Here is a 43,416-nt window from a genome sequence, read left to right as displayed (position 1 = left end):
TTTGCAGAATTCTGAATATCTGAACTCTGTTTTCATCACACAGGGCTTTGAATATTACCGTGATCTGCTTGTTTGATAACTCCACGTTCTCACCTCACATTGAAAATTTTCTATATTATATCATACGCATAGAAAAATGTCAATATGTTTTTCTGAATTCTATTATAATCCCAATCCGTACCCTGCACCTACACCTATTACCGCAGACAGCAGAATGATCTTGATCGGGTGTACCTTTTTGAACGCAAGCACGGTAGTAACAGCGAATAATCCGAGAAATACCCATAAGCTCGCAGAAGAAAAAACAGATACACTCAAACCTGCTGGGAAGAATACCGTCCTCGCAACAGATATAAAGGCTGCACCTATCATTCCGACAACAGCAGGTTTCAAGCCTGACATGATACCGCCCACCGCTTTGCTTTTCTTGTACTTTTCAAAGCACTTTGCGATGATAAGTATGATGATAAAGGACGGCAAAACTATACCGAGGGTAGCTATTATCGCCCCTAAAATACCGCCTGTTCTGATACCTACAAAGGTCGCCATATTGACTGCAAGAGGTCCGGGTGTGCTTTCACTTACAGCAATGAAATCCACGACCTCCGCCTGCGTAAGCCAGCCGTGACGCTCGACTTCGCTCTGTATCAGAGGAAGCATTGCATATCCGCCGCCGAACGTAAACGCACCGATCTTCAGGAAGGTCAAAAACAGCTCAATCCATATCATCGCTCTGCTCCTTTCTGTTCAGGATTGACCACAGCAGACCGAACAATCCGCATCCGATGATGACAAATACGGCATCTATTTTCAGAAAAGCAGTCAGCACCAATGCCGCTGCCATGATAACATAGGAAACAGCGTGTTTTTTAGTCGCCATGAACATGGTATATACCGCTTTGAGTATCAATGCAAGAACACCTGCACGGATACCCATAAAGGCATACTGCACAGCTTTTGACTCCTGAAATGCTTTCAGAACAGAGGAGATCACGGATATTATCAGAAACGACGGCAGGACAACGCCGAGCGTTGCGCAGACAGCACCGAGCGTTCCGGCGGTACGGCTGCCTACAAAGGTAGCAGCATTGATTGCAACCGGACCCGGTGTTGATTCCGCTATTGCAACAACTTCAAGTATATCGTCCTCATTCAGCCATTTTTTATTGTCACAGACCTCACGCTGTATCAGCGGGATCATTGCATAACCGCCGCCAAATGTAAACGCCCCGATCTTCATAAAGGTCAGGAACAGATCAAGATTCTTATTCATGGTATCACTCCTACAGAAAAATTATACCAAATGAAGCAAAATCCGTCAATATCTTAAAACGACAAGAATATACTTGACATAAGTCAATAAATACGCTATAATCGACATAAGTCAGAAAGGAGATGCTGATATGCCAAGACCACAAAAGTCGCGCCGTATCTGCTGTTATCCCGATTACTGGAGCTTTGCGCCCGATCAGGATACAGCCAATGATAAAGTCATTATGTCCCTTGACGAGTTTGAAACGATAAGACTTATAGATTATCAGTCAAAGACGCAGGAGCAATGCGCTCAGGAGATGAACGTGGCAAGGACTACTGTCACGGCGATCTATGACTCCGCAAGAAAAAAACTCGCTCAGGCTTTGATCGAGGGCAGACGCATCGTCATTTCGGGCGGAAATTATACTCTTGACAACACGATCTCAGAGGAGATACCTCAGAAAGGAAGCACAATTATGAGAATCGCAGTAACCTATGAAAACGGACAGATCTTTCAGCACTTCGGCAGGACAGAGCAGTTCAAGCTCTATGACGTTGCTGACGGAAAGATAATCAACGAGCAGGTAGTTGGAACAATGGGTGCAGGACACGGTGCTCTTGCAGGATTTCTGAAAAACGCACAGGCTGACGTTCTGATCTGCGGAGGTATCGGCGGAGGCGCACAGATGGCTATGCAGGAGGCTGGCATCGCACTCTACGGAGGAAATATGGGCAGTGCCGATGAAGCCGTAGCAGCTTTCCTATCACAGACGCTTGTTCAGAATGAGAATCCTACCTGTGACCACCACCACGAGCACGGCGAGGGACATTCCTGTGGAGACCACGGCTGCGGTAAGCACTGATGAAGATAATCACACTTGTTGAGAACACCTGCGGACTTGAAGGCTGTATAGCCGAGCATGGGCTTTCGCTTTATATCGAGACTGAGAAGCACAAGCTGCTGCTTGATACTGGACAGACCAACGCAGTTGTAAAGAATGCGGAAGTTCTTGGGATAGACCTGTCCGCAGTGGATACAGTGATACTCTGTCACGGTCACTACGACCATTCCGGTGGTATCCTGCCGTTCTCGCAAATAAACCACACCGCTCAGATAATCATGCAGAGGAAAGCTGCCGAGCCTCACTACAACGGCGAACGCTACATCGGTATCGATAAGGCTATACTTGAACTGCCGAATGTGCGGCTGATAGAAGGCGATATGAAGATTGACGACGAGCTGTTCCTGTTCAGCGGTATCACAGGCAGGCGGTGCTATCCGCAGGGAAACAGAAAGCTGTCCTGTCTGAAAGACGGTGTAAAAACCGAGGACGATTTCTGCCACGAGCAATGTCTTGTTATCACTCAAAATGGCAAACGCTGGCTTCTGTCCGGCTGTTCCCATAACGGTATTCTCAATATCCTTGACCGATACAAGGAACTGTTTGCAGGATATCCGGATTATGTTATCACAGGATTCCACATGATGAAAAAGGACGGCGAACATACTGAGGAAGAAAAGTCTGTCATCGTTCAGACAGCACAGGAGCTTTCTCAGCTCGATACCGTCTTTTACAGCGGTCACTGCACAGGTATCCCTGCCTTTGAGCTGATGAAAGAAATAATGGGTGAACAGCTCATAGCCCTGCACAGCGGCGAGCAATTGATGCATGATAAGAGCGTTATTCTCAATAACGAAAATGAAGCTGCAAGGCTTGTTTCTCATAAATCAAGCGTTTCTTTTCTCACCGATTCGCTTACGGGCGTTCTAAAAAATGATTATGATGATAAAGCCATTCGTGCAGAAAGAATAGAAGCACATGAGGTTTAAAGGAACAATAACCATTTCCTCACATGTAAACTTGATTATTTATCTATTCTATGGTATAATACGCACATAGCTTATTTTCAGGGATGGTCATGTGGCTGAATATAAAACGCCGTTCACCGTTACGGACAGGAGAGTCGTCCTGATTGCTGATATAAGTAAATAGATGGAAAATGTTAGTCGCTCGACCGACCAAGTTAGCGACCAAGATACCGACCAAGATGATATAACAAACGCTCAGGATAATTCCTGAGCGTTATGTATATTTATTAGCTTATTAAATTGACTATTCTTTCAACAGGCCATTGGTCATTAGGAAATATTGAAAAATCAGCCTTGTGCTTTCTGATGATTCGCACAGGTTCAGAAGTGTTATCGTAAACATGAAGTATATCACAGAGCTCGATAATCTGCTTGATATTGGCTAACGACTTATAATACCTTGAGATTATTTTGTCCTTATCAACATTGTGACCGCCCGAGGCCACTCTTGTTTCAACTCGGGAGACATTTATCATCGGATCATTTGTCAATACGAATATGCACTTTATAAAATAGCCGCTTTCTTTAGCTTTTCTGAGAATATCCAGTTTGTAGTGTGATGATAATACAGTTTCAAAGGTGAAATCTTCCTTAGCTTCGATTGCTTCATATCTTTTCTTATCAGCAAAGACGGCAGCTTCTTCATTACTCATACCTGTAGCGGCTACAATTTCATCGGCATTAGTGTATGTTCCGACTTTATCGAAATACTGTGTGATCGTACTCTTGCCTGAGCCGTTTGGACCGGCGAATACAAGTATCATGGGCTTTTTATTCAACATATCTTCTATTGCCTTCCGCGTCCTCAATATATGCTCTCTTGGTTTCTATGTCATAGCGAGCAATTGGCTTCTTGCATACTTTGGCTTTCTCAAGTGCAGCTTTTACAGCTTCCTTTGCTCTGATATCCATGTCTTTATCTTCCTGAGAAAGCGTTTCTTGTTTTTCGGTATTATCTATGACCTTTACAGCCATACCGTTGATATTGATTATTTTAGACATAGAATCTCCTCCTTTGTGCAGTGATGTTTTTAATATTATATCACAGAATGGCTATTAAATCAATAGTTTCCTGAGCAATTTCCTATGCTTATCGACCTTCTTAACTATGTTATATCCGTCACTGCAGTAGAAGTCGATGAGCCAATCACGGCAGGTAATGATACCTGTCTGAACTATAACCGAGCGGAGGATGCCTTTCACGATCCAGCGGTCTACGGCATTCGGAGTATAACCTGTTATGTCTGCAACATCAGATATGGTCAGAACGTCAGGTACGTCGAACCATTCGTCGATAAGCAGTTCACGGAAGACTTCTGGCAGTTTCTGCGGCATTATCAATAATTGCGTAGGTTTTGAAGTAAATGCTCCTATCGGATAATTATGATTTTGAGGATTCGTGGTCAGGTCGATTATATATGCTATTACATCATCGAGCTTCACAGCGTAGCGGCGAGTTTTCTGGCAACTGTCGGTGCAGGGTATTATCCCGTTATTGAGCAGCCAAGCACATTTACGCTTGCTAATCTCTGATAACTTCCGTGTAATATTCAACTGCTTCTGCGTTATATCCGTCAGTCACTCTTTCAGAGAATTTTTCAACACACGAAATGTTGAAAGTTGGCTTTTCGCCGCAGAAATGATAGAGGATTTATCACACAGTAATGAATTTCTTTTTATTGAATTGTAAGTATTATATTGTCCCTGATTTTCAGACAGCGGAGTTTCAGCAGGCGGAATGTCCAGATACGGGTTTTCCACCCCCTGTTTTTCGTCCGTAGAAGAAACAGCAGCTTTCGCTTTGCCGTCCTCACGGATCGTGATCGCCTTCCGTCTGGTTTCAGCTTCAAGCTCGTCCGCTTCTTCCTTGCTGACGGGAACATCGAAAAAGCTGTACACATACTCAAAGCAGTTATGAACGCTCTCATTGGAGCGAAGCTGGGTGCGTACAAGTTAGCCCATATCAATGAGTTTATTCACAGCGTTATGCACAGCAGTTTTGCCCTCTTTGCAGATAGCTTTCAGTCCTGACATGGAGAAATTCCAGTAGTCAGGCAGAGAAAGCACTTTGAGAAGAAAGCCGAGGAGCTTATTGGGGATTTCCTTGTTCCGCAGGAGCTTACTGCTGATCATGGTGAAGTTGCCGACCTTTTTGACACGGTTCAGCACAGCGTTATCCACCGTAAAGGTTTCAAGCTCATAGTCGTACTGAGGGATAGATGTATCCTTCGCTGAATACTCATAGAACTTGTAGACTGTCTGAATCCTGCCTGTCGGGTTCTCATTCGGCATCTTGACCTCAATCTAAAGGTAGCCCCATTCTTTCAGGTCGTTCAGAGCGCTGTCGATCGCTGTCTCACCGTCAGGACACAGTGCAATAAGCCATGCCTTAGAGAAGTTCCATGTCGGAGGCAAGTCCATAACTCTGCCGAGCAGACCGATAGCCGGACAGCCGATATTAGCAGACCGCACGAAGCAGTTGCTCAGAACGGCATAGCCGCTGAATTTGTGTATCTCGCAAACGGTATCGCTTACGGTTTTCTTTTTCCTGTTACGCTTGTCCATTTCCATTCCTCCCTCAGTTTATCTGCCGTACACAAACTCCATATTGGCAATAAGCAGCTTGTATCAACGCTCGTAATTGCAGGTACTGTTATATTCTGCGTAGTCATGTATCTTATGCTGGGAGTTATGATAGACAGATCGGCTATGGGAATATCTCTTATCAAGATTTTCGGCTATCGCCCGAAGGAGATAAGGTCGCTGTATCTTATTTGTAGTTGCAGTGGGAGCGGCAATAGCTGTACCGCTCGCAAAAAAGGCTATGGATATGATATTCCCGAGCTTTATCCCGAATGTTGCGTGTTCTATGAAGCTTGCATTTCCGTGGTATTTGTATGTACTTATTTATTGTGCGGTGATACTTATATATGCAGTTATAAACAAGCTCCTCATAGGGAAAATAAAGAAAATATCACCTGCTGAGGTACTTAAAAACAGGGAATAAATAGTATGAAAAGAGCTTATACTTTTGATGTATAAACTCTTTTTATTTATTACATCAATACTATTTTACACAGAAATACACTTTTCTCTCCTGTTTTTCAGTGGTACCGTACTTTTTTGATTTATAAACCGGAACGGACGAATGAACGCCCTGTAGTGATTATACAGAACTACAAAGCCCCTTTGTGCGAGTTCATTGGCATAAACACAAGTCCCCTGCTCCTATACTCCGCCGTAGGGTGCGCCCACGACGATTGCAGGATATTTTTCAGACTTGTCAATATCCTTTGCAGTGTAAAGGGCGGCGGCAAGTGCGATGCCGTATCTGTTGTTGAAGCGGACTTGTCTGTGCTTCACCTTTTCGCTTATCGTCTCAGGTAATAGCCTGTTCCTATAATCAATCATAGAGTTTGAGTATTGGACAAATACCTATGGATATGGTATGATTAGTTCACAGAGAAAAACAAGGAGTGAAAAAACATGAAAAATTACAGACACATCACCAACTCAGAGCGAATGCGATGTTGCATCCGATAAGTCCGAATGAATGATAAGTTTTTTGAATATGAAAGGTGATAAATATGAATAATAAAATAAAATTTGTTTCTATAATTGCAGCTTTATCGCTGCTCACAGGCTGCGGAGCTTTCAACAGCTCTTCGGATAACTCAAAGGATAGTGCTTCCTCAACAAATGAGGCAACATACAATGCTTCGGGTGACGCTGAGGCTGAGGAAAAAGACTGCTGCAAGGACAAGGATAAGGACTGCTGCAAGGATGAAGTCGCTGACTGCTGCGGCGACAGTGCGGAAGCTGTACTCGGAGCTCCCGAGAAAACAGATATCAACATCGGTTACCTCAACTCCACAGCACATCTCCTTGCATTCGTCGCACAGGAGGAGGGCTACTTCAAGGAAGAGGGACTTAAAGTTACTCTCACTCAGTTCTCCAGTGCGGCAGAGCTTGTGAACGGACTTGAGTCCGACAAGCTTGACGTTGCGTTCATCGGTTCAGTACCTACACTCACATTCCAGAGCCAGGGACACGATGTTTCCATTTTCGGCGGAGCAATGACAAACGGTCACGGCTATGTTATCAAGTCGGAGTTCGCAGACAAGGACGAGCTTGGCGTTGAGATACTCAAGGGCAGAAATGTCGCTTCTGTAAAGAACAGCGTTCAGGACGCGGAACTTCAGATACTTCTGAAAAATGCACATATAGAGATAGGCGAGGGCGATGACAAGGTAAATATCGTTTACTTTGACAGTCAGAAGGACGCTTATGCAGCACTTCTCAACAGCTCTATAGACGCTGCTTCGGTTTATTCACCCTACGCTTCACTTGCAAAGTCACAGGGCTACAAGGTAGTTTACTACTGCGCTCACGAAAAGGCACTTGAAAATCAGCCTTGCTGCCGTCAGGTCGCAAAGACATCGGCTCTCAATGACAATCCCAATACATTTACAGCTGTTGAGAGAGCTTTCATCAAGGCATATCACTTCACTCAGTCCGATCACGATAAGACCATCAAGGACGTAAAGAAGTACATTGACATCGACGAGGAGTTCATAAACACAGAGGTTTACGGCGGATACAGCGTATCGAGCCCGGACCCTGACAAGCAGGGTACGCTCACTCTTAAAGATACTATTATAGAGCTTGGATATACAAATGATTACGACATCGAGCCCTACTACAACACAGACATATACAAAAAGGCTCTTGAAAGCATCTTAGCTGAGAACTCCGATGATATTTACAAATCGTTAGAGGAGCATTTCAATGACTACGAATAAGATAGAGATAAAAGACCTTACCGTAAATTACACAGAAAACAAGCGCAGCTTCAACGCACTCCATGACGTTTCCTTCGGCGTTGCTGACGGCGAGTTCGTAAGCGTTATCGGTGCAAGCGGCTGCGGTAAATCAACTCTGCTCAGCGTTCTGGAGGGGCTTTATGCCCCTGCGGGAGGCTCTGTACAGATAAACGGCAAGGAGCTTCACGGCACAGGTACAGAGCGCGGAGTAGTTTTCCAGCATTATTCACTGTTTCCGTGGATGACCACAAGAAAAAACATTGAGTTCGGCATAAAGCAGTCCCGTCACGATATCAAGCGCAGCGAACGTGCTAAGATAGCTGACGAATTTCTCACAAAGGTCGGACTTACAGGCTTCGGGAACAAGTTCCCCTCACAGCTTTCGGGCGGTATGCAGCAGAGAGCAGCTATTGCAAGAGCTCTTGCAATGGATACGGAGATTCTTCTCATGGACGAGCCCTTCAGCGCTATCGACGCCAAGAACCGCGTGATCTTACAGGAGCTTCTTCTGAGGCTCTGGGAGGGCGACGGCTCTGAGCCCCGCAAGACTGTTGTATTCGTTACCCACGATATTGACGAGGCTATACTTCTTTCAGACAAGATAGTAGTTCTCACAGCTCACCCGGGTACTGTGAACGAAGTTGTGAACGTGCCCTTTGAGCGTCCCCGCAGACGCGAGGACTTGGTAAAGACGGACGAATACGGTAAATTCCGCAACAGACTGCTCTCGCTTCTTTACAATGACATTGCCGAGCGTATCGGCGGAGATGAGGTGGTGCTATGACGCTGAAAAAGCGCTATTTCCGTATCACACATCTGCTGTTCACAGCACTTCTGCTCATACAGCTGCTCCCCGACAGGTCAGCAAAGGAAGTATTCACAGGCTCTCTCATAGCCTTTGCAGCGGGACTTGAGATCATCGTTCTTGCAGCTTCCTCATTCATCAAAAAAGAGGAAAGCCTTTCACTTCTCCTCGATATCACCGGATTTGTGTTCGTGCTTTTAGGAGTATGGTCACTGGCTACGGCGAAATACAATATCCTCAACGATCTTCTTTTCCCTGCACCCGGTAAGGTGATACACCAGTTCACTGAGGACAAGTCGGCTATTTTAACAAATATAGCAAGCTCTCTCGGAACAACTGTTAAGGGCTTCCTGCTTGCGGCTGCCGTTGCGATACCTCTCGGACTTTTCATCGGCTGGAGCGCAAGAGTGGGCGGAGCTGCCACATACATCACAAAGTTTTTCAGCTCAATACCGCCTATAGTCTACATTCCCTACGGAATAGCACTTCTCCCCACATTCAAGTCGGTATCCGTATTCGTTATCTTCCTTGCAACATTCTGGCCTGTATTTGCAGGCACAATGAGCGGTGTACTGGGAGTTGACAAGAAGATAATCGACTCGGCAAAGGTGCTCAATGTAAGCAAGCCCGAAATGCTGTTCAGGGTCATTCTTCCTGCTTCCTTGCAGCAGATATTCCTCGGCTGCAATCAGGGACTGAGCGTATCCTTCATACTTCTCACATCTGCGGAGATGATAGGCGCAAGGGACGGAATGGGCTACTACGTAAAATACTACTCCGACTTCGGAGACTACACACGTACAATAACAGGACTTCTCGTTATCGGTTTTGTGGTAATTGCTGTGACATTCCTGTTCAACAAGCTCCAGAACCGACTGCTTCGCTGGAAACATTAAAATATGCCAAAGGACTTTTTTGTTCTTTGGCTTTTTTATTTGCAGTACTATTTCTCACTTTCTTCCCTCCTGCACTCTTGCACTCTTGCACTCTTGCTCCCTTGCCCTCTTGCTCTCTTGCACTCTTGCTCTCTTGCACTCTTGCTATATATTCTATGCAATGTACTTTAGTGATTTAAATCGTTCAAGAGTGCAAGGAAGCAAGGGAGCATGTTTATTGGGTGCACTCTTGCAAAATCTACAAAGACTATAAGAATAATAGGACAATTCTATAACTATCGCCGAATATAGCCTGAGCCTATTGACATTGCCGCAGTTATATGTTACAATACATATAGTTCCGATAGGAATACAATGAATTGATAGAAAGGATGGCTGAACATGAGAACTTACATGATGTGTTGTTGTATGTGTAATATGATGTACCCACGCATTCCGCTTACTTATGCTCAGCGATGTTGCGCTTTTTTTGATGTCATTGAGTAAGTACGGCGTAAGCTGTTATGCGTGGAGTGCGTTATGCATTCCGCGCTTTTTTATATTCCGGAGGTTTTTATGGTCAATGAAAGAGAAAGCGTTACAGCTAAGATATGTGCGTTTGTGAGGGCTTGGCACTCCAACCGTTCACGGCAGAAGATATACGACGATTACCTTGCCTACGATATGCTTGGCAAGGAGGAATATGACAGCATATATGAGCTCATCAGCAGCGGGCTTGACGGCTCGCAGAAGTTCTCACGTGAGGACACGGAGCAGATAATCACTGAGTATTTTGCTCCCATACCGCTGTCTAGGATACACTTCAGCGAGAGCAGACTTGCGGACTTCGCAAGGGAAAACGGAAATGTACAGTACGTCATCTGCGGCGCGGGTTCGGATACATTTTCATTCCGCAACGACAATGACGATATAGAGATATTTGAGATCGACCACCCCGACACTCAGCGCTACAAGCTTGAAAAGATAAGGGAGCTCGAATGGAATATCCGTTCCAACGTACACTTTGTTCCCGTTGATTTCGAGAAGGAGCGAATGTGTGACAAGCTCCTCGAAGCAGGCTTTGATCCTGCAAAAAAGACATTTTTCAGCATACTGGGAGTTACCTATTACCTGACACTTGATGTGTTCACGGATACGCTCGGGCAAATGGCTGAGCTCTCGGCTCTCGGGAGCGGACTTGTGTTCGATTATCCCATAAAGACGGGAGCTTTCCCCCGCAGAGTCGAAAGGCTCGAAAAGATGACGGAAGCCCTCGGAGAGGTAATGCGGGGCGGCTACGATTACAATGAGGTTTCCCGTGCATTGTACTCCCTCGGCTTTCAGATAGACGCTTATATGCCGCCTGAAAAAGTACAGAGGGAGTATTTCGACGGACGGCAGGACGACTTAAAAGCATTTGAGAACGTGAGCCTGATATCGGCGACATATACCGCAGGCTATGACTATGAATAATTCGTAATGCATAATTCGTAATGCGTAATTATGATATCGCTGACATTTACGGCGTGTAGGGGCGCTTGACCTGCGCCCGCATAAAATTGATATATTCACGGGCGAGCGGAACCCGCCCCTACAAAGGGAATTTGCAGGGGACGGCGCGGCTAACGGCTGCACGTACCCTCTGTCAGCTTTGCTGACATCTCCCTGCACAGCAGGGAGTCACTCGACGTCCCAAATCATTAAAGGAGAAATTATTATGAGTAACTATAAAAATACAGAAACAGCACTTATCCACGGAGGCATCTCCATTGACGAACGTACAGGCGCAGTAAATGTGCCGATATATCAGACCTCAACCTACAAGCAGGACGGTCTCGGAAAAATGCGCGGCTATGAGTATTCGCGCACGGGCAATCCCACCCGTGAAGCTCTTGAAGCTCTCATCAGAGACCTCGAAGGCGGCTATGCGGGATTTGCTTTCGGTTCGGGAATGGCAGCTCTCACAGCAGTTCTCAGTCTGCTCCACAGCGGCGACAGAATTCTTATCTCGAGCAACGTCTACGGCGGGACATTCCGTCTGCTGAGCAAGGTATTTGACCACTTCGGCTTTACCTATACCATTGCCGATACGGAGCACCCCGACGTTTACGAAAGTCAGATAACCGCCGATGTAAAGGCTGTCATCATTGAGAGCCCTGCAAATCCGCTTATGACAGTTACGAACATAAAGGCTGTAGCAGAGGTATCCCACAGACACGGACTTCTCGTTATCGTAGACAATACTTTCATGACGCCTTATTTGCAGAAGCCCCTTGAACTGGGCGCGGATATCGTCGTACACAGCGCAACGAAGTACCTCGGCGGTCACAGTGACGTGGTTTCGGGTCTTGCAGTCGTTAATTCCAAGGAGCTTGCGGAGAAGATAGCTTTCATACAAAATTCCACAGGCGGAGTCCTCGGACCCTTTGACTCATTCCTGCTTATCCGCGGCATAAAAACTCTTGCGGTACGCATGGACAGACACGTTGAGAATGCAAAGGCAGTAGCAAACTTCTTCTCGAAACACAAGGCTGTAAAGAACATATACTACCCGGGACTTAAAAGCGACAAAGGCTATGAGACAAACCAAAAGCAGGCTAAAAACGGCGGTGCAATGATATCCTTCGAGCTTCACGAAAACTACGATATAAACACTTTCTTCGAGAGCCTTGAGCTTGTTTCGCTGGCTGAGAGCCTCGGCGGCGTGGAGTCCCTCGTATGCCACCCTGCAACGATGACACACGCTTCCATTCCTGCCGATATCCGCAAAAAAGTAGGTATCACTGACGGACTTATCCGTCTTTCGGTAGGTATCGAGAATGTTGAGGATATTATCGCGGATATCGAACAGGCTATTGCAAAATCCGAGAGAAAGTGAGATAATAGATATGAGATACTTTGATTCAATGCAGTCCCTCATCGGCAATACTCCCCTTGTGAGACTCGGAAATATAGTACAGGACGAGGGCGTGAATGTTTTCGCAAAGCTTGAGCTTTACAATCCCTCGGGCAGCGTCAAGGACCGCACAGGTCTGTACATGATAAACGACGCCGAGAAAAAGGGACTGCTGAAAAAGGGCAGCACCATCGTCGAAGCTACCGCAGGCAATACAGGGCTTGGAATAGCATTTGCGGCACTTAACCGCGGCTACAAAATAATATTTGTAGTCCCCACGAAGTTTTCGGCTGAAAAGCAGGCTCTGCTCCGTGCTCTCGGCGCTGAGGTAGTGAATACTCCCCGTGAGCTGGGTATGCTGGGAGCAGTCGCAAAGGCAGAGGAAATAAAGGCGCAGATACCCGATTCCATATCGCTGGAGCAGTTCAAAAATCAGAGCAATCCGCTCGCACACTATGAGACTACAGGACGTGAGATATACGAAGCTCTCGACGGTCATATCGACTATGTTGCGGCAGGTGCGGGCAGCGGCGGCACTTACACGGGAATACTCCGCTATATCAAGGAGCGCGTACCCAATGCAAAGGGAATTCTTGCAGATCCTGTGGGCTCAACAATGGGCGGCGGTGAACACGCTGATTACAACATAGAGGGCATAGGCAACGACTTCATAGCAGATACCATGGATATGTCCCTTGTGGACGATGTTATCAAGGTAAACGATGAGGAAGCGTTTGAAACTTCAAGACTTCTCACAAGGACCGAGGGAATTATCGCAGGCTCGTCCTCGGGAGCAGCCATGGCAGCGGTGCTTAAACTTGTAAAAAGCGGCGCAAAGGGCAATATCGTCACTGTTTTCCCCGACCGCGGCGACCGCTATTTCAGCACAGGGCTCTTTGATTAGCGGGGAGCCCCCGCGGGCGGTTCACGCGGACGCTCGCAAGCTTGCTTACCTGTATGGACGGCAAGTCTTTCTCCGCGAGCCCACATCTTCGGAACGGTACGAATCAACATAGTAGGGGCGGATATTATCCGCCCGAAAGTCCTCAAATGAGAATAAAACGGAGGTACACAATGACTTTACAGCAGCTTAAATACATACTTGCAATATCCTCAACAGGCTCAATGAACAAGGCTGCGGAACAGCTTTACGTTTCACAGCCGTCACTGACCTCATCGGTGCAGGAGCTTGAAAAGGAGATCGGAATAAAGATATTCAACCGAAGCGGCAGAGGAGTTACCCTTACCAATGACGGTGTGGAGTTCGTTCAGTACGCCCGTCAGGTCGTGGGACAGTTCGACGTGCTCTCGGAAAAATACAGCGGCAGGGGCAATGTCAAGAAAAAGTTCGGAGTATCGACTCAGCACTATTCCTTTGCTGTAAAGGCTTTTGTGGAAATGGTCAAGGAGTTCGACACTGCGGAGTACGAGTTTGCTGTCCGCGAGACCAAGACCGCGGAGGTAATCAGCGACGTTGCAAATCTGAGGAGCGAGATAGGCATAATCTATCTCAATGATTTCAACCGCAAGTCCATAACGAAGCTGCTCCATTCAAACGGTCTTGAATTCCATACCCTTACGAAATGCAGCCCGTTCGTCTATCTCTGGAAAGGTCACCCACTTGCAAAGGAGAAAAAAATAACCTTTGAGCAGCTTGCGGACTATCCCTGCCTTTCATTCGAGCAGGGCGACAACAGCACCTTCTATCTCGCAGAGGAGCTGCTCAGTACAGCCGACTATCAGCGTACTATCAAAGCCAACGACCGTGCGACCATGCTTAATCTGATGATAGGTCTTAACGGCTATACTCTTTGCTCGGGTATTATCTGTGAGGAGCTCAACGGCTCTGACTACATAGCCGTGCCATTTGAGGACGAGTCCGAGGAGGTAATGGAAATAGGCTATATCACGCTGAAAAATGTTATCCTCAGCAAAATGGCGGAAATATATATCCGCGAGATAAAAACCTATCTTCATATAGACTGAGGCTATAGCTCCGCATAAAAGCCATGTATTGGACAGAATATGCGGATAGGTGTATAATCAAAACATACTAAAATGATAGGAGAACTTCTATGCATGAAATAATATGGCTCGGACGCGGCGGACAGGGTGCATTCACTGCTGCAAAGCTTCTCGGAGCGGCATATACTATAGATGACGACAACAAATACGCACTTGCATTCCCCTCATTCGGTCCCGAGAGACGCGGCGCACCTGTGAGGGCATTCACAAAGCTTGATACAAAGCCTGTTGTGGACAGAAGCCAGACCGAAAAGGCAGACTATATCGTAATACTTGACGATACGCTTTACATTCCTCAGCTTCAGGGACTTCTGAAGTCCACAGGGACTATTATAGTAAACTCAAAAAATAACATTGACGGCGCTCTCACCTTTGATGCCGATAAGATCGCAGCCGACTTCAGGCTCCCTACCGCAAACACCGTAATGTTCGGACTTCTCGCGGGACTTTCGGGAGTAGTTGCGGCAGATGAGGCTGTTGAAGCTATAAAGGGCTATATGCCCGCGAAAATACATGAGCGCAACATAAGCGCTCTTCTTAAGGCTGTGCAGGAGGTGGCGGAATGAGACCCTACGTCAGAGAAAAGACGGGCTTCACTTTTGACGAAGTCCCCGAGAATACGTCCTTTGAGGCAGGCTACCTCACCACTGTCAACAGCGGCTGGAGAAGCATAAGACCTGTTATCGATACAGCAAAGTGCGTGGGCTGCGAGCAGTGTTATCTCTACTGCCCCGATGGAGTTATATCCATTAATGACGGCAAAGCTGTCATTGATTACGATTTCTGCAAGGGCTGCGGCATATGTGCGAAAATATGCAAAATTGGTGCAATAGAAATGGAGGCGGAGCGCAAATGAGCAGAAAATTCTTATCAGGCAACGAGGCATTTGCCGAGGGCATTCGCCTTGCACGTCCGCAGGTCATATCCGCATATCCCATAACTCCGCAGACCATAGTTGTGGAGCGGCTTTCGGAAATGGTTGAGGATGGCAGTCTCAGCGCCGAGTACGTTCATGTTGAGTCCGAACATTCTGCGCTTTCATGTGCTATAGGAGCAAGTGCGGCAGGTGCGAGAGCCTTCACGGCGACCTCCTCACAGGGACTTCTCTACATGGCGGAATGTCTCTATTACGCGGCAGGCGGACGCTTCCCCATTGTTATGATGAATGCCGACCGTTCAACAGCTCTCCCGTGGAACATTTACGGCGATCAGCGTGACAGCCTTTCACAGCTTGACAGCGGCTGGATACAGTCCTACGCAGAGAATGCTCAGGAGGCTCTCGACCTTGCGCTTATGAGCTATAAAATTGCCGAGGATAAGCGGGTACAGACGCCATATATGGCAAATCTTGACGGATTTGTGCTCACGCATACATACGAAACAGTGGATATCCCCACTCACGAGCAGGCAGACAGCTTCCTCCCGCCCTATGAGACCGACAACCGCATAGACTTCGAGACCCCCAAGAATATGGCATTTTCGGCAGGTCCCGACACAAACTTCATCTTCAAGTACAAGGAGCACAAGGGACTGCTTGCGGCGGCAGAGGTCGTGAAGGAAGTCGAGGCTGATTTTGCGAGGATATTCGGCAGGCACTACACAGGTCTGACCGAGAATTACCTCACAGATGATGCTGAATATATCATAGTTACTCTCGGAAGCATCGCAGGTCTGTGCCGTGAAACTGCGGATAAGCTCCGCGAGCAGGGCGTAAAGGCAGGAGTTGTCCGCATACGTTATATGAGGCCCTTCCCGAATGAAGAAATTGCCGATGTATTGCGAAATGCAAAGGCATATGCAGTTCTCGAAAAGGATATCAGCTTCGGTAACGAGGGCACAGTTTTCACGAACGTCAACTCCGCGCTGAAAAAGGCAGGGATTGACGTAAAGGGCTGCAATTTTATCGGCGGTCTCGGAGGAAAGAATATCTCCGCAGGCGACATTGAAAATATATACACAAGTATCGCAAAGGGCACGGAAAGTGTCAATTTTATCGGAATAGGAGGCGGAGGCAATGGCAAATAAGGTTGCAGAAAGCATATCACGTGAGGAATTTTTCTACGGACACAAAGCCTGTGCAGGCTGCGGCGGAAGCCTTGCTGTAAGAGCTGCACTTAAGGTCCTCGGACCCAAGGCAGTATCGGTGCTTCCCGCAGGCTGTATGTCTGCGGTAGGCTTCAACTTTCCGCAGCTGTGCTTCTCCAACAATTCCATTATCTCCACCTTTGCGGGCACAGCTTCCATGCTTACGGGAGTTGAAGCAGGTCTCCGCGCAAGAGGATACAAGGACTTCACGGCAGTTGGCTTTGCAGGTGACGGAGGTACCGCTGACATCGGTATACAGGCTCTTTCGGGAGCTATCGACCGCAACGACAACATCATCTATATCTGCTACGACAACGAAGCCTACATGAACACGGGCATACAGAAAAGCGGTCTCACACCCTTCGGCGCCAAGACAACGACCACTCCCGCAGGAGCGAATATCCACGGAAATATCCGTCCCAAGAAGAATATGTTCGAGATAGCTGCGGCACATGATATCCCCTATGCTGCAACTGCAAGCGTGGGCTATATCTATGACTTCATACAGAAGGTGCAGAAGGCTTCACAGATACAGGGCACAAAGTATATCCATGTTATCGCGCCGTGTCCCACAGGCTGGGGAGTTGCTCCAGACGCCACAGTTGACATTGCAAAGGAAGTAGTTGACTGCGGACTGTGGTATCTTGCCGAATACGAAAACGGCACGTTCAGGCTCAATCATAAGCCGAAGGAGTTCACAGACGTGACCTCCTACCTGAAAAAGCAGGGCCGCTTCAGGCACCTCACAGATGAGGATATACAGGTGATAACAGCTTCCCGCGACAAGAAGTGGGAATATATAAACAAGAATTTCGAGCTATAAGAGTGTAGGGGCTGATGCCCACATCAGCCCGTTCACTCCTAAAAGTCATGCGGTTATAAGATCAGCTTATAACTAATGATAATCCATTGGTATTGGACAAATGCAGAAAGGTGCTGTATAATATAAACATACCAAACAGATATGAAATATATGAATATGGAGGATAAATATAATGAGCAGAGATATCAACAACAAATTCTGGAATGAGGAGCTTGAGACTCTTCCCCGTGAGGAGCTTCAGAAGAGACAGCTTGAAGATCTGAAGGAGATCGTTAAGTTCGCATACGATCACGCTCCCTACTACAAGCGTTCATTTGATGAGGCAGGCGTTAAGCCCGAGGACATCAAGACACTTAAGGATATCGAGAAGTTCCCGTTCATCAACAAGAAAACACAGCGCGACACTCAGGGCGTTGGATCATTCCTCGGTGAGCTGGCAGCAGTTCCCGAAGAGGACGTAGTTTTCATCTCCACATCATCGGGTTCAACAGGCGTTCCCACAATGAGCCCTTTCACCAAAAAAGACTTCGACGAATTTCAGGATACTGAGAGCCGCTGGTTCTGGCAGATAGGAATGAGACCGAATGACCGTTACGTACACGCCCTCAACTTCTCGCTCTATGTCGGAGGACCTGACGTAATCGGCGCTCAGAACCTCGGAGCTTTATGTATCTGGGGCGGTACTCTCCCCAGCGAGAGACTTCTCTTCATCTTAAAGACCTATCAGCCAACAGTTATCTGGACTTCGCCTTCCTACGCATGGCAGCTGGGCGAAAAGGCTATCAAGGCAGGCTACGATCCGAAGAAGGACTTCAATATCAAGAAGATAATCGTTGCAGGTGAGCTCGGCGGCTCTATCGACGCTACAAGAAATGCTATCGAGGAGATATGGGGAGCTGAGGTATTTGACTTCTACGGTCTGTCAGATATTTTCGGCGCCTGCGCTGCACAGTGCGAATACCACGACGGACTCCACATTGCAGAAAATCATATCCTCGTTGAGACAGTTGATATACACACAGGCGAGGTCCTTGAACCCGGTCAGACAGGCGAGCTCGTATTCACAACTCTCCGCAAGCACGCCCGTCCACTTATCAGATTCAAGACAGGCGACATCGGACGCATCGACACCACTCCCTGCAAATGCGGACGCACACACGGAAGGATACATATACTCGGCAGAAAAGACGATATGTTCATTGTTTCCGCTGTTAATGTATTCCCCAGCGATATCGAAGCTGTTATCCGCGAGCAGAGCGACCTGACAGGTGAGTACCTCATCCGTATCTTTGAGAAGGACTTCACAAGCAAATATGCTGTCGAGATAGAGAAGGCAGCAGGCGTTGACAAGGATGACGATACAGTAGCAGCAGAGGTTTCCGCAGCACTTAAGGCACGTATCGGCGTTAAGCCCGCAAAAGTAGTGGTACACCCCGACGGCGGACTTAATACACGTTCAGAGCATAAGTCAAGACGTGTTATCGACGAGAGAAACATTGACTACAGCATTTAATGATGATATAATAATATCAATGCATAATTCATAATGCATAATGCATAATTAAATATCATCGCCGCAGGCGATCCCGCAATTATGAATTATGAATTCTTAATTATGAATTTGAATGGGCGGTTATCCGCCCATTTTATTTAAGGAGGAAATTATGCCACAGCTTTCAAACCGAACAGCCACCTTTACCGATTCCGTCATAAGGCGTATGACGAGAATTTCAAATAAATACGGCGCAGTAAATCTCTCGCAGGGATTTCCCGACTTCGAGCCGCCGAGAGAGATACTCGACCGCCTTGCGGAAGTCACCCGTGAGGACTTCCATCAGTACTCCATAACATGGGGTGCACAGAACTTCCGTGAAGCGCTTGCGGAGAAGCAGTCCCGTCTCATGGGCAGAAGCATTGATCCCAACGGGGAGATAGTTGTCACCTGCGGAAGCACGGAGGCTATGATGGCAGCGATGATGTCCGTTACCAATCCGGGAGACAAGGTCATTGTGTTCTCGCCGTTCTATGAGAATTACGGCGCGGATACCATACTCTCGGGAGCTGAGCCTATTTACGTTCCGCTTATCCCGCCCGAGTTCAGCTTCGATGCGAATGTTCTTGAAGCTGCCTTCAAACAGCACCCTAAGGCACTTATATTATGTAATCCGTCAAACCCCTGCGGAAAGGTGTTCACTCTTGAAGAACTTCAGATAATAGCAGACCTTGCAAAGAAGTACGATACCTTCGTTATCACCGACGAAGTCTATGAGCACATCGTTTATGCTCCCCAAAAGCACGTTTATTTTGCTTCGCTTCCCGATATGTGGGAGAGAACTATATCATGCTCGTCCCTTTCAAAGACCTACTCTATCACAGGCTGGCGACTGGGGTATGTTATCGCTCCGCCGAATATCATCGACACCGTGAAAAAAGTCCACGATTTTCTTACTGTCGGAGCTGCTGCACCATTGCAGGAGGCTGCTGTTACGGGACTTCGCTTCGGCGACGATTACTACAAGTGGTTACAGGACAAGTATACGGAGAAGCGCGGCCTATTCCTCAATGGTCTTGACCGTATAGGCTTGCAGCATACCGTTCCTCAGGGAGCTTACTACATACTTCTTGATATCTCCGAATTCGGCTACAGCAGCGACCTTGTGTTCTGCGAAAAGCTTGCTGAATACGTGGGAGTAGGAGCCGTTCCGGGTTCGAGCTTCTTCAAAGAGCCCGAAAACCGCTATATAAGATTCCACTATGCAAAGAAGAACGAGACACTTGAAAATGCGCTTGAGCGCCTTAACGATATAAGAAAGAAAATGCCTAAGGAGTGATTATATGAAGACTATTGCAAGCTTTACAGTCGATCACGACAAGCTGGAAAAGGGAATGTATATCTCCCGTATCGACGGCGATGCAGTTACCTACGATATACGCATGAAGAAGCCAAACGGCGGCGACTATCTCACAAACGGCGCACTGCATACCTTCGAGCATTTATTTGCTACCTACGCACGAAACAGCGAATACTCGGACAGCGTTATATATGTGGGACCTATGGGCTGCCTGACAGGCTTTTATCTTATCCTCAGGGACAATGTCACATACGAGCAGGCGATAAAGCTCGTACAGGACAGCTTTCGTTTTGCAGCTGATTTCAGCGGGAAGATCCCCGGTTCCGAGCGTAAGGAGTGCGGGAATTATCTCCTCCACGACCTTGACGGCGCAAAGGCAGTCGCAAGGGATATGCTCACGGTGCTTAACGGATACACGCCTGATAAACTGAATTACTGAACAGAAACGCTGTGCTGCTGCGCTGTACAACACATCAATCATAGATATAAGTCCTTTCATTCAGCGCTATTTATTCAACATTGCAGGATATGGAAAATGTCGGTCGGTCGACCGACCAAGTTAGCGACCAAGATAAAATAACAAACGCTCAGGATATTCCCTGAGCGTTTGAATTATAGTTTAATTTTAGTCAAATTCGATATCTGTTCCTTATTCCGGAAACTATTTTTCCAATGGCAATACACATCTTTACGCTTCTTGAATATGCGGAATGGCACATCTGAATAATCATAAATGTGGCAGATGTCGCATACTTTAAGCAATTCCGGTATCAAATCAAGAGCTTTGGCACACTATGACCTCAGAAGGCGGCTCGTCATCACAATACTCAATGAGGTAATCTATAATTTCGTCCTTGCTGATTATGTAACCGCCCTGATATCAGTATTATATTCCTCGTCCGAAACAGCTTCACACCATTCCGTGCTGCCCTCCTCGCCCTCGATCTCTACCGCAAGGTGAGAGAACCACGAATCGGGTGCGGCACCGTGCCGTTGCTTGACATTCGCAGGGATATTCACAATATCGCCCGTGTGAAGCTCTCTCGCTTCCCTGCCCAACGAAGTAGTCACCTTATGGGTTAGGTTCACCGATAGAAAAGAATATCATCGTTGTAATGATCAAATTCGGGAGCAAACTCACAGAGGGCCTCTCTGCCTGCGGTCTGTACGTTCTTTTCTGCCATAGCAGTACCGCCTTATACTCCGAGGGACTCCACCCACTTTTTCAGCTCACTGACTGTAGTGTTTGCAGCGAAACGCTTGCCTTCCTTAATAACTGCCGTATCGGAAACGCTTAGCTTCAATTCCTTTGCGGAGTTGCCCATTCCGCTGCCGCCCGATGTAGCAAACAGAACTATGGGCTTGCCCGAAAAATCATAAGCTTCAAGGAAGGTATTGATGATAGTCGGAGCAACATACCACCAGATCGGGAAGCCGACAAATATCGTGTCATAGTCAGCGATATTCGCATTGGTATCAGCGATCGCAGGACGGAAGGACTTGTCCTTCATCTCAACAGAGCTTCTGCTGTTCTTGTCCTGCCAGTTAAGGTCTGCATTTGTGTACGGAACAGCAGGACGTATCTCATAAAGATCTGCACCTGCGGCTTCTGCGAGGTTCTTTGCAAGCCCTGCGGTCACGCCGCTTGCTGAAAAATATGCTGCTAATTTTTTGCTCATGATTGTTTCCTCCTGTTTTACAATAAATTTTTTATCCTTATCGGGAATACCTTCCTCGCTGCGTATCTTGTCAACTGTACCGCTTTGCATCATTTCCTCTGCGAATTTACGGGCATTCCCGTTTTCGCCTGTGTAGCAGATATTTACTGTGATGCTCATAGCTGCACCTTAAAACTTTCCGCCGAACACAGGGAGAAAGCTGATTTCGCCGCAGTCCTTGATATGCTCGGTGTTTTCGAGAAGCTCCATGTCCTCGTCCGAAATAACAAAATCAAGCTCACCGTTAGCCAATTGCAGGAGCTGCCTTTGGCAGTCCGCATTTACACGTTTGTTTGCAGGAGCGCTTTCCGAGCGCCCATGATACAACTGCCATAGCAGTCCTCATATTCATCTCACCAAATGCTGGAACAGCGCACTGAAAACAGCCATTTTCCTTAACGGCTTTTCACGATAGAGATACGAAGCACCTACAAATACGGAAATTCCGAGCATGATCTGTACCGGAAAAATGAGCAGAGCCTCCTTCGGTATCAGAAAAGCGAGTATAGCGATCGCAGAAGCAGGCGGAAGCATAAGTCCGAGTTTCTTCATGATGAAGTAAACTGCGGCGATGGTAAGAGCTGCCGATACACAGGCAGGAACAGCCAGCCGTTCGGTAAAAGCAAAGCGTACCCCCGCACCGCTTGCGGCACAAAGAGTTATCAGCGCTATGACCGCCACAGGACGCTTCCGAGAAACAGCTTCGGGCTTCCAGAACTCAGTAAAGGCTACAAGAAGCGGCGGAGCTGCGGCAAAGCGTACATTGAGATGCAGTGCTGCAACGATCACCGCAGCGGCAATAAGCCAGCGCAGCACGGCCTGAAATATGCTTTCCTTGTCGGGCTTCGGCATTTTTTCAAATTCAGTATCAGTCAGCACTCCATTCCTGACCAGTATCCGACGCACACACAGAATTCCTGCGGTCAGTGTGCAGGCAGCTATCAGGTAAACGACTGACCTTGTCTGCAGCAGTACAGGCAGTACCGCTGCCGAGATCATAGGTGCAAAGCTCGTTCCCGAAGCCATGAACAGCAGCGACGCAAGCAGATATGCAATGCTCATTTGCAGCCATAATGCAGCAGGCACAAACAGCACTATACCAAGTCCGAGTGCCGCACATACCGTGATAGCCCAAAATGTGTGCAGATGATCGGTTCGCCACGCAAGTTTCGGAGTCAGCAGCGCTCCTGTTGCAATGGCTGCGATCTCAGGGAATATGATTTCGTTATTCCGTAAAACATCCGCTGCACCGACCATGCCGCCAATCAGCAGCATCGTACAAAGCAGCGGGATATATGTCTTTTTCATTTAACACACTCCATTTTTTCATCAAAAAGAATTATAGCAGATATAGTGAAAGATGTCAACATTTACATTGAGATGATACTTGACATAAGTCGATAAATATGATATACTTGACTTATGTCAGAAAGGAGATGCTGATATGCCAAGACCACAGAAGTCCCGACGTATATGTTGCTATCCCGATTACTGGAGCTTTGCTCCCGATCAGGATAAGGCGAATGATACGGTCATCATGTCACTTGACGAGTTTGAAACGATAAGACTTATAGATTATCAGTCAAAGACGCAGGAGAAATGCGCTCAGGAGATGAACGTGGCGAGAACGACCGTCACGGCGATCTATGACTCCGCAAGAAAAAAACTCGCTCAGGCTTTGGTCGAGGGCAGACGCATCGTCATTTCGGGCGGAAATTATACTCTTGATAACACTATCTCGGAGGAGATAACTCAGAAAGGAAGCACAATTATGAGAATTGCAGTAACCTATGAAAACGGACAGATATTCCAGCACTTCGGCAGAACTGAGCAGTTCAAGCTCTATGACGTTGCTGACGGCAGGATAATCAGCGAACAGGTTGTCGGCACGAACGGTGCAGGTCACGGTGCTCTTGCAGGATTTCTGAAAAACGCACAGGCTGACGTTCTGATCTGCGGAGGTATCGGCGGAGGCGCACAGATGGCTATGCAGGAGGCTGGCATCGCACTCTACGGAGGAAATATGGGCAGTGCCGATGAAGCCGTAGCAGCTTTCCTATCACAGACGCTTGTTCAGAATGAGAATCCTACCTGTGACCACCACCACGAGCACGGCGAGGGACATTCCTGTGGAGACCACGGCTGCGGTAAGCACTGATGAAGATAATCACACTTGTTGAGAACACCTGCGGACTTGAAGGCTGTATAGCCGAGCATGGACTTTCTCTTTACATCGAAACCGAAAAGCATAAACTTCTGCTTGATACAGGGCAGACCGACGCAGTCGTAAAAAATGCGGAAGTCCTCGGAATAGACCTGTCCGCAGTTGATACCGTTATCCTTAGTCACGGTCACTACGACCATTCGGGAGGTATACTCCCCTTCTACGGGCTGAACCCCAATGCACGTATATTCATGCAGAAGTCCGCTGCCGAGCCGCATTACAACGGCGAACGCTATATCGGTATCGACAGGGCTATACCCGACCTGCCGAACGTCAGGCTTATTGAAGGTGATGTTCAGCTTGACGATGAGCTTTTCCTCTTCAGCGGAATAACCGGCAGACGGTGCTATCCGCAGGGCAACCGCAAGCTGTCACGTATGGATAATGGCGTACAAGTTCCCGATGATTTCGCCCATGAGCAATGCCTTGTAATAACGCAGAACGGCAGGCGCTGGCTGCTGTCGGGCTGTTCGCATAACGGTATCCTCAATATCCTCGACCGCTACAGGGAGATATTCGGGAACGCTCCCGACTTTGTTATCACAGGATTCCATATGATGAAAAAGGACGGAGATCATACCGAAGAAGAAAAGTCGGTCATCATTCAGACGGCAAATGAACTTTCCAAGCTCGATACCGTCTTTTACAGCGGTCACTGCACAGGTATCCCTGCCTTTGAGCTGATGAAAGAAATAATGGGTGAACAGCTCATAGCCCTGCACAGCGGCGAGCAGATAATATAACACCTCTATAACCCAGAACACAGCCGACAACTTGCCGACTGCGTTATTTTTATGCTCCTATGATGAGCATATCCGCTTGTTATCAGCAGCTCTCCGCTGTGAAATATCAGAAAATAATGACTGTTGCACTTAGGAAATCCGCTATTGACAAATCCTGCTGTTTATGATATCATAATGTTATACAAGACTAACTTAAAAAGGATGTGCTTGAATGCTCGGAAAGGAAAAAACCGAAAACTATCTCAGAACTATCCTGAATATACAGGAGATCTGCGGTACTGCAAGAAGCATTGACGTTGCCGAAGCGTTAAATGTTTCAAAGCCCACTGTAAGCGTTGCCATACATGAGCTTGAAAAAAAGGGATTCATTATTTTCACTGACAGCAATGGTCTGTTCCTCACTAAAAAAGGAATGGAGACCGCAAGCAAGATAAAAAGCCGCTATCATTTCCTGTTCTCAATGCTTGTGCAAATGGGAGTCAACGAGGCAGACGCAAAAAAAGATGCCTGCAAAATGGAGCATTGTATGTGTGATGAATCATTTCACGTACTCCGTGACCTGTTCTATTTCTTTCTCGAACATTCGGAAAGCACGGCACAAACCGCAAACAACACCGGCAAGTGCAGCAGCAAAAGTCAATAGTATCTGCGATCTTATTTTTTTAGATATAGTTTGCGACTACTAACCAATTGGAGCGTATTATGAAAAAAGAAATCTTAACCGGACTCCTTATTCCTTTTCTTGGCACGGCATCAGGTTCGGGATGTGTTTTCTTTATGAAGCACAGCCTGAGCAAACAGCTACAACGCGCATTGACCGGCTTCGCAGCAGGCGTTATGACCGCTGCCTCCATATGGGGCCTTATCATTCCTGCCATGGATATGTCGGATAGCATGGGAAAACTCGCTTTTCTGCCTGCGGTTGCAGGCTTCTGGCTCGGTATACTTTTTCTTCTTCTGCTGGACAGTGTCATACCTCATCTGCATATGAATGCCGAAAAGGCGGAAGGCGTTCCGTCAAGGCTGGCGAAAACGACCATGATGGTGCTTGCGGTAACACTTCACAATATCCCCGAGGGTATGGCAGTAGGCATCGTTTATGCGGGCTTCATGTCGGGCTCATCTGATATGACCGCAGGCGGAGCCTTTGCACTGGCGCTCGGAATAGCGATACAGAATTTCCCCGAGGGAGCAATAATATCCATGCCGCTCCACGCAGAAGGAAAAAGCAAGAGCAAAGCTTTTGCGGACGGAGTTCTTTCAGGGATAGTCGAGCCCATAGGCGCAGCGCTTACGATACTGTTTGCAGGACTGTTCCTGCCTGCAATGCCGTATTTGCTGAGCTTTGCCGCAGGTGCTATGATCTATGTGGTCGTAGAGGAGCTGATACCCGAGATGTCGGAGGGAGTACATTCAAATATCGGTGTTATCATGTTTTCAGTGGGATTTACGCTGATGATGATACTCGATGTTGCCCTTGGATAGAAAGTGATAAATAATAAAGAGCAGATAAACCGTTACTGCACAAAAATTCCTAAATACTGAAGCTTTAAAGGCACAAAATATTTTTCAGGCATCAACAATGTTTGTATATAATAACAAAATTGCTTTCTGCTTATTGACAGCGGAGATCTGATGTGTTATCATATTCTACGGCATATACGGCAAGGAGTATTAATAATTTCCTTGCTATTATTTTCAATATATGTTAGCTTTATATAACAAAGGAGAATTTTATAATGAAAAAAACACTCACTCTTTCATTCGCTGTTGCAATGGCATTATCATTATGTGCCTGCGGCTCAGAGAAAAGCAGCACACCAAATTATGAATCGAATGAGTCTGCGGCTGTTTCCGAGAAGCTCACGCCTGCCGAACAGCTTCTTGAAGGTCTGAAGGGCACATACGACGAATTGTTTACTGTCATCTGTGATGAAAAATACGATCAGATATGGCTTGACAAATGCGAAGCTTTCGTAGGCAAAGACATGGCTGAAAGCGCTGCCGAAATGCTGAAAAGCTCCTGCACTGCAACTATTTACGGTGAGGACGCGGTAAATGCTTACACCAATGCTGAGGATATGAGGTTTGACTGTTATTTTATCAACGGCGTAAAGCAGTTCGTATTTAACGGCAGCAATATCTCAGGGATCGACGACAGCGGCAAAAAGCTGTTCGAGCATGAATACAGGTTCGTTAAGGACTTTTCCTTCGGCGGAATGATGGACGGATATCTCTACGAGACCACAGATAATGATGCAGGAGAATTCAAGTATTTTCTTATGATGCCTGATACTCCCGCCACAACTTATCACACCGAATTCCGTTACGGCAGCGATCTGAACGATCTTGCAGAGTACAGCAAAGGAGCTTACGCCTACTGGCTTGCAGCAGGTATTCCTGCAAACTGCGGTGAAAAGATGATAGAGGACTGTATAAGTCTTTTCGTTGAAGAAAACCTTTCCGAAGCAGCCGAGGAAGAAGAACAATCGGCTGCATAAGATAATATGATCGTATATGTGTGACGATCCTGATACCTTAAGGATCGCGGCAAAACAAAACTCGCCTGTACCCCAAAAGTGCAGGCGAGCTTTTTATGAAAGGAAGGTTCATGAAGATTACTTTGTTACGTTGAATGCACCCATTTGCGGATAGCAGGCAGAAGCACCGAGCTGCTCCTCAATGCGGAGAAGCTGATTGTACTTTGCAACACGCTCCGAACGTGAGGGAGCTCCTGTCTTTATCTGGCAGGTGTTGAGTGCAACTGCAAGATCTGCGATAGTTGTATCGGCAGTCTCACCCGAGCGGTGTGAGGAAATAGCAGTATATCCTGCCTTGTGAGCCATTTTGATAGCTTCGAGAGTTTCGGATACAGAGCCTATCTGATTGAGCTTGATGAGTATGGAGTTGCCTGCGCCGAGAGCGATACCCTTGGCAAGACGCTCCGTATTTGTAACGAAAAGGTCGTCGCCTACGAGCTGTACCTTATGACCTATCTTTGCGGTCATCTTCTGCCAGCCTTCCCAGTCCTCCTCATCGAGACCGTCCTCGATCGAGATTATGGGGTACTTGTCAACGAGAGCTTCCCAGTGAGCAATAAGCTCATCAGAAGTGAATTCCCTGCCCGACTTGGGCTGCTTGTAGAAGCCCTTTCCCTTTTCGCTCTTCCACTCTGAGGAAGCAGCGTCCATAGCTATCATAAAGTCCTTGCCAGGCTCAAAGCCTGCTGCCTTTACAGCTTCAAGTATCTTCTCGATCGCTTCTTCGTCAGATGTGAGCTTGTTGGGAGCAAAGCCGCCCTCGTCGCCGACAGCTGTAACGTCGCCCATATCCTTGATGAGCTTTTTCAGTGTGTGGAATACCTCAGCGCACCAGCGGAGAGCTTCTTTGAATGAGGGAGCTCCCACAGGCATTATCATGAATTCCTGAGTGTCAACAGCGCTGTCAGCGTGAGCTCCGCCGTTGAGAATGTTCATCATCGGAACAGGGAGCTTTGTGCCCTGAATACCGCCGAGGAAACGATAAAGCGGAATATCAAGGGAGGCTGCAGCTGCCCTTGCACAGGCGATAGACACAGCGAGTATAGCATTTGCACCCAGCTTTGACTTGTCCTTTGTGCCGTCAGCCTTTATCATAGCTGCGTCAACAGCGTAGATGTCGGAAGCGTCCATACCTGTTATAGTTTCAGCGATAACAGTATTGATGTTCTCAACTGCCTTTTCTACGCCCTTTCCGAGATAGCGCTCACCGCCGTCACGAAGCTCCAGCGCTTCAAATTCACCGGTAGAAGCACCGCTGGGAGCAGTTCCCCTTGCCACTGTACCGTCAGCGAGAGTTATCTCTGCTTCAACAGTAGGATTTCCGCGTGAGTCCAGTATCTCACGTCCCACGACCTTTTCGATTTCTAAATAGTCCATAGTATTCTCCTGTTTTGATATATTTAATGTGAATACTCACATTATTGGCAGCGCAGGCTCATGTATACGGGATATTCGCACTTATCCCATAAACCCGAAAGGAGCCTGCTGTAATGATTTATTATGTTAGAAATAACTAACATTTAAAATTATATCATCGGCTGCGGCAAATGTCAATTTATAAAAATATAATTTGTATATACTAACAAAAATATCTGCTCCATGATTGTTTGTTATAGATAACAACACAAAAAATTATTGTGCCGAAAAACATACCGCCTTTTATCAATAACAAAGGGAGTGATAGCCCCGGTTCATCACTCCCCTTTTTGTCATGTTTTGTTTCTTATCAGGAACATCCTGCCGCTGAAGGGCGGCATATCAATATCCATCATCCCGCCCGAGTAAGTGAACTTCGTGCCTCCGTCGGCAGTAGAGCCGCTGTAAAGCTGATCGTCCGAATCAAGAAGCACCTTCACGGACAGATCTTTTCCTATCTCAAGGGAATAGCCGAACTGGAACCAGTCGGAGAAGTTGAACACGGCAAGTATGTCTCCGTCGGCAGACTTTCTACGTATCGCATAGATACAGCGCTCTATGCAGTTGCAGTCCTCCCACATAAAATTGGTTGGATCGTAGTCGTAATGAAGCGCATTGTACGTCAGATAAATGCGGTTCAGGGCCTTGATGTAGCTACGGAAGGAATCATGGAGCGGATATTTCAGCATATCCCAGTCCTGCTGGCGCTTTTCGTCCCATTCCCGCAGCTGTGCGAACTCGCTGCCCATAAAATTGAGCTTTTTCCCGGGGTGGACCATCATATACATATACAAAGCCCTTGCCTGCGGGAACTTATCGTCGTACTGCCCGTTCATTTTCTGAGCTATGGTCGCCTTTCCGTGAACGACCTCGTCATGGGAAAACGGAAGTATGAACCTCTCATTATGGAAATACAGCATTGAAAAGGTTAGCTTATGGTAGTCGCGGGAACGGTACATGGGAGCACTCCTGAAATAATCGAGAGTATCGTGCATCCAGCCGAGGTCCCACTTGTAGTCAAAGCCGAGGCCGCCGTCCGATACCGACGCAGTGACCAGCGGATAGGAAGATGAGTCCTCAGCCGCGATAAAAGCCGAAGGGTGACGGGATTTCAGTCCCTGATTCATAGTTTTCAGGAAGTCTATGGCATTTCTGTTCTCGCCGCGGCTCTCATCGCCGTTCCAGTAGATCATATTGCGGATAGCGTCCATGCGTATGCCGTCGAAGTGGTACACGCTTAGCCAGTAATTTGCGGCGGACTGTATAAACGACCGCACCTCGCCCTTGGAATGATTGAAGTTGCGGCTTCCCCACTCGTTATAGCCGATATCATCACTGGGGTACTCAAAAAGCTTTGTTCCGTCGTACTCGGTAAGCGCGTAATGGTCCACTGCGAAATGCACGGGAACAAAATCAACTATCACACCTATCCCCCGTTTGTGGCACTTGTCCACAAGCTCCATGAGCTCCTCGGGAGTTCCGTAGCGCGAGGTCGGAGCAAAAAATCCCGTGCTCTGATAGCCCCATGACTCGTCGCAGGGATGCTCTCCGAGGGGCAGGAACTCAATATAATTATAGCCGAATTCACAGACATAGTCTATGAGCTCGTCCGCTATTTCCGAATAGCTGTACCAGCTCTCCCCATCATCGGAACGCCTTTTCCACGAGCCGAGGTGTACTTCGTATATATTCATGGGCTTATCGCGGCAGTCCGTGCGCTTTTCCATCCATTCACCGTCGGAAAAGCTGTAGCCGCCTATGCTTCTTATCACAGAACAGGTCCCCGGGCGCAACTCCATGCCGAAGCCGCAGGGGTCGCAGTGGTCGGTGAATCCGCCTCTTTTTTCGTAAATACGATACTTGTAGCGCATACCCTCTTCTGCGCCGCTGACTGTGAGCTCATAGAACCTTCCGTCCCCTGTCCTTTCCATGGGGAGCTCCTCCCAGCTGCTAAAATCCCCTATTATCGAGACCTTCTCGGCATCGGGAGCATACGTGCGGAACACCGTTCCGTTTTCGCATAAATGAGCTCCGAGATAATCATATATCTCAAACTCCTCACCCCTGTAAAACTTCATTATGTCCATACCCTCACCTCGCCTTTTTTCTGATTATATCACGATATACCATGCAAGTCAATCAATTAATATGAACAAAAAGCATACTTCCGACCTATACAAAATAACCATTTACTTTATCACTTTTCATCTGCAAATCGTTAAATCATTATGTTGACATAATACCCGCCGCAGTGTTATAATTTATTTAGCTCCCGAATATGCAGGAGCTCACACGTTTTTAGGAGATGAGATCATGAAAAACACCTTCGGTTCAAGCGTTTCCGTTACGATCTTCGGAGAGAGCCACGGCACAGCCATAGGAGCTGTCCTCGACGGGATCGCTCCCGGCATACCCGTTGATGAGGAGTTCATCGCATATCAGATGAAGCTCAGACAGTCTGTGGGAGCTCTATCCACAGCTCGCCGCGAAGCCGACAGCGTCAAAATAGTAAGCGGCCTGTTCAACGGAAAGACCACAGGTACTCCCATGACATTTATTATAGAAAATCAGGACACAAGAAGCAAGGATTACGGCGAGCTTGCGTACAAAGCCCGTCCGGGACACGCAGACTTTTCCGCACAGATGAAGTATCACGGCTTTCAGGATTTCCGCGGCGGCGGACACTTCTCGGGCAGGATCACCGCAGGAATAGTTGCAGCGGGAGCTGTGGCCATAAGCGCTCTGCGCGGCAGGGGCATAAAGATAGGCACGCATATACTCTCCTGCGGCGGAGTATATGACCGCACATTCGGTGATATCAGCGCCGATATCGACAGGCTCAACAGTATGGAATTCGCTGTTCTCGACGACAATAAAGCTGAGGAGATGCAGGCTGCCATAACAGCTGCAAAGCAGGACGGTGACAGCGTCGGCGGCAGGCTCGAGACCGTAGTTACGGGAGTTCCCGCAGGCGTCGGCGAGCCGTGGTTCGATACTCTCGAAAGTATCCTTGCTCATGCGCTTTTCAGCATACCTGCCGTAAAGGGCGTGGAATTCGGCGCAGGCTTCGCAGCAGCAGATATGCTCGGAAGTCAGTGCAACGACTGCTTCCGCAGCGGAAACAGCGGCGTAACAGCCGATACCAATAACAACGGCGGCATAATCGGCGGTATCACCACAGGAATGCCGATACTGTTCAGAACAGCCGTTAAGCCCACTCCTTCGATCTACAAGGAGCAGCAGACTGTTGATCTGAACACTCTTGAGAATACTACCCTGCAAATACAGGGACGCCACGATCCTGCCATAGTTCACCGTGCAAGAGTCGTTGCTGACAGCATTACCGCACTTGTGCTCTGCGACCAGCTCGCAATGCGCTTCGGCACAGACTGGCTGAAAGCCTGACAATATCGGAGTAAAGCTTTCGTAAATCAAAATTTACGCATTGATTACGCCAACCCAAAAGGAAGGGATTCCAAAGGGTTCACAACCCTTTGGTCAGGTCAAGGGCTGACAGCCCTTGCGGGGCTCGGGGCAGCGCCCCGTATCCGACAGGCGCTCCGCAAGGGTGAATTCCGAAAACAATCCAGTGAATTGTTTTCGGAAGAGGGACGCCCTGCAAGTGAGGGCGTCCCTATAATGGGACGTCGAGTGACTCCCTGCTGTGCAGGGAGATGTCAGCAAAGCTGACAGAGGGTACGTGCAGCCGTTAGCCGCGCCGTCCCCTACAAAGCGCAAGTGTAATTTCGGGCGGATAATATCCGCCCATACAAATATAAATTTTGATTTACAGGAAAAAGTATTTGAGTACGAACAATACCGCAAGTATGTACATGATAGGATTTATCTCCTTGCGCTTGCCGCAGACAAGGTTTATAACAACGAAAGAGATAACGCCGATAGCGATTCCCTCGGAAATGCTGTAGAACAGCGGCATTGCGATAACGCAGAGATATGCGGGTATCGCCGAAGCGTAGTTCTTGTCGTCTACCTTTATCTCCGAAACCGTGCAGAACATCAGGAAGCCTACGAGTATCAGCGCGGGAGCTGTTGCAAATGAGGGTATTGCTATGAATATCGGTGCAAGGAACATGGAAAGCAGGAAAAGCACAGCTGTTGTGAGAGCTGTGAGACCTGTTCTTCCGCCTGCTGCAACTCCTGCCGAGGACTCCACGAATGTAGTTGTGGTGGAAGTTCCGAGCACAGCGCCTGCTGTTGTGGCTACAGCGTCAGCCATGAGAGCGGGTCTTATGGCAGGTAGCTTTCCCTCCTTGTCGAGGAGCCCCGCCTTTGTGCTCACGCCGATAAGAGTTCCGAGAGTATCAAAGAGGTCAACGAAAAGGAACGAGAATATCACTACGATGAAGTTGAATACCCCCACAGCGTCAAAGTCGATATTGAAGCACTGACCAAAAGTATCTCCCAGCTTTGAGAAGTCCGTCATATGGAACGAGGGGATAAGCGTGTATACGCCCTCTTCCGCATTGGGTACGTAAAGTCCCGTGAGCTCGCATATTATGCCGAGTATCCAAGTTGCGACGATGCCGATGAGTATCGCGCCCCTGACCTTCTTTATGTAGAGCACCGACATGAGGAGAAGTCCTATGAGTGCCAGCAGAGCGCATATGCCTGTGGTACTGAAGTTCTCGCGGAAGTCCGTGAGCTGTACGAGAGTTGCCGAGTCAACGGCAAGTCCTGCGTTCTGAAGTCCGATAAAGGCGATGAACAGACCTATTCCCACGGAGACAGCCCGTTTCAGGGGGAGCGGTATAGCGTCGAAGATAGCCTCCCTGACCTTTGTGAGCGAGAGGATGATGAATATTATACCCTCAATGAAGACCGCAAGGAGGGCTACCTGCCACGGATAGCCGAGATTTCCGCAGACTGTGTACGCCATATAGGCGTTAAGTCCCATTCCTGCCGAAAGTGCAAAGGGCAGATTTGCCATGAAAGCCATGCAAACCGTTCCTATGAAGGAAGCAAGACAGGTCGCAAGGAGCACTGCCGTGCTGTCCATGCCTGTTGCGGAGAGAATATTCGGGTTTACGGCGAGGATATACGCCATTGTCATAAAAGTCGTTATACCTGCGGCAATTTCAGTCTTTACATTAGTGCCGCGTTCCTTGAGCTTGAACATCTTTTCCAGCATATCCGTAACCTCATTCCGCAAATTCTGCTATGTACGGCAGATTTCTGTAGAACTCGCCGTAGTCGAGACCGTAGCCGATAACGAAATAGTCGGGGATAGTGAAAAGCGAGTAGTCTGCTTTCAGCTCCACAACGCGGCGGTCGGGCTTGTCGAGAAGAGTTATTATATTCAGTGACAGAGGTCCTCTTACTCCGAGTATCTTTTTTATCTCATTGAGAGTACGTCCCGTGTCGATTATGTCCTCGATTATGACCACGTGGTAATTGCTGATATCGTGTTTGAGGTCCATTGTTATCTCAACGTGTCCCGAGGACTGGGTGCCCTCAAAGTAGCTTTTTGCAGCCATGAAGGCTATTTCGCAGGGAACGGTGACCTCACGGCAGAGGTCTGCCATAAACACGAAAGCGCCCTTGAGTATGCTTACAAGGAGTATTGGAGAGCCGTCGTACAGGGAATTTATATATTCTCCTGCTTTTTTTATTTCTGCCCGTATCTCCTCCTCTGAGATGATAATGCGTTTGATTTTGCTTTTCCATTCTTCGGTGCTGCTGAATTTCATAAAACTCCTCCAATGCTGATTTTTTGAGTACACATTTATTATATCATTCCTGTGATGTTTGTCAATACATTTCACAAGGGATAGTGTAAATCTCAGGTGTATGATTAAAACAAGTCCGCAAGCTTAAAAAACAGGCTTAAAATGGAAAAATAGCCAAAGGGCGGACTTGCTTATTGTACAAAACGCCAAATCGAATGACCATATTTTAACAATTATTTACATCTATGACCAACCATGCTATAATTATGGTGTATAGGTGTATATTCTGAAGTTCCTCGGCGCTGTGAGGGAAAAGATATGACACCAAACGGGAAAAAGCTTCGCTTTAGGCAGCGGAGCGTAAAATGAAAAGGAGTAAATACAATGGTTAGTAAAACAAAAAAGCTTGCTTTGCAGCTTTTTGCCTTTGCAGCCGCTGTGTTTGTGCTGCTTGCGTATATGTCGGTGTTCCCGACCATGAAGACCTACGCGGCAGGCACAGACCTCTATGTCGGCTATTCGGGCAGAAACAACAACTTCTCGACAGTTCAGGCGGCTGTTGACAAGGCTGCAGGTCTCAATCCGTCATCGGAGTCCACACGAGTAACGATACACATTGCTCCCGGTACATACCGCCAGCAGGTCATCGTTCAGACGCCTTACATCACTTTTGTAAACGACGAGCCCGACAAGGGCGACGCAGTACTCACATGGTACTACGGCATAGGCTATAAGTATTACAGCGCAAACTCAAAGGGCTATTACGACGCGAGCCTTGCTGCTTCAAAGAGCAGCAAGAACGTAGCCAACTACCGCTGGGGCGCAACGGTACAGCTGTGGCCCAAGGCTACCAACTTCAAGGCAAAGAACATCGTTTTTGAGAACTCCTTCAACCGCTATATCACTCAGGAAGAGCTGAATGACGGAGTTGAGCTCACAGGCGATACCTCTGTTACAAAGATAACCCAGGTGAGAAATAACTGGACAGATGCAAAGTCCAAGGCAGCTACAGAGCGCGCGGCTGCTCTTTCCGTAGATACGGGCTATGCTGAGTTCCTCAACTGCAAGTTCCTGTCAAGTCAGGATACGCTCTACACAGGCGGCTCTCCTCAGTATTACAAGAACTGCCTCATTGAGGGACAGACAGACTACATCTTCGGCGGCAGCAACGCTGTATTTGACAGCTGCGAGCTTCGCTGGAAGGGCTACAGCAGCGGTTCTGTGGGCGGTTACATCACCGCCGCAAGAAGTCAGGGAAGTCCTTATACAGGCTATCTCTTCAAGGACTGTAAGGTAACTGCAAATCCCGACCTTACGGTAACTGCAGGCTATCTCGGCAGACCGTGGGGACAGACTGCACAGGTGCTCTTTTTGAATACCACTCTCCAGAACGGCAATATGATAACTGCCGCAGGCTGGACTTCCATGAGCGGAGTTGAGCCCGAGAGCGTTGACGGCTTCAAGGAGAACGGCACAAAGCTCTCAAACGGTCAGCGAGTTGACCTTTCACAGCGCAGGGGACATACAGTTTCCGACAGCGACGCTGCTAATATCAATATCGCAAACTATATGAACAACTGGACGCCGTCTTACCTTAACGGCGACGGAGGAAGCAGCTCGGGCAGCGGTCAGGGCTCAACAAATATTGAGGGAGCGATCAAGACCTGCGGCGGCTGGTTCGAGGAAGCCTTCGTTGAGTGGGACAGCTCAAAGCTTGGCAGCAATGTCAAGGTGAGCTATGCAGAGTCAGGCAGCTCGGATTACAAGGCTGTGGACTCAGAGCTCATACGCGGTTCAAGAGTGGATATCCCGGGACTCAAGGGCGACACGGCCTACAGTATAAACATTCAGGGCTCGAACGGCTCGGCAGGCTGCAGTGTCAGGACTATGGCGTTTGACAGGAGCGGCTATGCACACTGGAACAACAGCAGCGGAGTAGGTGCTTACAACAACGACGGTACTCTCAAATCGGGAGTTACCGTAATATACGTTACAAACTCCAACAAGGACACTATCACCTACAACGGACAGACAGGTCTTTACAATATCTTCTACAGCGGAAAGCCGAAGAATGTGGATTTCCGCCTTATAGGCAGCATTGGAGTACCATCGGGTGCAAAGGCAAATAACGGTCAGCAGAATGACGGCTCGAATATGCTCTATCTCCAGAACGGAGAGAACGTAACTATCGAGGGTATCGGCTATGATACTTCCCTCGATCAGTGGGGCTTCGAGATGAAGCGCTCGGCAAGCTGTGAGGTACGCAATCTCTGGCTGGGCAAGTATCCCGACGACGGCGTGTCCGTGTCGGGCTCGTCAGACCACAAGTCCACGAATATGTGGATACACAACAATACTATCGAAAAGGGCTACAATGCTTACGCAGGCAACGGAATAGTTGACGACGACAAGGCTGACGGCGACGGCTCTCTCGATATCAAGTGGTCGGAATACGTAACGGTATCATACAATATTTTCAAGGACGCTCACAAGACCTCTCTCGTTGGCGGAGGTACCAACCATATGCAGGACTGGATAACCTACCACCACAACTGGTTCAATAATACCGAGTCCCGTAACCCACGTGCAAGAAATGCACACGTTCACAGCTACAACAACTATTTCTACAGCAACAAACAGTACGGTATCGGAGCTTCCTACAATTCAAAGGTATTCTCCGAGGCTAACTACTACGAGAACACAAATCTTCCCCTCGACGCTGTGAATATGGGAAGCGACGCATATTCCGGAACTATCAAGTCATACGGCGACAAGTTCGTGAGCTGCAATATGGGCAGCGGACTTGCTTATCAGATAGTAAACTCTCGCAATGACAAGGCTTATGTAAACAATCTCAATGGCGGCGGCGACAGCTATGACAACTTCGACACCGATTCATCGAAGATATACGGCAGCTACAGCGTGACCTCAGCAGACGCGGCAAAGTCTGACGTAACAGCCTATGCAGGACGTATGCAGAACAAGGCATACAATGCGGGAACAGTTTCCGACGGCGGCGATGTAACCCCCATATACGATGAATACATGAAGAGTGCGCTTATAGCACGACTTGACGTCAAGGATGCAAGCTACGGCTCACAGTGGTCCATTGCAGAGAGCTTCTCTGTTGGAGACAAGGCATTCGGTGACCGCGAGCACGTTATCGCATCTGTTCCGTCAGCCATAAGCGGCGGCGAGCATATCCTAACAGCCTGCAACTCAAAGAATACGGACTCAGACCTTGCGGTACTTACTGCCGAAAAGGATATCACGGTATATGTGGCACTTGACCAGCGAGTAACAACTCCTCCGTCGTGGCTGAGCAGCTTCACGAAGAATTGGGATGTTGTCGAGATCAACGACAGCGAGGCGATAAGGGCATTTGATGTATATGCTAAGGATGTAGAAGCAGGCAGTTCGCTCACACTCGGTACGAACGGCATGAGCGGTGCTTGTATGAACTACACTGTATTCGTCAAGGAAAAGGCTGCTGTTACAACTACCACAACTACGACCACAACCACTACAACAACAACGACTACAACTACTACGACAACAACACAGCCCGAGCCGCAGGGCAAAGCAGGCGATGCAAACTGTGATGATTCAGTCGATCTTTCCGATGCAGTACTCATAATGCAGAGCCTTGCAAACCCGAATAAGTACGGTATCAACGGCACAGCCGAGACACATATCACGGATCAGGGAATAGCCAACGGTGACGTTGAGGGCAATGGCAACGGAATAACCTCAAACGACGCTCTTGCAATACAGCAGTATATGCTGAAGCTTATCCCGTCTCTTCCGATAAACTAAATCATAATTTTGCGGAGCAAAATTATGATTTGAGCCGTTAGCTGTTAGCCATTAGCCGTTAGCCTATTGTAGGGGCGCACATTGTGCGCCCGCGAATAACGGGACAAACGCGATGAAACCATGTAGTGGCTAACGGTCCCAATCATAATGAACAAGCCCCGAGGCAGTTTGATCTGTCTCGGGGCTGAATTTATATTATAAGTAGTTGTAGTTATCTGACTTTTGCCTGCTGCTTACTTCGTTTACAACGAAACCGAGCAGCTCGGCGTCAGCAAATTCTATTTCGTTCACACAGCTCGATATCTTGTCATAAGTAGTGGAAGCATAGCGGACTACCAGCACGATACCGCCAATAGCGTCCTTCATCAGCACTGCGTCGCTTACGACGTTGATAGGCGGCGTATCAATGATTATGTGATCGTACTTGCCCGATAAGTGCTCAAGCACATCACGGAAGTTCTTTGAACCGATGAGCTCCGAGGGATTGGGAGGTATAGGACCTGACGGGAGCAAATCAAGATTATCTGCGATATCGGGGATTATCGAGTTGAGCATTGAGGACTTCCTGATTATCATGGTGGAAAGTCCCATATCATTGCTCTCCCTGAAGGTCTTATGAAGTGACGGAGCACGCAGGTCGCCGTCCACAAGGAGCACCTTGCTGCCTGTCTGAGCAAGAGCAATGGCGATATTTGCGGCTGTCAGGGATTTTCCTTCGCCGTGTTCGGCACTTGAGACCGCGATGACCTTTTTCTCGGAATTGGCGATGGTAAAGATAATATTGGCTCTAATGAGCTTGTAGCTTTCCACAACGCTGAAGGGTATCCTTTTATCGGTAAGGAGGCGGGCAGGTTTTACGGCACTGCTGTTCTTATGATCGTCTTTGCTGCCGAATCGGCGCACCTCTCCGATTATAGGCTTGCGGAACTTCTTTCCCAGCTCTTCGGTGAGCTTTACGGTGTTGTCGAGATAGTCCAGAGTAACTATCAGCATGAACATGAAAAGGAATATTGCTACCATTCCGATTATGGTATTCTTCGGCACGTCAGGTGAAACGGGATCGGGGAATACCTTTGCTCTGTCGATAGCATTGACAGAGCCTGCGCCTACAGCTCTCTGTACATAGGTTGAAGATACCTGCGCCACAGCATTGCATATATCGGCTGCAAGAACAGCGTTGGTGCAGGTAGCGGTAACTTTTATTATGGATGAATCGGAAAGATAAGTAAATGTCAGTAAATTTCTGACTGTTGCTGCGGGAATCCTGTTATTCTCATCGACATAAAGCAGCTCGCTGAGGTCACTGACGTAGTAGTTCCTGAGGAGGATATCGCCAACGGCGTTCATAACGGCGTCGTCGTTCATTACTTCCATATATGTCTTGATGAGCTGTTTTGAATCGGTGATGTTGTTGACTCTCTGCCCGTCTGCGGACTTTGCAGTGGCATTCTGTACATACATATTGATACTTGAAGAGTACTTCAGCGGAAGCGACAGCTTAGAAAAGGCAAATATAGCTGTTCCGCCGAGTATCATGACAGTCATTATCAGTACCAGATGGCTGCGTATCAGCTTAAGCAGATCACCGAAAGTATATGTTTTCTTCATTTTGGGTTATTGTCCTTTCAGCATTCAGTAAATGACCGTTAACGAGTGATATCAGCCTTTTTTCAGCAGGCTTTCGGGGACCGAGAAGGTGAATACTCCCCATATGAATACGAATGCCAGGAAATACGCCCAGCTTGAAAGGAGGTCTCCTCTGAGCATAAAGAAGAACATCATGAGCATGATAGCGTAAAGGATATCGAATTTAGTTCTTGTATCTGATGTCTTTTCCCAGTAGAATCTGTCCATGAGCTTTGATATAAAGCCAAAAACCACTCCGAACAGGATAATGCCGAATATTCCGAAGTTGATATATGCTTCCCCGGGAAGAGGGCAGGAGATATTGGTGAAGGACCAGTTAAGGCTCTGACCCATGTAAGAACCGCTTCCGTAGGGCTTGTTCGGCCACATATCACGGGGCACGAAGAAGAGGACAACGGCAAGGAGCTGGCGTCCCATGGACAAGCCTGCTGTCTTTACACTGTCGAATGTCATGGTGAAAGTGGTGTAGGCGTCGTAATCGCCTGCGAGCCAGTCTGTCTTGATACCCTCTATGGTATTTGACAGAGCTTTCATGGTATCTACGTCCGAATAATCGGTATGTCGGAAGTTGTTGAGGAATGGGAACAGTATGGTGTAAGCAAGACAGAATGCAAGGATAAACAGTCGGTTTTTCTTCAGGCTGTCAAACATGAGTATGAATATGGAGCCGTAGATAGTTGCAACTGCGTATCGTGAGACCATTCCGGGGGGATATGTGCATAAAAGGAAGCACATACACAAAACGAAGTATATTGATTTTTTGTAGTCCTTTTTGGCTGCAATGAGAGATACCAGCGCAGCGACACACTGAACGGCTATGAGAAGCTGTTTGATAAGAGTGGTGATCGCCGAGCTTTCGCCGTAGTCGGTGGATTCGCTTACGGTAGTTCTTGAAAAGAGTCCGCCGATGCCGACAATACTTATCTTATTGATGAGAACTCCGAGGCAGGCCAGCGTAATTATTATCATACGGGCATGGGATATATCGAATTCCTTGAAGATAAAGCTGTCGTGAGTTATCTTTCTTTCGGCTGCTATCTGCGAGCCGAACTCATAGCTTACAGTAAACAGGAAGAGCAGCAGATTGGCTTTCAGTACGGTATCGTGATCACGGTAGATGATCCACGGAAATCTTTCGTTAATGTACTGTATGAGGCCTGCGTAATAGAAGAAAAAGAGACTGAAGGTATAGAATATCACCTTCATGGAGTAGGGCCTTACCCACAGTTCCCTGACCATCAGTGCAAGCCAAAGGATACCGTTTATAAAAAATGTGATATATATAGTTATGTTTGAAAGGTCGAAGGTACCGAAAGATATAGTGATACCGTGCAGTACGAGGAAAAGTACCGCAAGGAGCCAGATGCCCGCGACATTTTTAAATGACAACTCTTTATTCACAAAGTTCACCACCTGAATAAAACTAAAACTTTATATGCGGCTGAGATCACTTCGCCTTCCTTTAGGAGCGACGGATGCGGAGATTTGCTGACCGTGGGCTCATTGAATGATCTTTGCCTGATACGGGAATTATGCGTTCGAGGAGTGTATGTCGTTTCCCGATGATATAACAAAAGTGAAGCTGTATAAAAAATATGATAAATACTGTGAATAATGACAATACACCAAGGTTAATTATACTCCAATTAATGATCAATTTCAAGTGGAAACTCCAAAGAAATCGGTAAATCGGCATTTTTGACAAAAAGCTATAAAGTATATTTCTGCTTGTGTAACATTTTCCATGAGTGTAAAAAACTTTGACAAACAGCTTATTTACGGGCAAAACAAAAAGGGCTGTACATAAAGTACAGCCCGTATGATATCTGATTATTCAGCGTCCTCAGCAGGAGCAGCTTCCTCTTCCTCTGTTTCAGCTTCCTCGTCGGAATTCTCAAGAAGAGCGCGCATTGAGATGCTGATCCTCTTTGACTCCTCGTCGATGTCGATGATCTTTACGTCAACAACGTCGCCTACATTGAGAACGTCCTTGACATTCTCTACCTTCTGGTCAGCGATCTGAGAGATGTGGATAAGACCGTCAACGCCGTCGATGATCTGAGCGAAAGCACCGAAGCTTGTGATGGAAACGATAGTAGCCTTAACTACATCGCCAACCTGATACTGAGACTTGAAGATCTCCCAAGGATTGTCCTCAGCCTTCTTGAAGCCGAGAGAGATCCTGTTAGCTTCTCTGTCGAGATCCTTGATGTATACCTCAAGAGTGTCGCCTACGTTAACGACTTCACTCGGGTGCTTGATCCTCTTCCATGAGAGCTCTGAGATATGTACCATACCGTCGATGCCGCCGAGGTCAACGAATGCACCGAAGCTTGTGAGAGATTTTACCTTGCCTGAATAAGTCTTGCCAACCTCTGCTGTCTCCCAGAATCTTGCCTTTGCTTCTTCCTTCTTAGCGTTCTGAACAGCCTTGATAGAGCCTACTGCTCTCTTTCTGCCGCCCTCGGATACCTCGATGATGATGAACTCTACCTTCTTCTTGAGAAGCTGATCGAGCTCAGCGCCTCTCGGGAGACCTGTGAGAGAAGCAGGAATAAATACTCTTACACCCATAACTGTGAGAGTGATACCCTTGTTTACAACGCTCTGAACAACGCCCTCGAGAACTGTGCCCTCTTCCTTGGCCTGTACGATCTTTTCGTAACCTGCCTGCTCGTCTACCTTTCTCTTTGAGAGAGCAGCTGTACCCTCTGCGTCATTCACCTTGATAACAACAAGATCGATCTCGTCGCCGACGTTGACGATGTCAGAAGGCTTCTTTGAAGGATCGTCTGTAAGGTCGGCGAGAGCAACATAGCCGGTGTGCTTTGTGCCGAGGTCTACGATAGCCTCTGTATTGTTTACGGCGATAACAATGCCTTTAACTTTCTCTCCTGTATGTATTTTTTTGAATGACTCGTCGATCGCCTGAGCGAAATCAAACTCCTCATTCTGATTAGCTGCAAGAATTTCATTTTCTGCCATTTTGGTTTGTACCTCCTTGATTATATAGGCGGGGGTTGATGCCCCGGCAGTAATGCCGATATTAGTGGCATTTGGAAGCTTTAATGACCGAAGCTCGTCCGAATTCTCGATATGATATGTTTTACAGTAACGGCTGCAAACCTCAAAAAGCTTAACGGTATTTGAACTGTGTCTTCCCCCGACTACAAGCATTATGTCAGAGTTCTTGGCAAGTTCGGCAGCATCGGACTGACGCGCGTCGGTAGCGTTGCATATCGTATCGTATATAACAATATTTGGATCGTCCTTCGGGATCACGTTTAAACACTCACCCCATACTACTATATTATACG

At 47.6% G+C, this 43,416-nt stretch carries 45 protein-coding genes; 25 read left to right on the top strand and 20 right to left on the bottom strand.

Translation table 11 applies throughout. The features are described from left to right. Positions 1-162: 162 nt before the first annotated feature. Positions 163-729: a chromate transporter gene (locus tag Q0R37_RS05895; protein ID WP_294752401.1), complete on the bottom strand. Its 567-nt coding sequence runs from the start codon at positions 727-729 to the stop codon at positions 163-165. Continuing rightward, entirely contained in the window at positions 716-1,273 is a 558-nt protein-coding gene (locus Q0R37_RS05890; RefSeq protein WP_294752400.1) for a chromate transporter, read from the bottom strand. Before Q0R37_RS05890 ends, Q0R37_RS05895 begins: the two co-directional genes overlap by 14 nt. A 130-nt stretch (positions 1,274-1,403) precedes the next feature. Between Q0R37_RS05890 and Q0R37_RS05885 the strand changes: the two genes are divergently transcribed. Both Q0R37_RS05885 and Q0R37_RS05880 read left to right on the top strand, forming a co-directional pair. Beyond that, positions 1,404-2,117 (top strand): DUF134 domain-containing protein, encoded by a 714-nt coding sequence (locus tag Q0R37_RS05885; protein WP_294752399.1) that lies wholly within the window; start codon positions 1,404-1,406, stop codon positions 2,115-2,117. Continuing rightward, positions 2,117-3,085 (top strand): MBL fold metallo-hydrolase, encoded by a 969-nt coding sequence (locus Q0R37_RS05880; protein ID WP_366517401.1) that lies wholly within the window; start codon positions 2,117-2,119, stop codon positions 3,083-3,085. The genes Q0R37_RS05885 and Q0R37_RS05880 overlap by 1 nt, the downstream gene beginning before the upstream one ends. A gap of 266 nt (positions 3,086-3,351) precedes the next feature. Here the strand turns inward: Q0R37_RS05880 and Q0R37_RS05875 are convergent, their stop codons facing one another. Genes Q0R37_RS05875 through Q0R37_RS05865 form a run of 3 tightly spaced genes read right to left on the bottom strand, consistent with a single transcriptional unit; the run spans position 3,352 to position 4,459 of the window. Further along, complete coding sequence (locus tag Q0R37_RS05875) at positions 3,352-3,906, bottom strand: zeta toxin family protein (RefSeq protein WP_294752398.1); 555 nt, start codon at positions 3,904-3,906, stop codon at positions 3,352-3,354. Beyond that, positions 3,896-4,126 (bottom strand): hypothetical protein, encoded by a 231-nt coding sequence (locus Q0R37_RS05870; protein ID WP_294752397.1) that lies wholly within the window; start codon positions 4,124-4,126, stop codon positions 3,896-3,898. The genes Q0R37_RS05875 and Q0R37_RS05870 overlap by 11 nt, the downstream gene beginning before the upstream one ends. 54 nt (positions 4,127-4,180) lie before the next feature. Continuing rightward, positions 4,181-4,459, bottom strand: coding sequence for a hypothetical protein (locus Q0R37_RS05865; RefSeq protein WP_294752396.1), 279 nt, complete (start codon positions 4,457-4,459; stop codon positions 4,181-4,183). Between the two features lie 54 nt (positions 4,460-4,513). Between Q0R37_RS05865 and Q0R37_RS05860 the strand changes: the two genes are divergently transcribed. Further along, the gene (locus tag Q0R37_RS05860) at positions 4,514-4,657 is read left to right on the top strand and encodes a hypothetical protein (RefSeq protein ID WP_294752394.1); all 144 of its coding nucleotides are present in this window, start codon (positions 4,514-4,516) and stop codon (positions 4,655-4,657) included. 45 nt (positions 4,658-4,702) lie between these two features. Here Q0R37_RS05860 and Q0R37_RS05855 read toward each other — a convergent pair whose 3' ends face one another. The 3 genes from Q0R37_RS05855 to Q0R37_RS05845 are packed head-to-tail and all read right to left on the bottom strand — an operon-like array spanning position 4,703 to position 5,689. Continuing rightward, on the bottom strand, positions 4,703-5,023 hold the full coding sequence (locus Q0R37_RS05855; RefSeq protein ID WP_294752392.1) for a hypothetical protein: 321 nt from the start codon (positions 5,021-5,023) through the stop codon (positions 4,703-4,705). Positions 5,024-5,077: 54 nt separating this feature from the next. Beyond that, the gene (locus Q0R37_RS05850; protein WP_294752391.1) at positions 5,078-5,416 is read right to left on the bottom strand and encodes a hypothetical protein; all 339 of its coding nucleotides are present in this window, start codon (positions 5,414-5,416) and stop codon (positions 5,078-5,080) included. A 12-nt stretch (positions 5,417-5,428) separates the two neighbouring features. Next, positions 5,429-5,689: a hypothetical protein gene (locus Q0R37_RS05845; protein ID WP_294752390.1), complete on the bottom strand. Its 261-nt coding sequence runs from the start codon at positions 5,687-5,689 to the stop codon at positions 5,429-5,431. A gap of 259 nt (positions 5,690-5,948) precedes the next feature. Between Q0R37_RS05845 and Q0R37_RS05840 the strand changes: the two genes are divergently transcribed. Then, the gene (locus tag Q0R37_RS05840; RefSeq protein WP_294752389.1) at positions 5,949-6,131 is read left to right on the top strand and encodes a hypothetical protein; all 183 of its coding nucleotides are present in this window, start codon (positions 5,949-5,951) and stop codon (positions 6,129-6,131) included. Between the two features lie 221 nt (positions 6,132-6,352). Here the strand turns inward: Q0R37_RS05840 and Q0R37_RS05835 are convergent, their stop codons facing one another. Continuing rightward, entirely contained in the window at positions 6,353-6,487 is a 135-nt protein-coding gene (locus tag Q0R37_RS05835) for a hypothetical protein (protein ID WP_294752387.1), read from the bottom strand. A gap of 224 nt (positions 6,488-6,711) precedes the next feature. Between Q0R37_RS05835 and Q0R37_RS05830 the strand changes: the two genes are divergently transcribed. From Q0R37_RS05830 to Q0R37_RS05765, 14 genes are all read left to right on the top strand, one after another. Next, on the top strand, positions 6,712-7,926 hold the full coding sequence (locus Q0R37_RS05830; protein ID WP_294752385.1) for an ABC transporter substrate-binding protein: 1,215 nt from the start codon (positions 6,712-6,714) through the stop codon (positions 7,924-7,926). Continuing rightward, positions 7,913-8,731, top strand: coding sequence for an ABC transporter ATP-binding protein (locus Q0R37_RS05825; RefSeq protein ID WP_294752384.1), 819 nt, complete (start codon positions 7,913-7,915; stop codon positions 8,729-8,731). Before Q0R37_RS05830 ends, Q0R37_RS05825 begins: the two co-directional genes overlap by 14 nt. Beyond that, positions 8,728-9,648, top strand: coding sequence for an ABC transporter permease subunit (locus Q0R37_RS05820; protein ID WP_294752382.1), 921 nt, complete (start codon positions 8,728-8,730; stop codon positions 9,646-9,648). The genes Q0R37_RS05825 and Q0R37_RS05820 overlap by 4 nt, the downstream gene beginning before the upstream one ends. A gap of 555 nt (positions 9,649-10,203) precedes the next feature. After that, the gene (locus tag Q0R37_RS05815) at positions 10,204-11,100 is read left to right on the top strand and encodes a class I SAM-dependent methyltransferase (protein WP_294752380.1); all 897 of its coding nucleotides are present in this window, start codon (positions 10,204-10,206) and stop codon (positions 11,098-11,100) included. 244 nt (positions 11,101-11,344) lie between these two features. Then, positions 11,345-12,505 carry a PLP-dependent aspartate aminotransferase family protein gene (locus Q0R37_RS05810; protein ID WP_294752378.1) on the top strand — a complete coding sequence of 387 codons (1,161 nt, stop codon included), beginning with the start codon at positions 11,345-11,347 and terminating at the stop codon, positions 12,503-12,505. A gap of 10 nt (positions 12,506-12,515) precedes the next feature. Further along, positions 12,516-13,427, top strand: coding sequence for a cysteine synthase family protein (locus Q0R37_RS05805; RefSeq protein WP_294752376.1), 912 nt, complete (start codon positions 12,516-12,518; stop codon positions 13,425-13,427). Positions 13,428-13,597: 170 nt separating this feature from the next. After that, positions 13,598-14,509 carry a LysR family transcriptional regulator gene (locus Q0R37_RS05800; RefSeq protein ID WP_294752374.1) on the top strand — a complete coding sequence of 304 codons (912 nt, stop codon included), beginning with the start codon at positions 13,598-13,600 and terminating at the stop codon, positions 14,507-14,509. An 89-nt stretch (positions 14,510-14,598) separates the two neighbouring features. Beyond that, positions 14,599-15,114, top strand: a complete 516-nt coding sequence (locus Q0R37_RS05795) for a 2-oxoacid:acceptor oxidoreductase family protein (RefSeq protein ID WP_294752372.1) — start codon at positions 14,599-14,601, stop codon at positions 15,112-15,114. Then, positions 15,111-15,404, top strand: coding sequence for a 4Fe-4S binding protein (locus Q0R37_RS05790; protein WP_294752370.1), 294 nt, complete (start codon positions 15,111-15,113; stop codon positions 15,402-15,404). Before Q0R37_RS05795 ends, Q0R37_RS05790 begins: the two co-directional genes overlap by 4 nt. Continuing rightward, a complete protein-coding gene (locus Q0R37_RS05785; protein WP_294752368.1) occupies positions 15,401-16,573 on the top strand; it encodes a transketolase C-terminal domain-containing protein in 1,173 nt (390 codons plus the stop codon). Before Q0R37_RS05790 ends, Q0R37_RS05785 begins: the two co-directional genes overlap by 4 nt. Next, positions 16,563-17,456, top strand: a complete 894-nt coding sequence (locus tag Q0R37_RS05780; protein WP_294752366.1) for a thiamine pyrophosphate-dependent enzyme — start codon at positions 16,563-16,565, stop codon at positions 17,454-17,456. The genes Q0R37_RS05785 and Q0R37_RS05780 overlap by 11 nt, the downstream gene beginning before the upstream one ends. Before the next feature lie 172 nt (positions 17,457-17,628). Further along, a complete protein-coding gene (locus tag Q0R37_RS05775; protein ID WP_294752364.1) occupies positions 17,629-18,969 on the top strand; it encodes an AMP-binding protein in 1,341 nt (446 codons plus the stop codon). A 151-nt stretch (positions 18,970-19,120) separates the two neighbouring features. Beyond that, a complete protein-coding gene (locus Q0R37_RS05770) occupies positions 19,121-20,287 on the top strand; it encodes a pyridoxal phosphate-dependent aminotransferase (RefSeq protein ID WP_294752363.1) in 1,167 nt (388 codons plus the stop codon). Positions 20,288-20,291: 4 nt separating this feature from the next. Further along, complete coding sequence (locus Q0R37_RS05765) at positions 20,292-20,747, top strand: S-ribosylhomocysteine lyase (RefSeq protein WP_294752362.1); 456 nt, start codon at positions 20,292-20,294, stop codon at positions 20,745-20,747. A gap of 422 nt (positions 20,748-21,169) precedes the next feature. Here Q0R37_RS05765 and Q0R37_RS05760 read toward each other — a convergent pair whose 3' ends face one another. From Q0R37_RS05760 to Q0R37_RS05745, 4 genes are all read right to left on the bottom strand, one after another. Continuing rightward, positions 21,170-21,367: a hypothetical protein gene (locus tag Q0R37_RS05760; RefSeq protein ID WP_366517400.1), complete on the bottom strand. Its 198-nt coding sequence runs from the start codon at positions 21,365-21,367 to the stop codon at positions 21,170-21,172. 137 nt (positions 21,368-21,504) lie between these two features. Continuing rightward, the gene (locus Q0R37_RS05755) at positions 21,505-21,987 is read right to left on the bottom strand and encodes a flavodoxin (protein ID WP_294752402.1); all 483 of its coding nucleotides are present in this window, start codon (positions 21,985-21,987) and stop codon (positions 21,505-21,507) included. Between the two features lie 168 nt (positions 21,988-22,155). Beyond that, on the bottom strand, positions 22,156-22,278 hold the full coding sequence (locus Q0R37_RS05750; RefSeq protein WP_294752361.1) for a hypothetical protein: 123 nt from the start codon (positions 22,276-22,278) through the stop codon (positions 22,156-22,158). A gap of 96 nt (positions 22,279-22,374) precedes the next feature. Further along, the gene (locus Q0R37_RS05745) at positions 22,375-23,334 is read right to left on the bottom strand and encodes a hypothetical protein (RefSeq protein WP_294752360.1); all 960 of its coding nucleotides are present in this window, start codon (positions 23,332-23,334) and stop codon (positions 22,375-22,377) included. Between the two features lie 136 nt (positions 23,335-23,470). Here Q0R37_RS05745 and Q0R37_RS05740 point away from each other — a divergent pair, with 136 nt between their 5' ends. From Q0R37_RS05740 to Q0R37_RS05720, 5 genes are all read left to right on the top strand, one after another. After that, entirely contained in the window at positions 23,471-24,184 is a 714-nt protein-coding gene (locus Q0R37_RS05740; RefSeq protein ID WP_294752357.1) for a DUF134 domain-containing protein, read from the top strand. After that, positions 24,184-24,993, top strand: coding sequence for an MBL fold metallo-hydrolase (locus Q0R37_RS05735; RefSeq protein ID WP_294752356.1), 810 nt, complete (start codon positions 24,184-24,186; stop codon positions 24,991-24,993). The genes Q0R37_RS05740 and Q0R37_RS05735 overlap by 1 nt, the downstream gene beginning before the upstream one ends. Before the next feature lie 211 nt (positions 24,994-25,204). Continuing rightward, on the top strand, positions 25,205-25,636 hold the full coding sequence (locus Q0R37_RS05730) for a metal-dependent transcriptional regulator (protein WP_294752354.1): 432 nt from the start codon (positions 25,205-25,207) through the stop codon (positions 25,634-25,636). Between the two features lie 59 nt (positions 25,637-25,695). Further along, positions 25,696-26,478: a ZIP family metal transporter gene (locus Q0R37_RS05725; RefSeq protein WP_294752352.1), complete on the top strand. Its 783-nt coding sequence runs from the start codon at positions 25,696-25,698 to the stop codon at positions 26,476-26,478. 254 nt (positions 26,479-26,732) lie between these two features. Then, a complete protein-coding gene (locus Q0R37_RS05720; protein WP_294752350.1) occupies positions 26,733-27,494 on the top strand; it encodes a hypothetical protein in 762 nt (253 codons plus the stop codon). Positions 27,495-27,611: 117 nt separating this feature from the next. Here the strand turns inward: Q0R37_RS05720 and eno are convergent, their stop codons facing one another. Together eno and glgB are read right to left on the bottom strand one after the other, a co-directional pair. Further along, positions 27,612-28,910, bottom strand: coding sequence for a phosphopyruvate hydratase (gene eno / locus Q0R37_RS05715; RefSeq protein ID WP_294752348.1), 1,299 nt, complete (start codon positions 28,908-28,910; stop codon positions 27,612-27,614). A gap of 332 nt (positions 28,911-29,242) precedes the next feature. Continuing rightward, complete coding sequence (glgB, locus tag Q0R37_RS05710) at positions 29,243-31,027, bottom strand: 1,4-alpha-glucan branching protein GlgB (protein ID WP_366517399.1); 1,785 nt, start codon at positions 31,025-31,027, stop codon at positions 29,243-29,245. A gap of 235 nt (positions 31,028-31,262) precedes the next feature. On the opposite strand from glgB, the gene aroC reads away from it, so the two are divergent. Then, the gene (gene aroC, locus Q0R37_RS05705) at positions 31,263-32,354 is read left to right on the top strand and encodes a chorismate synthase (protein WP_294752345.1); all 1,092 of its coding nucleotides are present in this window, start codon (positions 31,263-31,265) and stop codon (positions 32,352-32,354) included. Between the two features lie 382 nt (positions 32,355-32,736). Here aroC and Q0R37_RS05700 read toward each other — a convergent pair whose 3' ends face one another. Further along, entirely contained in the window at positions 32,737-34,098 is a 1,362-nt protein-coding gene (locus tag Q0R37_RS05700; protein WP_294752344.1) for an NCS2 family permease, read from the bottom strand. Between the two features lie 10 nt (positions 34,099-34,108). Further along, positions 34,109-34,657: a hypoxanthine phosphoribosyltransferase gene (hpt, locus tag Q0R37_RS05695; RefSeq protein ID WP_294752342.1), complete on the bottom strand. Its 549-nt coding sequence runs from the start codon at positions 34,655-34,657 to the stop codon at positions 34,109-34,111. Between the two features lie 363 nt (positions 34,658-35,020). Between hpt and Q0R37_RS05690 the strand changes: the two genes are divergently transcribed. Then, positions 35,021-38,452 (top strand): pectinesterase family protein, encoded by a 3,432-nt coding sequence (locus Q0R37_RS05690; RefSeq protein WP_294752340.1) that lies wholly within the window; start codon positions 35,021-35,023, stop codon positions 38,450-38,452. Between the two features lie 195 nt (positions 38,453-38,647). Here Q0R37_RS05690 and Q0R37_RS05685 read toward each other — a convergent pair whose 3' ends face one another. From Q0R37_RS05685 to Q0R37_RS05675, 3 genes are all read right to left on the bottom strand, one after another. Beyond that, positions 38,648-40,060, bottom strand: coding sequence for a polysaccharide biosynthesis tyrosine autokinase (locus Q0R37_RS05685; protein ID WP_294752338.1), 1,413 nt, complete (start codon positions 40,058-40,060; stop codon positions 38,648-38,650). Positions 40,061-40,111: 51 nt separating this feature from the next. Further along, positions 40,112-41,500, bottom strand: a complete 1,389-nt coding sequence (locus tag Q0R37_RS05680) for an O-antigen polymerase (protein ID WP_294752336.1) — start codon at positions 41,498-41,500, stop codon at positions 40,112-40,114. Positions 41,501-41,929: 429 nt separating this feature from the next. Next, positions 41,930-43,416 (bottom strand): S1 RNA-binding domain-containing protein (locus Q0R37_RS05675; protein ID WP_294752334.1); only part of this gene is annotated, 1,487 nt, incomplete at its 5' end.

Source organism: uncultured Ruminococcus sp., from assembly GCF_946415235.1.
Classification (GTDB): Bacteria; Bacillota; Clostridia; order Oscillospirales; family Ruminococcaceae; genus Ruminococcus.
Note: the sequence above shows the minus strand (reverse complement) of the source record. Positions and strands in the feature narration are given on the sequence as shown.

Excerpts from the sequence above, each read along its gene's own strand:
- eno (WP_294752348.1), bottom strand. The coding sequence starts at position 28,910 with ATGGACTATTTAGAAATCGAAAAGGTCGTGGGACGTGAGATACTGGAC.
- Q0R37_RS05850 (WP_294752391.1), bottom strand. The coding sequence starts at position 5,416 with ATGCCGAATGAGAACCCGACAGGCAGGATTCAGACAGTCTACAAGTTC.
- Q0R37_RS05700 (WP_294752344.1), bottom strand. The coding sequence starts at position 34,098 with ATGCTGGAAAAGATGTTCAAGCTCAAGGAACGCGGCACTAATGTAAAG.
- Q0R37_RS05690 (WP_294752340.1), top strand. The coding sequence starts at position 35,021 with ATGGTTAGTAAAACAAAAAAGCTTGCTTTGCAGCTTTTTGCCTTTGCA.
- Q0R37_RS05730 (WP_294752354.1), top strand. The coding sequence starts at position 25,205 with ATGCTCGGAAAGGAAAAAACCGAAAACTATCTCAGAACTATCCTGAAT.
- Q0R37_RS05890 (WP_294752400.1), bottom strand. The coding sequence starts at position 1,273 with ATGAATAAGAATCTTGATCTGTTCCTGACCTTTATGAAGATCGGGGCG.
- hpt (WP_294752342.1), bottom strand. The coding sequence starts at position 34,657 with ATGAAATTCAGCAGCACCGAAGAATGGAAAAGCAAAATCAAACGCATT.
- Q0R37_RS05780 (WP_294752366.1), top strand. The coding sequence starts at position 16,563 with ATGGCAAATAAGGTTGCAGAAAGCATATCACGTGAGGAATTTTTCTAC.
- Q0R37_RS05745 (WP_294752360.1), bottom strand. The coding sequence starts at position 23,334 with ATGAAAAAGACATATATCCCGCTGCTTTGTACGATGCTGCTGATTGGC.
- Q0R37_RS05800 (WP_294752374.1), top strand. The coding sequence starts at position 13,598 with ATGACTTTACAGCAGCTTAAATACATACTTGCAATATCCTCAACAGGC.
- Q0R37_RS05880 (WP_366517401.1), top strand. The coding sequence starts at position 2,117 with ATGAAGATAATCACACTTGTTGAGAACACCTGCGGACTTGAAGGCTGT.
- aroC (WP_294752345.1), top strand. The coding sequence starts at position 31,263 with ATGAAAAACACCTTCGGTTCAAGCGTTTCCGTTACGATCTTCGGAGAG.
- Q0R37_RS05875 (WP_294752398.1), bottom strand. The coding sequence starts at position 3,906 with ATGTTGAATAAAAAGCCCATGATACTTGTATTCGCCGGTCCAAACGGC.
- Q0R37_RS05785 (WP_294752368.1), top strand. The coding sequence starts at position 15,401 with ATGAGCAGAAAATTCTTATCAGGCAACGAGGCATTTGCCGAGGGCATT.
- Q0R37_RS05740 (WP_294752357.1), top strand. The coding sequence starts at position 23,471 with ATGCCAAGACCACAGAAGTCCCGACGTATATGTTGCTATCCCGATTAC.
- Q0R37_RS05805 (WP_294752376.1), top strand. The coding sequence starts at position 12,516 with ATGAGATACTTTGATTCAATGCAGTCCCTCATCGGCAATACTCCCCTT.
- Q0R37_RS05830 (WP_294752385.1), top strand. The coding sequence starts at position 6,712 with ATGAATAATAAAATAAAATTTGTTTCTATAATTGCAGCTTTATCGCTG.
- Q0R37_RS05815 (WP_294752380.1), top strand. The coding sequence starts at position 10,204 with ATGGTCAATGAAAGAGAAAGCGTTACAGCTAAGATATGTGCGTTTGTG.
- glgB (WP_366517399.1), bottom strand. The coding sequence starts at position 31,027 with ATGAAGTTTTACAGGGGTGAGGAGTTTGAGATATATGATTATCTCGGA.
- Q0R37_RS05810 (WP_294752378.1), top strand. The coding sequence starts at position 11,345 with ATGAGTAACTATAAAAATACAGAAACAGCACTTATCCACGGAGGCATC.
- Q0R37_RS05885 (WP_294752399.1), top strand. The coding sequence starts at position 1,404 with ATGCCAAGACCACAAAAGTCGCGCCGTATCTGCTGTTATCCCGATTAC.
- Q0R37_RS05685 (WP_294752338.1), bottom strand. The coding sequence starts at position 40,060 with ATGAAGAAAACATATACTTTCGGTGATCTGCTTAAGCTGATACGCAGC.
- Q0R37_RS05735 (WP_294752356.1), top strand. The coding sequence starts at position 24,184 with ATGAAGATAATCACACTTGTTGAGAACACCTGCGGACTTGAAGGCTGT.
- Q0R37_RS05840 (WP_294752389.1), top strand. The coding sequence starts at position 5,949 with ATGGATATGATATTCCCGAGCTTTATCCCGAATGTTGCGTGTTCTATG.
- Q0R37_RS05720 (WP_294752350.1), top strand. The coding sequence starts at position 26,733 with ATGAAAAAAACACTCACTCTTTCATTCGCTGTTGCAATGGCATTATCA.
- Q0R37_RS05825 (WP_294752384.1), top strand. The coding sequence starts at position 7,913 with ATGACTACGAATAAGATAGAGATAAAAGACCTTACCGTAAATTACACA.
- Q0R37_RS05865 (WP_294752396.1), bottom strand. The coding sequence starts at position 4,459 with ATGCCGCAGAAACTGCCAGAAGTCTTCCGTGAACTGCTTATCGACGAA.
- Q0R37_RS05870 (WP_294752397.1), bottom strand. The coding sequence starts at position 4,126 with ATGTCTAAAATAATCAATATCAACGGTATGGCTGTAAAGGTCATAGAT.
- Q0R37_RS05770 (WP_294752363.1), top strand. The coding sequence starts at position 19,121 with ATGCCACAGCTTTCAAACCGAACAGCCACCTTTACCGATTCCGTCATA.
- Q0R37_RS05795 (WP_294752372.1), top strand. The coding sequence starts at position 14,599 with ATGCATGAAATAATATGGCTCGGACGCGGCGGACAGGGTGCATTCACT.
- Q0R37_RS05895 (WP_294752401.1), bottom strand. The coding sequence starts at position 729 with ATGATATGGATTGAGCTGTTTTTGACCTTCCTGAAGATCGGTGCGTTT.
- Q0R37_RS05790 (WP_294752370.1), top strand. The coding sequence starts at position 15,111 with ATGAGACCCTACGTCAGAGAAAAGACGGGCTTCACTTTTGACGAAGTC.
- Q0R37_RS05820 (WP_294752382.1), top strand. The coding sequence starts at position 8,728 with ATGACGCTGAAAAAGCGCTATTTCCGTATCACACATCTGCTGTTCACA.
- Q0R37_RS05725 (WP_294752352.1), top strand. The coding sequence starts at position 25,696 with ATGAAAAAAGAAATCTTAACCGGACTCCTTATTCCTTTTCTTGGCACG.
- Q0R37_RS05775 (WP_294752364.1), top strand. The coding sequence starts at position 17,629 with ATGAGCAGAGATATCAACAACAAATTCTGGAATGAGGAGCTTGAGACT.
- Q0R37_RS05765 (WP_294752362.1), top strand. The coding sequence starts at position 20,292 with ATGAAGACTATTGCAAGCTTTACAGTCGATCACGACAAGCTGGAAAAG.
- Q0R37_RS05755 (WP_294752402.1), bottom strand. The coding sequence starts at position 21,987 with ATGAGCAAAAAATTAGCAGCATATTTTTCAGCAAGCGGCGTGACCGCA.
- Q0R37_RS05845 (WP_294752390.1), bottom strand. The coding sequence starts at position 5,689 with ATGGACAAGCGTAACAGGAAAAAGAAAACCGTAAGCGATACCGTTTGC.